General features: G+C 72.8%; 48 protein-coding genes (2 of these 48 cut by a window edge). 27 read left to right on the top strand and 21 right to left on the bottom strand.

The window, feature by feature from the left end; genetic code table 11:
• The 11 genes in view from DI272_RS23405 to DI272_RS23455 are tightly spaced (at most 22 nt apart) and all read left to right on the top strand, a layout consistent with a single transcriptional unit that may run on beyond the window.
• Window positions 1–678, top strand: partial view of an acetyl-CoA carboxylase biotin carboxylase subunit family protein gene (locus tag DI272_RS23405; protein WP_109497245.1) — the 3' portion only. The gene continues 642 nt to the left of window position 1, outside the view; 678 of the gene's 1,320 nt are visible here — the last part of the coding sequence; its start codon lies beyond the left edge, outside the window; its stop codon occupies window positions 676–678.
• The gene (locus DI272_RS23410; protein WP_146238381.1) at window positions 675–2,168 is read left to right on the top strand and encodes an ABC transporter substrate-binding protein; all 1,494 of its coding nucleotides are present in this window, start codon (window positions 675–677) and stop codon (window positions 2,166–2,168) included. The genes DI272_RS23405 and DI272_RS23410 overlap by 4 nt, the downstream gene beginning before the upstream one ends.
• Window positions 2,165–3,490: a lysine N(6)-hydroxylase/L-ornithine N(5)-oxygenase family protein gene (locus DI272_RS23415; RefSeq protein ID WP_109497247.1), complete on the top strand. Its 1,326-nt coding sequence runs from the start codon at window positions 2,165–2,167 to the stop codon at window positions 3,488–3,490. The genes DI272_RS23410 and DI272_RS23415 overlap by 4 nt, the downstream gene beginning before the upstream one ends.
• A 14-nt stretch (window positions 3,491–3,504) precedes the next feature.
• Window positions 3,505–4,896 (top strand): diaminobutyrate--2-oxoglutarate transaminase family protein, encoded by a 1,392-nt coding sequence (locus tag DI272_RS23420; RefSeq protein WP_109497248.1) that lies wholly within the window; start codon window positions 3,505–3,507, stop codon window positions 4,894–4,896.
• The gene (locus DI272_RS23425) at window positions 4,893–6,197 is read left to right on the top strand and encodes a SidA/IucD/PvdA family monooxygenase (RefSeq protein WP_109497249.1); all 1,305 of its coding nucleotides are present in this window, start codon (window positions 4,893–4,895) and stop codon (window positions 6,195–6,197) included. Before DI272_RS23420 ends, DI272_RS23425 begins: the two co-directional genes overlap by 4 nt.
• Before the next feature lie 13 nt (window positions 6,198–6,210).
• Window positions 6,211–6,690 (top strand): cupin domain-containing protein, encoded by a 480-nt coding sequence (locus DI272_RS23430; RefSeq protein ID WP_109497250.1) that lies wholly within the window; start codon window positions 6,211–6,213, stop codon window positions 6,688–6,690.
• On the top strand, window positions 6,690–7,898 hold the full coding sequence (locus DI272_RS23435) for an FAD-binding oxidoreductase (RefSeq protein ID WP_109497251.1): 1,209 nt from the start codon (window positions 6,690–6,692) through the stop codon (window positions 7,896–7,898). Before DI272_RS23430 ends, DI272_RS23435 begins: the two co-directional genes overlap by 1 nt.
• Window positions 7,885–8,490 carry a serine O-acetyltransferase EpsC gene (epsC, locus tag DI272_RS23440; RefSeq protein WP_109497252.1) on the top strand — a complete coding sequence of 202 codons (606 nt, stop codon included), beginning with the start codon at window positions 7,885–7,887 and terminating at the stop codon, window positions 8,488–8,490. Before DI272_RS23435 ends, epsC begins: the two co-directional genes overlap by 14 nt.
• Before the next feature lie 22 nt (window positions 8,491–8,512).
• Complete coding sequence (locus DI272_RS23445) at window positions 8,513–10,156, top strand: methionine--tRNA ligase (RefSeq protein ID WP_109497253.1); 1,644 nt, start codon at window positions 8,513–8,515, stop codon at window positions 10,154–10,156.
• Window positions 10,153–11,139: a hypothetical protein gene (locus tag DI272_RS23450; RefSeq protein ID WP_109497254.1), complete on the top strand. Its 987-nt coding sequence runs from the start codon at window positions 10,153–10,155 to the stop codon at window positions 11,137–11,139. Before DI272_RS23445 ends, DI272_RS23450 begins: the two co-directional genes overlap by 4 nt.
• Window positions 11,084–11,566 carry a rhodanese-like domain-containing protein gene (locus DI272_RS23455; RefSeq protein ID WP_109497255.1) on the top strand — a complete coding sequence of 161 codons (483 nt, stop codon included), beginning with the start codon at window positions 11,084–11,086 and terminating at the stop codon, window positions 11,564–11,566. The genes DI272_RS23450 and DI272_RS23455 overlap by 56 nt, the downstream gene beginning before the upstream one ends.
• A 3-nt stretch (window positions 11,567–11,569) precedes the next feature.
• Here DI272_RS23455 and DI272_RS23460 read toward each other — a convergent pair whose 3' ends face one another.
• A complete protein-coding gene (locus DI272_RS23460; protein ID WP_109497256.1) occupies window positions 11,570–12,553 on the bottom strand; it encodes a helix-turn-helix transcriptional regulator in 984 nt (327 codons plus the stop codon).
• Window positions 12,554–12,959: 406 nt separating this feature from the next.
• Here DI272_RS23460 and DI272_RS44605 point away from each other — a divergent pair, with 406 nt between their 5' ends.
• Entirely contained in the window at window positions 12,960–13,103 is a 144-nt protein-coding gene (locus DI272_RS44605; protein ID WP_181387292.1) for a hypothetical protein, read from the top strand.
• Between the two features lie 82 nt (window positions 13,104–13,185).
• Here the strand turns inward: DI272_RS44605 and DI272_RS46020 are convergent, their stop codons facing one another.
• The 3 genes from DI272_RS46020 to DI272_RS23475 all read right to left on the bottom strand — a co-directional run bounded on the left by DI272_RS46020 (window position 13,186) and on the right by DI272_RS23475 (window position 17,330).
• Window positions 13,186–16,284: a VCBS repeat-containing protein gene (locus DI272_RS46020; RefSeq protein WP_109497257.1), complete on the bottom strand. Its 3,099-nt coding sequence runs from the start codon at window positions 16,282–16,284 to the stop codon at window positions 13,186–13,188.
• A 129-nt stretch (window positions 16,285–16,413) separates the two neighbouring features.
• Complete coding sequence (locus tag DI272_RS23470) at window positions 16,414–16,779, bottom strand: PH domain-containing protein (protein WP_109497258.1); 366 nt, start codon at window positions 16,777–16,779, stop codon at window positions 16,414–16,416.
• 86 nt (window positions 16,780–16,865) lie between these two features.
• On the bottom strand, window positions 16,866–17,330 hold the full coding sequence (locus DI272_RS23475) for a hypothetical protein (RefSeq protein WP_109497259.1): 465 nt from the start codon (window positions 17,328–17,330) through the stop codon (window positions 16,866–16,868).
• 148 nt (window positions 17,331–17,478) lie between these two features.
• On the opposite strand from DI272_RS23475, the gene DI272_RS23480 reads away from it, so the two are divergent.
• Complete coding sequence (locus DI272_RS23480; RefSeq protein WP_109497260.1) at window positions 17,479–18,840, top strand: polysaccharide lyase family 1 protein; 1,362 nt, start codon at window positions 17,479–17,481, stop codon at window positions 18,838–18,840.
• A gap of 101 nt (window positions 18,841–18,941) precedes the next feature.
• Here the strand turns inward: DI272_RS23480 and metG are convergent, their stop codons facing one another.
• Together metG and DI272_RS23490 are read right to left on the bottom strand one after the other, a co-directional pair.
• A complete protein-coding gene (metG, locus tag DI272_RS23485; RefSeq protein ID WP_109497261.1) occupies window positions 18,942–20,666 on the bottom strand; it encodes a methionine--tRNA ligase in 1,725 nt (574 codons plus the stop codon).
• Window positions 20,667–20,800: 134 nt separating this feature from the next.
• Complete coding sequence (locus tag DI272_RS23490) at window positions 20,801–22,672, bottom strand: VWA domain-containing protein (protein ID WP_109497262.1); 1,872 nt, start codon at window positions 22,670–22,672, stop codon at window positions 20,801–20,803.
• 293 nt (window positions 22,673–22,965) lie between these two features.
• Between DI272_RS23490 and DI272_RS23495 the strand changes: the two genes are divergently transcribed.
• Window positions 22,966–25,035, top strand: a complete 2,070-nt coding sequence (locus DI272_RS23495) for a PhoX family phosphatase (RefSeq protein WP_181387293.1) — start codon at window positions 22,966–22,968, stop codon at window positions 25,033–25,035.
• A gap of 1 nt (window position 25,036) precedes the next feature.
• Here the strand turns inward: DI272_RS23495 and DI272_RS23500 are convergent, their stop codons facing one another.
• A complete protein-coding gene (locus DI272_RS23500) occupies window positions 25,037–25,978 on the bottom strand; it encodes a LysR family transcriptional regulator (protein WP_109497264.1) in 942 nt (313 codons plus the stop codon).
• A 141-nt stretch (window positions 25,979–26,119) separates the two neighbouring features.
• On the opposite strand from DI272_RS23500, the gene snpA reads away from it, so the two are divergent.
• A complete protein-coding gene (snpA, locus tag DI272_RS23505; protein WP_109497265.1) occupies window positions 26,120–26,767 on the top strand; it encodes a snapalysin in 648 nt (215 codons plus the stop codon).
• A gap of 171 nt (window positions 26,768–26,938) precedes the next feature.
• On the opposite strand, the gene DI272_RS23510 is transcribed toward snpA, so the two are convergent.
• The 3 genes from DI272_RS23510 to DI272_RS23520 are packed head-to-tail and all read right to left on the bottom strand — an operon-like array spanning window position 26,939 to window position 30,652.
• Complete coding sequence (locus tag DI272_RS23510; protein WP_109497266.1) at window positions 26,939–28,876, bottom strand: FUSC family protein; 1,938 nt, start codon at window positions 28,874–28,876, stop codon at window positions 26,939–26,941.
• 14 nt (window positions 28,877–28,890) lie between these two features.
• Window positions 28,891–29,850, bottom strand: a complete 960-nt coding sequence (locus DI272_RS23515) for an endonuclease/exonuclease/phosphatase family protein (RefSeq protein ID WP_109497267.1) — start codon at window positions 29,848–29,850, stop codon at window positions 28,891–28,893.
• 52 nt (window positions 29,851–29,902) lie between these two features.
• Window positions 29,903–30,652: an alpha/beta fold hydrolase gene (locus DI272_RS23520; protein WP_109497268.1), complete on the bottom strand. Its 750-nt coding sequence runs from the start codon at window positions 30,650–30,652 to the stop codon at window positions 29,903–29,905.
• Between the two features lie 98 nt (window positions 30,653–30,750).
• Between DI272_RS23520 and DI272_RS23525 the strand changes: the two genes are divergently transcribed.
• Window positions 30,751–32,079 (top strand): PLP-dependent aminotransferase family protein, encoded by a 1,329-nt coding sequence (locus DI272_RS23525; RefSeq protein ID WP_109500993.1) that lies wholly within the window; start codon window positions 30,751–30,753, stop codon window positions 32,077–32,079.
• Here DI272_RS23525 and DI272_RS23530 read toward each other — a convergent pair.
• Entirely contained in the window at window positions 31,994–32,527 is a 534-nt protein-coding gene (locus tag DI272_RS23530; RefSeq protein ID WP_109497269.1) for a hypothetical protein, read from the bottom strand. The genes DI272_RS23525 and DI272_RS23530 overlap by 86 nt on opposite strands.
• A 167-nt stretch (window positions 32,528–32,694) precedes the next feature.
• On the opposite strand from DI272_RS23530, the gene DI272_RS23535 reads away from it, so the two are divergent.
• The gene (locus DI272_RS23535) at window positions 32,695–33,252 is read left to right on the top strand and encodes a hypothetical protein (RefSeq protein WP_109497270.1); all 558 of its coding nucleotides are present in this window, start codon (window positions 32,695–32,697) and stop codon (window positions 33,250–33,252) included.
• A 63-nt stretch (window positions 33,253–33,315) separates the two neighbouring features.
• On the opposite strand, the gene DI272_RS23540 is transcribed toward DI272_RS23535, so the two are convergent.
• A complete protein-coding gene (locus DI272_RS23540; protein ID WP_109497271.1) occupies window positions 33,316–33,759 on the bottom strand; it encodes a hypothetical protein in 444 nt (147 codons plus the stop codon).
• 145 nt (window positions 33,760–33,904) lie between these two features.
• Between DI272_RS23540 and DI272_RS23545 the strand changes: the two genes are divergently transcribed.
• Together DI272_RS23545 and DI272_RS23550 are read left to right on the top strand one after the other, a co-directional pair.
• Entirely contained in the window at window positions 33,905–35,080 is a 1,176-nt protein-coding gene (locus DI272_RS23545; protein ID WP_258314900.1) for a PP2C family protein-serine/threonine phosphatase, read from the top strand.
• A 69-nt stretch (window positions 35,081–35,149) separates the two neighbouring features.
• Complete coding sequence (locus tag DI272_RS23550; protein ID WP_109497273.1) at window positions 35,150–36,208, top strand: hypothetical protein; 1,059 nt, start codon at window positions 35,150–35,152, stop codon at window positions 36,206–36,208.
• On the opposite strand, the gene DI272_RS23555 is transcribed toward DI272_RS23550, so the two are convergent.
• Window positions 36,198–38,150 (bottom strand): YncE family protein, encoded by a 1,953-nt coding sequence (locus tag DI272_RS23555; protein WP_258314640.1) that lies wholly within the window; start codon window positions 38,148–38,150, stop codon window positions 36,198–36,200. The genes DI272_RS23550 and DI272_RS23555 overlap by 11 nt on opposite strands.
• 132 nt (window positions 38,151–38,282) lie before the next feature.
• Window positions 38,283–39,518 (bottom strand): amidohydrolase, encoded by a 1,236-nt coding sequence (locus DI272_RS23560; protein WP_109497275.1) that lies wholly within the window; start codon window positions 39,516–39,518, stop codon window positions 38,283–38,285.
• Between the two features lie 197 nt (window positions 39,519–39,715).
• Here DI272_RS23560 and DI272_RS23565 point away from each other — a divergent pair, with 197 nt between their 5' ends.
• Entirely contained in the window at window positions 39,716–40,288 is a 573-nt protein-coding gene (locus tag DI272_RS23565; RefSeq protein WP_109497276.1) for a tellurite resistance TerB family protein, read from the top strand.
• 27 nt (window positions 40,289–40,315) lie between these two features.
• On the opposite strand, the gene DI272_RS23570 is transcribed toward DI272_RS23565, so the two are convergent.
• Window positions 40,316–40,516, bottom strand: a complete 201-nt coding sequence (locus tag DI272_RS23570; RefSeq protein ID WP_109497277.1) for a hypothetical protein — start codon at window positions 40,514–40,516, stop codon at window positions 40,316–40,318.
• A gap of 145 nt (window positions 40,517–40,661) precedes the next feature.
• On the opposite strand from DI272_RS23570, the gene DI272_RS23575 reads away from it, so the two are divergent.
• The 3 genes from DI272_RS23575 to DI272_RS23585 all read left to right on the top strand — a co-directional run bounded on the left by DI272_RS23575 (window position 40,662) and on the right by DI272_RS23585 (window position 43,942).
• Window positions 40,662–42,005, top strand: coding sequence for a helix-turn-helix domain-containing protein (locus DI272_RS23575; RefSeq protein ID WP_109497278.1), 1,344 nt, complete (start codon window positions 40,662–40,664; stop codon window positions 42,003–42,005).
• A 159-nt stretch (window positions 42,006–42,164) separates the two neighbouring features.
• Entirely contained in the window at window positions 42,165–43,166 is a 1,002-nt protein-coding gene (locus tag DI272_RS23580) for a permease (RefSeq protein ID WP_109497279.1), read from the top strand.
• Window positions 43,163–43,942, top strand: coding sequence for a TIGR03943 family putative permease subunit (locus DI272_RS23585; protein ID WP_109497280.1), 780 nt, complete (start codon window positions 43,163–43,165; stop codon window positions 43,940–43,942). The genes DI272_RS23580 and DI272_RS23585 overlap by 4 nt, the downstream gene beginning before the upstream one ends.
• A gap of 580 nt (window positions 43,943–44,522) precedes the next feature.
• On the opposite strand, the gene DI272_RS44230 is transcribed toward DI272_RS23585, so the two are convergent.
• Entirely contained in the window at window positions 44,523–45,311 is a 789-nt protein-coding gene (locus DI272_RS44230) for a hypothetical protein (RefSeq protein WP_146238382.1), read from the bottom strand.
• Between the two features lie 254 nt (window positions 45,312–45,565).
• On the opposite strand from DI272_RS44230, the gene thrS reads away from it, so the two are divergent.
• Window positions 45,566–46,780: a threonine--tRNA ligase gene (gene thrS, locus DI272_RS23600; protein ID WP_109497283.1), complete on the top strand. Its 1,215-nt coding sequence runs from the start codon at window positions 45,566–45,568 to the stop codon at window positions 46,778–46,780.
• A 53-nt stretch (window positions 46,781–46,833) separates the two neighbouring features.
• Complete coding sequence (locus DI272_RS23605; protein WP_109497284.1) at window positions 46,834–47,796, top strand: nucleoside hydrolase; 963 nt, start codon at window positions 46,834–46,836, stop codon at window positions 47,794–47,796.
• Between the two features lie 85 nt (window positions 47,797–47,881).
• Here the strand turns inward: DI272_RS23605 and DI272_RS23610 are convergent, their stop codons facing one another.
• Window positions 47,882–48,820, bottom strand: a complete 939-nt coding sequence (locus tag DI272_RS23610; protein WP_109497285.1) for an LAETG motif-containing sortase-dependent surface protein — start codon at window positions 48,818–48,820, stop codon at window positions 47,882–47,884.
• 310 nt (window positions 48,821–49,130) lie between these two features.
• On the opposite strand from DI272_RS23610, the gene DI272_RS23615 reads away from it, so the two are divergent.
• Window positions 49,131–50,774 carry an alpha-amylase family glycosyl hydrolase gene (locus DI272_RS23615; protein ID WP_109500994.1) on the top strand — a complete coding sequence of 548 codons (1,644 nt, stop codon included), beginning with the start codon at window positions 49,131–49,133 and terminating at the stop codon, window positions 50,772–50,774.
• Between the two features lie 9 nt (window positions 50,775–50,783).
• Here the strand turns inward: DI272_RS23615 and DI272_RS23620 are convergent, their stop codons facing one another.
• Window positions 50,784–51,566, bottom strand: a complete 783-nt coding sequence (locus DI272_RS23620; protein ID WP_181387294.1) for a DUF4142 domain-containing protein — start codon at window positions 51,564–51,566, stop codon at window positions 50,784–50,786.
• Between the two features lie 90 nt (window positions 51,567–51,656).
• A complete protein-coding gene (locus DI272_RS23625; protein WP_109497286.1) occupies window positions 51,657–53,771 on the bottom strand; it encodes a M12 family metallo-peptidase in 2,115 nt (704 codons plus the stop codon).
• A gap of 207 nt (window positions 53,772–53,978) precedes the next feature.
• Between DI272_RS23625 and DI272_RS23630 the strand changes: the two genes are divergently transcribed.
• Window positions 53,979–54,860 carry a carboxypeptidase regulatory-like domain-containing protein gene (locus DI272_RS23630; RefSeq protein WP_258314641.1) on the top strand — a complete coding sequence of 294 codons (882 nt, stop codon included), beginning with the start codon at window positions 53,979–53,981 and terminating at the stop codon, window positions 54,858–54,860.
• Window positions 54,861–54,887: 27 nt separating this feature from the next.
• On the opposite strand, the gene DI272_RS44610 is transcribed toward DI272_RS23630, so the two are convergent.
• Both DI272_RS44610 and DI272_RS23640 read right to left on the bottom strand, forming a co-directional pair.
• Entirely contained in the window at window positions 54,888–56,405 is a 1,518-nt protein-coding gene (locus tag DI272_RS44610; protein WP_109497287.1) for a hypothetical protein, read from the bottom strand.
• A gap of 6 nt (window positions 56,406–56,411) precedes the next feature.
• Window positions 56,412–57,188 carry the final stretch of an AAA family ATPase gene (locus DI272_RS23640; RefSeq protein ID WP_109497288.1) on the bottom strand. It continues 1,368 nt past the right edge of the window, so 777 of the gene's 2,145 nt are visible here — the last part of the coding sequence; its start codon lies off the right edge, out of view — the gene reads right to left on this strand; its stop codon occupies window positions 56,412–56,414.

The raw sequence follows: 57,188 nt of genomic DNA on the forward strand, positions 1-57,188 counted from the left end.
AACGGCGCGTTCCACCTCGTCGGCGTCACCAACAAGATGCAGATGCCCGGCCCCTACTTCGAGGAGGACTTCTACACCCTGCCCTTCCGCACCCCGGAGGAGGAGCCGGAGCTGGTCGCGGTCGCCGAGGGCATCGTCGCCGGACTCGGCGTCCAGCACTGCCTGTTCAACGCCGAGTTCCGGCAGGACGCCCAAGGGCGTTACCGGGTCGTGGAGTTCGCCACCCGCATGAGCGGCGGCCAGAACTACCGCAACCTGCGCGAGGTGCACGGCATCGACGCGGTACGGCTGTACGCCAAGGCCGTGCTCGCCGGGGACGACGAGACGATGCGGGCCGCCGTGCTCGACGGCGAGGTCCGCCGGGCAGCCACGCCCCGCGCGGCGACCTGCATCAAGTTCGCCTACCGGACCGGCACGCTGGTCCGCAACAACCCCGGCGACGCCTACCACTCCCCGTACTTCCGCTCCTACATCCCCGCCTCCAAGCCCGGTGACCGGCTGCGCCGCGCGCCGGAGGGCTGGTACGAGATCGCCGGCTCGCTCGCCGTCGCCGCGCCCTACCGCGGCGTCGAGGACGTCGACCGGGTGGAGCGGATCGCCGCCGAACTGGACGAGCAGCTCGACGTGGTGATGGTCCCGCCCGTGGCCGTGCCGCCGGCCGTCAGGGGCGCCGCGTGATCTTCCGCATGGGCATCACCGAGCCCACCGCCATCGACCCCTACAAGGCCCAGGAGGGCGAGGGCATCCTCGTCTGCAAGGCCCTGTTCACGGGGCTGCTCGCGCTCGACGAGGACGGGGAGCTCATCCCGGCCACGGCCCGGCAGTGGGAGTCCGACCCGACCGCCACCACCTGGACGTTCCGGCTGCGCACCGACACCGTGTTCAGCGACGGGGAGCCGGTCACCGCGCGCAGTTTCGTGCGCGGCTGGCGGCGGGCCCTCGACCCCGAGGCCAACACCGAGACCGCCTACCACCTGGCAGGCGTCCGCGACTTCACGGCCGTGGACGACGCCACGCTGGTCGTCGAACTCGCCGAGCCGGACGTCCAGTTCGACCTCAAGACACTCCAGCCGATCTTCTTCCCGGTGCCGTCCTGGACGCCGGCCGCGCTGGAGCCGTCGTACAACGATCTCCCCGTCGGCAACGGCCCGTTCGTGATGGACGGCCCCTGGCGGCACGGCGAGGCCATCCGGCTGCGGCGCAACGAGCGGTGGTTCGGGCCCCGGCCCGAGATCGAGGAGATCCACCTCGACATCCTCGACCCGGTCACCGCCCTGGACGACGAGTACGCCCGGTTCGTCGACGGCACCTACGACTACGCGCGGATTCCGCCCGCACGGACCAAGGAGGCCGCGCAGCACGGCGGTTACCTGGAGCAGGAGGGCGCCGGGCTCTTCTACCTCATCCCCTTCTGCCACCAGGCACCGATGGACTCGGTGGACGCCCGCCGGGCGGTCTCCGCCGCCGTCGACCGGCAGGGGCTCATCGACACCCACTTCCACGGCAGCCGTACGGCCGCGCACTCGCTGCTGTCGCCGTGGTTCGGCAAGGCCCACACCCCGCGCGCCGAGCTCGACGACGACTGGACGGCCTACGACCCGGACCGGGCGCGGGAAGCGGCCGCGCGGGCCGGCCTCGGACCCGGCACCCGCGTCGACCTCGCCTACAACACCGGCGCCGGGCACGACGACTGGGTCATCGCCCTCGCCCAGCAACTCGAGGAGGTCCACGGCTGGCAGGTCCAGCTGCTGCGCACCGACGCGCGCGGCCTCGTCGACCACCGCACCTCCGTCGCCGCGGCGGGCCTCTGCCGCGCGGGCTGGGCCTGCGACTACCCCACCCCCGACAACATGCTCTTCCCGCTGCTGCACTCCTCGTGCACCGCGCCCGACGCCGAGGGCACCGCCCACGGCGACAACGAAGGGCGGTACGCCGACGCCGAGTTCGACGCCCTGGTGGCCCGCGCCCGCGCCGCCCGCGACCCCGCCGAACGCGTCGACGCCTGGCGGCGCGCCGACCGCATCGCGATCCGCGACCTCGCTCTCATCCCGCTCTGGTACCGCACCGACCAGCGCGTGTACGCGGCCGACCGCATCGGCGGCCTGCGCATCGACTTCGACGGCAACCCGACCTTCACGACCGTGACCGCAAGGAGCACCCAGCGATGAGCACCACTCCCGTGTACGACATCCTCGGCATCGGCTTCGGGCCCGCCAACCTCGCCCTGGCCATCGCGCTGGAGGAGCGGAACTCACCGCTGACCGCACGCTTCCTGGAGGCCCGCCCGAGCCCCGAGTGGCAGCCCGGGATGCTGCTCGACGGCTCCGACATCCAGAACCACCCCAGCCGCGACCTGGTGACCCTGCGCAACCCGCGCTCCCGCTACAGCTTCCTCAACTACCTGCACGAGCAGGGCCGGCTGCTGCGCCACCTCAACCTCCCCTCGGAGTTCCCGCTGCGCAAGGAGTACGCCGGGTACATCCGCTGGGCGGCCGGTTTCTTCTCCCACCTCGTCGACTGCAACCAGCGCGCCGAGGGCCTCGAGGTCGTGGAGGAGAACGGGGAGCGGCTGTACGAGGTGACGACCATGTCGGGCCGCCGCTACCTCGGGCGCACGCTGGTGATGGGGCCGGGGCGGACGCCGTACGTCCCGGCGCCGTACGACTCGCTGCGCAGCGACCGCGTCTTCCACCTCACCCAGTACCTGCCGAGGCTCGCCGCGCTGACGGCCGACGGGCAGCCGGCGTCGGTCGCCGTCATCGGCGGCAGCCAGAGCGCGGTGGAGCTGGCGCTCGACCTCGGCCGGCGCTTCCCGCGGGCACGGGTCACGACGTACACCCGCTCCCACTCGCTGCGGCAGAAGGACACCAGCCCGTTCAGCGAGGAGGGGTACTTCCCCGAGTTCACCGACTACTACTTCCGGGCCTCGCGGGACGGCAAGAAGGCGCTCGACGCCTACATGCACCCGACGAACTACTCGTCCGCCGACATCGACGTGCTGCGCGAGCTGTACCTGGAGATCTACGAGCAGGAACTCGACGGGGACCAGCGGCTGTTCGTGCGGGGCAACCTGGAGGCCACGTCCGTGACGGCCGCGGGGGACCGCGTGACCATCGACTTCCTGGAGCGCAACACCGGCGAGACGGTCACCGACTCGGTCGACTTCGCCGTCCTCGCGACGGGCTTCCGGAACATGGGGCCGGGAGCGCACGAGGAGCTGTGCCCGCCGCTGATGGCCGGGCTCGCCGACCGGTTCGCCAAGGAGAGCGACGGGCGGCTGGAGGTGTCCGGCGACTACGCCCTGAAGCCGGTGGCCGAGGGCACGCCGCCGCTGTTCCTCAACGGGCTGTGCGAATCCAGCCACGGGATCGGTGACGCCGGGTCGTTCAGCCTGCTGTCCCTGCGCGCCTCGACCCTCACCGACGCCCTCACCGACCGTCTCTCCGCCCGCGCCACCACCGACCGCAGTGCCGTCCTGGCCGCCGCCTGACCAACGGAACCGAGATGACCGCCACCATTGATCACGCCGCCCCCACGTCCTCCGGCTACCCCGGCCCCTACGTCCGCGGCACCCTTCCCGGCCCCCGCAGCGCCGAGCTCCTCGACCGGCAGGCCGCCCGCGAGTCCAACTCACGCTCCTATCCGCGCAAACTCCCCATAGCCATACGCCGCGGCAAGGGCAGCTATGTGGAGGACCTCGACGGGAACGTCTTCCTCGACTTCCTGTCCGGGGCCGGTGTCCTCTCCCTCGGGCACAACCACCCCGAGCCGCTCGCCGCCGCCCACGCCCAGCTGGACGAGTTCGTCCACGGGCTGGACTTCCCCACCCCGATCAAGGACGAGTTCACCGAGCTGACCATCGGGATGCTGCCGGCGCCGATGCGGGAGCGCACCCGCATCCACTTCTGCGGGCCCACCGGCGCCAACGCCGTCGACGCCGCGTTGAAGCTGTGCAAGACCGCCACCGGCCGCGAGGAGATCATCACCTTCCAGGGCGGGTTCCACGGGGCCACCATGGCCGCGATGAGCGTCACCGGGCTCGTCGAGCAGAAGGAGCCGGTGCGCGGGCGGATGCCGGGCGTGCACTTCTTCCCGTACTCCAATTGCCACAGCTGCCCGCTCGGCCTCAAGCGCGAGAACTGCGAGGTCAACTGCGCCACCTTCCTGGAGCGCGCCCTGACCGACGTCAACGGCGGCATCACGCTCCCCGCCGCCGTGATCATGGAGCTGGTGCAGGGCGAGGGCGGGGTCATCCCGGCCGACGTGGAGTTCGTGCGGCGGGTCCGTGAGGTCACCCGGCGGCTCGGCATCCCGATGATCGTCGACGAGGTGCAGAGCGGCTGCGGGCGCACCGGCACCTGGTTCGCCTTCGAGCAGTACGGCATCGAGCCCGACGTGGTGTGCGCGTCGAAGGCGCTCAGCGGCATGGGCCTGCCGGCCGCCGTCATCCTCTACGACGAGAAGCTGGACGCCTGGGCGCCGGGCGCCCACACCGGCACCTTCCGCGGCAACCAGCCCGCCTTCGCCGCCGCCGTCGCCACGATGAAGGTCGTCGAGCGGGACCGGGTCCTGGAGAACGTCCGGGCGCGGGCCGAGCAGCTGATGGTCCATCTCCAGGGGCTGCGGGGCGTGAGCCCGTACGTCGCCGACGTGCGCGGGCTCGGGCTGATGACCGGCGTCGAGCTCAACGACCCCGTCACCGGGCGGCCCGCCACCCAGCTGGCCAAGCGCGTGCAGTGGGAGGCCGTCAGCCGCGGGCTGATCCTCGAACTCGGCGGCCGTGACGACTGCGTCGTCCGCATGCTGCCGCCCCTGAACTGCTCCGAGCAGGAGATCGACATCGCCGGACGCATCCTGCGCGAGGCCCTCACCGCCGCCGAGGAGGCCCTCCGATGAGCACGAGCCCCCACGACGTCCACGATCTCGTCGTCGCCGGGTTCGGGCCCTCCGGGATCGCGCTCGCCGCCGCCGTCGAGGACCACGACGACCAGCACGGCGGTGTCCTCGACGCCCGCTACCTGGAGAAGGCCGCCGACTCCGCCTGGCAGCCCAACCTCGTGCTGCCCGGCACCGACATCCAGCACCACTTCCTGCGCGACTTCGCCACGCCCCGCGACCCGCGCTCCCGGTTCGGGTTCCCCAGCTATCTGCACCAGACCGGCCGCTTCTACCCGTTCACGCTGATGGGCGGCTACCCGAGCCGCCTGGAGTGGTCCGACTACGTGCAGTGGGCCGCCGGGCAGGTGCGGGGCCGGATCGACTACCACCGCGAGGTGCTGTCGGTGGAGCCGGTGACCGGCGACGACGGTCGGGTGCGCAGCGCCCGGGTCGTCTCCCGCGACCCCCGCGACGGCTCCCTGCACACCGTCGAGGGCCGCAACATCGCCCTCGCCACCGGCCACGAGGCCTACGTGCCCGAGGTGTTCCGGCCCGCGCTCGGCGAACGCGTCTTCCACGCCTCGCAGTTGCTGCCCCGGCTCGCCGCGCTCGGCACCCTCGACCGGGTCGCCGTCATCGGTGCCGGGCAGACCGCCGGTGAGATCGTGCTGCACCTCGCCGGGCAGCACCCCGACGCCCACATCCACTCCCTGGTCCGGCACGCGGGCTTCCGGATGTACGAGCTGGGCCACTTCAGCAACGAGGTGTACTTCCCCGACGAGACCGACTACTTCTACGCGCTCGGCGACGAGGAGCGCGAGCGCGCCCTGGACCAGGCCCGGGCCACCAACTACGCGGCCGTCGACCCCGACGTCTCCACCGGGCTGTACCAGGCCGTCTACCAGGACCGGCTCACCGGGCGGCAGCGGCTGCACATGCACCGCCGGACGGACGTCCGGGAGACCGAGGTCGTCGGCGACACCGTCCGACTGCACACCGAGGAGGTCTTCACCGGCGAGCGCGGGGTCGTCGAGGCCGACGCCGTCATCGTCTGCACCGGCTACCGCGAGGCCGCCTTCCCGCGCCAGCTGGAGGCGTTCAAGCCCTGCCTGAAGCTGGACGCGCAGGGCCGCCCGGACGTCACCCGGGCCTACCGGGCCGAGACCACCGACGGCTGCGAGGTGGGCCTCTACCTCGACGGACTCACCGAGTGGCGGCACGGCATCGGCTCCGCCACCTCCTTCAGCCAGATGGCCGCCAAGGCCGACACCATCCACCGCGACCTGCGCAGCCGGCTGCGGCAGCCCGTCGCCGCGTGAAACGGGGGACCCCATGAACGAGCAGCAGAGCGAGCAGCAGAAGAGCTACATGCACGTGTTCACCGCGCACGAGGAGGACATGGTCTTCGAGGAGCCGTACAACGTCAGCGGCCGGCGCATCTTCCCCTGGCCCGGCGCGGTCGAGGAGCCCACCTGGGGCGGCGCCTGGGTGGACGTGGCGCCCGGTGAGACGTCCACCGCCCACCACCACGACGAGAACGAGATGTTCTTCATCACCGAGGGCAGCGGCGTCATGCGCATCGGCGACGAGACGCGCCGGGTGCGGGCCGGGGAGACGGTGTTCATCACCCCGTACCAGGACCACGACCTCACCAACGACGGCGAGACCCGGCTGCGGTTCGTCACCATCTGGTGGGGCGGCGCCGAGGCGATCGCCCGTGAACGGGCCAAGTGGGCAGCGGTGTTCGAGATCGACGACCCCTCCGGTCCGGTCAACTCCCGGGTCGGCGCCGCGGCAGGGGTGGCCGTCTGATGAGTCCCATCGTGCACGCGCACGCCGACGCCGTGGTCGTCGGCGGCGGGGTGATCGGCGCGGCCATCGCGCACCAACTGGCGCTGGCCGGGCTGGGCCGGATCGTGCTGTGCGACCAGGGCCGGGTCAACGCCCAGGGCGCCACGTCCCGTTCGGGCGGGCTGCTGCGGCTGCACCACACCGCGGTCGCCGACACCCGGCTGGCCGCCCGCTCCCTGCCGGTCTTCGAGCAGTGGGCCGACGTCATCGGCGGCGACTGCGGCTACCGGCGCACCGGGTTCGTGATGATCGTCGGCGAGAACCACGCCGAGGACCTGCGGCAGAACGCCGCCGCCACGACCGATGCCGCGGGGCACCGGCGGGTGGAGGTCCTCGACCCGTACGAGGTGAAGGAGATCTATCCCGGTCTCAGCACCGAGAACATCGCGCTGGCCGCCTACGAGCCGGAGGGCGGGTACGCCGACCCGATGGCCGCTTCCTCCGCCCTGCTGTCGGCCGCCTACCGGCTCGGGGTCTCCCCGTCCGAGGGCATCCGGGCGATGAAGGTCCTGGAGCACGCCGGTGTCGTCACCGGCGTCCTCACCTCCATCGGGCGCATCGACTCCCCGCTGGTCGTCCTCGCGGGCGGCGCCTGGGGCTCGGCCCCGGCCGAGTACCTCGGCGTGCACATCCCGGTGACCGCCCGCCGGATCGGCCTCGCGCAGGCCGAGCTGCCGGGCGCCGGGCGGCGCGGCGCGCGGGCCTCGGTGCCGACCTGCATCGACGACACCACCGGCAGCTACTTCCGGCCCGACGGCCTGGACCGCTTCTACTTCGGCGTGCCCAGCAAGCCGGACACCGAGCTGGGCCGGGACGTGGAGCCGCTCACCCAGGCCGAGCTGGAGGCGGCGATCAACGCGATCGCGGTCCGGGTCCCGCAGGCCGCCACGGCCCCGCTGGCCGGCACCCGCTCCGGCCTGGACGGCTACACGCCGGACAAGCGGCCCGTCGTGGGCGCCGCCGGCCCCGACGGGCTGTACCTCGCCCTCGGCTTCAGCGGGGGCGGCTTCAAGATGGCGCCCGCCGTCGCCGAGCTCGCGGCGAAGGAGATCATCGAGGGCGGTGCCGTACCCGGAAAGGCCGTCCAGGAGCTCCTGGAGCCCTACCGGCCGCAGCGGTTCCTCGCGGGCCGGCCGGTCAGACCGGAGGCGCCGTATGACCACATGTGAGCCCAAGCCGCGGCTGCGGGCCCTGCTCGCCGAGGACATCGCCACCGTCCTCGCCAAGGACCCGGCCGCCTCCTCCCGTGCCGAGGTGCTGCTCTACCCGCACATCCACGCCCTGTGGACGTACCGGGTCGCCCACCGCCTCTGGCGGCGCGGCCACCGCTTCACCGCCCGCGCCCTGTCGCTGCTGGCCCGCGCGGTGAGCGGCATCGAGATCCACCCCGGCGCGCGGATCGGGCGCCGCTTCTTCGTCGACCACGGCACCGCCGTCGTCATCGGCGAGACCGTCCGCATCGGCGACGACGTGATGCTGTACCACCAGGTCACGCTCGGCTCGGTCGGCTGGTGGAAGGACCTGCGCCGCCCCGCCGGGTCCCGCCGCCACCCCGTCGTCGGGGACCGCGTGATCATCGGCACCGGCGCCAGCGTCCTCGGCCCGGTCACCGTCGGCGCCGACTCCCGCGTCGGCGCCCACGCCATCGTCCTGGACGACCTCCCGCCGCACAGCCGCGTGGTGGCACCGACCTGCGAGGTGCTCCCGGCGCTCGACACCGGCGCCGTGCCGGAGCCCGCCCTCAACCAGCTTGCCTCTTGAGCCTTCTAAGGACTTCACGACCATGACCTCGTACGTCGTCACCAGCGCCCCGCCCAACCCCAACGGCGACCTCCACCTCGGCCACCTCTCCGGCCCGTTCCTCGGCGCCGACATCCTCAGCCGCCATCTGCGCCAGCGCGGCCACGACGTCCGGTACGTCGGCTACTCCGACGAGCACTCCTGCTACGTCCCGCGCCGCGCCGCCGAGATCGGCTCCACCGCGTACCCGACGGCGAAGCTGTTCGGCGACCGCATGGAGCAGACGCTGTCGCTGGGCGCCATGCACCACGACTGGTTCACCCGCCCGCTGACCGACGCCACGCACACCGAGTTCGTGCAGCGCTTCTTCCTGGAGCTGTGGAACGCGGGCGCGCTGAAGGTCGAGGAGCTGCCCGTCTTCCGCTGCGAGCCCTGCGAGCGCTACCTGTACGAGGCCGAGGTGCGCGGCGAGTGCCAGTTCTGCGCCGACCCCTCCGACGGCGTCTACTGCGAGGCCTGCGGTCTCGCCCAGGACCCGGCCGGCCTCGCCAACCCCAAGTGCACGTCCTGCTGGCAGGAGCCGGGCCTGACCACCCTGCGCCGGATCGTCTTCCCGCTCGACGACTACCGCGACCGCCTCCAGGCCTACTACGCCGAGGCCCAGGCGAAGGCGGAATGGCGCCCCCGGCTGATCTCCTACCTGGAGGGCCTGTTCGAGCGGGCGCTGCCCGACACCCCGATCTCCCGCGAGGCCGACTACGGCATCCCGGTCCCGCTGGAGGGCTGGGAGGGGCACATCCTCGACACCTGGTTCAGCGGCATCTTCGGCTACGCCGCCGCCACCGCCCGCCTCTCGGAGGCAGGCGGCGACAAGGCGGAGTGGGAGCGTCTGTGGACGGACCCCGACACGAGGATCGTCAACTTCATCGGCTTCGACTGCTCCTTCTCGCACGCCGTGCTGTGGCCGGCGCTGCTGCTCGCCCAGGGCACGCTGACGCTGCCCTCCCAGGTCGTGATCAACGAGTTCTACCGCCTGGAGGGCGACAAGTTCTCCACCAGCCGCGGCCACGCCATCTGGGGCGGCGAGTTCCTGCGCCGGGTCAACGCCGACGCGCTCCGCTTCCACCTCAGCCTGACCGGCCCCGAGCGGGAGCAGAACAACTTCTCCATGAAGGAGTTCGCCGACACCGTCAGCACGGTCCTCGCGGGCGGCATCGAGCGCTGGACGGACACGGTCCTGGACCTGCTGGCGCAGGACTTCCAGTCGCAGGTGCCGGCGGCCGCCCTGTCCGTCACCTTCCTCGACGAGGAGCGGGCCGAGCTGCCGGGCCGCATCGCCGCCGCGCTCGGCGCCGAGACCTTCTCGCCGCAGAAGGCCGCCGCCGAACTGGCCGCGGTCGTCGACCGGGCGGTGGCCGACCTGCGCCAGCTGTCCCTGGTCCGGGCCGCGGGCCCGCGCGAGGAGTACGCCGCCCGCCTCGTCGCCCACCTCGAACTCCTCGCCGCCGTCGCCGTCACCGCCGCCCCGCTGATGCCGGGCTGGTCGGCGCACCTCGCCGGACAGCTGGGCGTGCCGGTGGACCTGACGACCCAGATGCCCCGGTGGGCCGCCCTGGACGCCCGCCTGGTCCCGACGGGCACCCAGGTGCCGGACGCCGCGCCGCTGTTCTTCCACGAGCTGTCGTGAGGGACGTGACGGCGGCCGCGGTCCGCACCCTCGCCGCCGTCCTCGGCGCGGGCGCCCTGCTGCTGCCCGCCGCCCTCGCCCCCGTGCCGGTCGGGTACTCGGTGGCGGCCGTGCTCGTGGTGGCCGCCTGGTGCCTGCTGGTCGCGGCGGCCGGCGGCACGGCAGGTGGCGGCGGTGCGGCCGGCTTCGTCCGGCGGCGGCTGGGGTTCCGGGCCGCGCGGGCCGTCACCGGCCTGTACTTCGCCGGGTTCGCCACCGGGCAGGCCGCGGTCGCCCTGACCGCCGGGCAGTTCGCCGCCCGGCTGCGGGGGGACGCCTACGCCTGGTCGGTCGCCGTCCTGCTCGCCGCGGCCACCTGGGCCACCTACCGGCCCCGCCCGCTGTCCACGCCGGTACGGCGGCTACGGCCGGCGGCGGTGCTGGCGGCGGCCGGGGGATGGTGGGCGCTGGGCGGAACCCCCGGCGGCACCGCCTCCTGGTGGGTGCTGCTGCCGCTGCTCTTCGGCTGGGTCGGCATCGAGGGCGCGGTGCCGGGGCGGGCGGACGCCCCCGGCGGGCTCACCGGGACGCTGCTCGGCGTCACGGCCGCCGCCGCCCTGTACGCCGTCCTCCTGCGCCCGCCCGCCCCTCTCGCCGACCTCCCCCTGGCGCCGCTCGCCCTGCTGAGCGCCCTCACCCTCGCCCTGTACTGCCGCACCAACCTCCAGGCCACCGGCGCCCGTTGGCACGAACTGACCGGCCGTCCGCCGGCGCAGGGCACCGCCACCGCCGCCACCCTCGCCCTGCTCACCCTCACCCTCGCCCACCTCGCGGGCGGCACCACCGCCGTCCTGCTCCTGCTCCCCGGCAGCGCGACCGCGGCGATCCTCACGCTCGTCGCCCTCGCCGCCGTACGCACACCCGAGACCGCATCCAAGGAGAAGACCCATGACCACGACCACCGCCACCGCCCCCTCGAAGGTGCTGCGCGTCCCCGCCGCTGACCCGGCCGAGGCGCTCGCCCACTTCCGTGGCCGGCTCTCCTTCGAGGCCGACGCCTCCGACGTGCACGCCGACATCGAGTCGGGGGCGAAGGGGTTCGTGCTGGTCGACACGCGCAGCACGGAGGCGTGGCAGCAGGGGCACATCCCCGGCGCCGTGCACCTGCCGACGGACGAGATCGCCGAGCGGGCCGCGGAGTCGGTGCCCGCCGGGGCCCTGGTCGTCACCTACTGCTGGGGGCCGGGCTGCAACGGCGCGACCCGGGCCGCGTACGCCTTCGCGCAGCTCGGCCACCCGGTCAAGGAGATGCTGGGCGGGTTCGAGTACTGGTCGCGCGAGGGCTTCGAGGTCGAGGACGCGGCCGGTGTCCGCAAGCAGGCGATCGACCCGCTGACGGCGCCGGTCAGCGGGATCGCGTGCGCCTGCTGAGCACTACAACAGGCCGTGCTCGACGGCCCGTTGGCCGAGCTGGAAGCGGCTCTGCGCGTCCAGTCTCTCCATCAGCTCCGAGATGAGGCGCCGTTCGCTGCGCAGGGAGATGCCGAGGCGGCGGGCGGCGGCCTCGTCGGTGTAGCCCTGGGCGAGCAGCCGGAGCAGTTCGCGGGGCTGGGAGCCGGGGTCGTCGAGGCTGCGGCGGGGCGGTTCACCGAAGGGGGTGGCCGTCGCCCACACCGCCTCGAACAGCGCGCAGAAGGCGGCGACCGCGCCGGGTTCGCGCAGCAGGACCGCACCGAGGGAGCTGTCGGTCGGGTCGATCGGGACCAGGGCCTGTTCCCGGTCCAGGATGATCATCCGCATCGGCAGGGCGGGGGCGGTGCGCAGCTCCCCGTCCCGCTCGGTCAGCCAGCGCGCGTGCTCGATGCTGACCGGGTCGTTGCGGATGGAGTCCTGGTAGACGCCCTTGACCTTGACGCCACGGCCGAGGAGGGCGGTGGTGATCGGCTCGCTGGCCTGGAACTGGGCCGCGGGCTGGGGCCCGCCCGGGTTGAAGCTGACGATCTCGGCGCGGACCTCGGCGGTCAGCTCGGTGAGCTTGGCGCGGACCGCCTCGACACCGAGGAATCGTTCCGCCCCCTGCTCGGTCTCCTCGGGGTGGAGTTCGGCGTACTGCGACAGCAGCGCGTCGGCGGCGGCCTGGCTCTCGGCGAGGGCGCGCTGCCGCTCGACGATCTCGGCCTGCTGGTGGGCCAGCAGCGAGTCGAGGGCCGCCTTGGGAGCGACCACGCGCAGCAGTCCGTCGGTCCGCCAGCTCGGCGGCAGCAGGGAGAGCCGGGTGAGTTCCTCCAGCTCCTCGTGCACTTCGTGCTCGTCGACGTCCATCTCTTTCACGGCATCGGCCACGGACAGGCCGGGGCGTTTGAGGATGGCGCGATAGAGGCGATCGGAGCGCTCGGTCAGACCGAGAGAAACCAGCACGCAAGCCCCCCAGCTTCGTTTCACGGAGCGGCGGCGGGTCCCGACAACGCTGGCGGCACAAGGGGGACCGGTCCGTCCCAGCCCCGGCGCGGCCACTCCGTGGGTCAAGTCATGCGGAGGGATTGTGCCGCCTCGCTGGGTCCCGGGACAAGCCCGTCCGGGTGTCGGACGCGCAGGTCAGGAGTGAGACGGGGCCATGCTCATGGTGTCGCTCCTTGATCATTGTCACGCGTTGTGAAGATCGTGTGCCCGCGTTCGGGGCCGTTCGCTGGCACACATGTGCCAGATCGTTTCGTGCCACCGAAAACGCGCGACTCGAGGATCACCCGAACCCCACTATGGAGTCACGCCGAACCGCACGGAACGGCCCAACTCCAGCTAAAACGCCACTACTTGGGGGAACACAATGCGCCGCACGCTCGCCACGATCGTCGCCGTCACCGCCGCCGCCCTGATCGCCGTCCTCGGCGCCGGTGCGAGCGACTCGGGTGCCCCCGCGCAGCAGACGGTCACCGTGGCGGGCGCGGCCGGCGAGCCGAACTGGTCCTGACCCACCGCCCGTACGCGAGGGGCCCGGAACCGTGTGACGGTTCCGGGCCCCTCGCGTCGGTCATGACCGGTGAACCTGCCTGCTACGACAGGAACTTGTAGCCGCCGAAACCGGTGGCTATCTTCGACCGCGCCCCGAACGACCCCTTGCCGTCCCCGCTGTTGCGGTACAGGTTGCCGCTCGTGTCACGCGACACGATGTCCGCCCTGCCGTCGTCGGTGATGTCCCCGACGCCGATGACCGCGTCGTAGGAGCCGCCCCAGTCGGAGAACAGCTTCACCCGGGCCTTGAACGTGCCGTCGCCCTTGCCGTCGTAGCGGTAGAGGACGTTCGACCTGTCCTGGGCGAGGAGGTCGCCGATGCCGTCGCCGTTGAGGTCCCCGGCGCCGACGACCTTCTTGTAGCCCTTCCAGTTGTCGTAGAGCTTCACGCGCGACGACAGCTTGCCGGTGCTGGTGGCCTTGTAGAGGTAGACCGTGCCGGTGGCGGAGTTGCGGGCGATCAGGTCGGAGCGGCCGTCGCCGCTGACGTCGCCGGGCGAGGTGAGGATGTCGTATTGGCTCCAGCCGCTGCTCGCCAGTGTCGTGTACGGCGTCGACGGCTTGACCGCCTTGCCGCAGCCCGGCTTGTACAGGCGCAGGGCGCCCGAGCCGTAGCGCACGAGGACGTCGTTGCAGCGGTCGCCGCTCAGGTCGCCGAAGGGGATCGCCTTGACGGTGGTCGCCCAGCCGGTGCCGGTGAACTTCTCGCTGAACCTGCCGGTGCCCGTGCCCTGGTGGAAGGTCAGCCCGCCGGAGGAGCTGAGGGTGAGCAGGTCGCCGCGGCCGTCGGGGCCGTCGAGGCTGACGTGGTCGTGGCGGACGGCGGCGCCGTGGTCGAGGAAGGCCCTGCCGGAGACGACCGTGTTCGCCGCGGTGGTGCCGAGGCCGGTCGCCCTCAGGGTCCAGGCCACCTGGCCGGTGGGGAACCAGCTCCCGTTCGCCGTCCTGCCGTTCCAGGAGGCGGACACCCAGGCCGTGGCCGCGCCGCCGGTGATCGTGCGGGTGGCCCTGCCGGTGCCGCCGCTCTGCACGGAGGTGACGGTGAGCGACCAGGAGGCCGCCGGACGGGACAGCAGCCACTGGGCGGTCCAGGGCGTCGACGGGGACACGTAGTCGGTGGTCTCCGTGCGGAAGGCCGACACGGCGGACGGGGCGATGCCGGTGGTGACGACCCGGGTGCGCTCGAAGAGGTCGAACCAGGCGACCAGACCCGTGTACTCGTCGACGGTCCAGCGGAAGCGGCGGTCCGCCGCGAGGCCGGTGTCGGGGACGTGCGAGGCGATCACCCGGGCGGTGCCGGTGGCGGCCTCGGTGAGGACCAGGGTGTCGGCGGCGTGGTCGTGGCGGACCGTGAAGCCGTCACCGAGCAGCACGTCACCGGAGGGCACCGCGGTGGAGGTGGCGGCCCTGGTGTCGTACACGCCGGCCGAGCCGGTGCCGCAGGCCCAGTACACCCAGCGGCCCGCCGCCTGAAGCTCGCTGGGCACACAGGCCAGGCCCGGGACCGTCACGGTGGCGAGGGTCTGGTGCTGCGTCAGGCTGTACGAGGTGAGCTTGCCGGCCGTCGTGGTGGCGCTCCACAGGGTGGGGCCGGCGAGGGCGGCGGCGCGCACGGAGCGCTTCAGGATCTGCCCCTGGCCGAACTCGGCGACGTACTGCGCGGGCGTTGCACCACCGGAGTCGTAGACCGCGTAGTCGTCGGAGACGTCGACGATCGAGCCGCCCGCGGTGCCGAAGTCCAGGTCGCTGCCCGAGACGGAGTTGAGCCGGTCGGCGTTCTCCAGGCCGCTGCCGGCGTCGCCGTCGTCGTAGAAGGTGTTGAGGTAGACGTCGTCGGCCTCGGCGCCGGTGTTGCCCCACAGCGGTATGCAGCCGGTACCGGCGTTCGGGCACACCGCGGTGGACGACAGCTGGGCGCTGTCCGTGGCGGCGGACGAGGTCAGCTCGGTGGAGCCGTCGGTGGTGAGGGTGCGCAGGGTCGTGTAGCGGCCGGAGTCGACGACCCGCAGGCTGCCCCGGCTCAGGGAGATGCCCCGCTTGGCCTTCTCCACGGCCGGGATCTGGAAGAGCTTCGTCACCGCGGCGCTGCCGTCCGCGGCCTCGCCGACCCGCTGGAGCCACCAGTCGTCGGCACCGGTGCCGCCGGTGACCAGGGCGGCGCCGCCGGGCGCGGGCAGCAGATAGTCGCCGGCGTCGCCGAGCAGGGTCTGCTGCGCGGCGGGGTCCGTGATGTCGACCGCGAGGACCGTGCCGCCCACCGGCAGCAGCAGCCGTTCGCCGGCCAGGACGGGGTCGCCGTCGAGGGTGCCGGGGTCCGAGGCCAGCGTGACGACCTGCTCGGCGGCGGTGAGATCGCTGCGGGACTTCAGGTGGAGCTCGGCGGTGGCGGAGTCGTACCAGCCGATCCGGTCACCGCTCAGCACATAGTGGTCGGCGGCGCCGGCGTCGGCGAAGGCCACGGTGTTCACGGCCGACGCGTTGTCGATGTACGCGACCGCGCCGTCGCGCGCCCACAGCACGCCCGCGGAGTCGGCGGCGACGATGTCGTCGCTCTGCAGGTTGGTCCAGTCGCCGGTCACCTTGCGGGCCCGCCAGGCGCCGTCGACCTGGTCGATCAGGGACCAGGTGGTGACGATCGTCCGCCCGGCCAGGGCCCGGTAGTAGCCGTGCGTGTCCGCCCAGGCGACCTTCTTGGCGGTGGCCGTGGCCGGGTCCCACAGGGTGGTGGAGGCGGCGGAGGCCGTCGGCAGCGCGACGAGGTCGCTGTCGGCGCCGTACCAGGCCGTACGGCAGACCGAACCGAGGTAGGTGCAGCCGGTGGCCGGGGTGTAGGTGCCGTCGGTGCCGACGACGGTGACGGTGTCACCGGTGGCGTAGTCCGTCCACAGCAACCCGTCCAGGCCGGTCGCCCGGTGCAGATAGCCGCTCTCGCCGGCGACGAAGGGCCGGTCGGTGCGCGGAGTGGTGGAGCTGGGGTCGGTCAGCGCGATCCCGGTGGTGCCGGTGCCGGTCGTGGCGGCTTCGGCGGAGTCGCCGCTCTCCGTCAGGACGACCACCGATGCGGCGGCGACGGCGATGGTGACGGCGAGCGAGGAGACGGCAGCGGCGAGACCGCCCCGTCTCGGGGCGTGTCTGCCCACGTGAGGTTCCCTCCCCTGCGAGAGCCCCTGCTCTCGCACAAGTGGCCGAACTTTACCAGGGTCAAGAAACCTCAAAACGCCTGTGCCACCGCCCCCGAGGGCGGGCCCGGGGGGCGGCGGACACCGGCGTCAGCGGGCCACGTACTGGGTGAGGATCGCCTGCACCTCGTAGATGTCGACGCCCTTGGTGAAGGTCTTCTGGATCGGCACGGACTGGCCCGAGACCCAGATCTTCAGCTCGGCGTCGAGGTCGAAGGTGCCGGCCGTCTCGACCGCGAAGTGCGTGATGCTGCGGTACGGGATGGAGTGGTACTCGACCTTCTTGCCGGTGATGCCCTGCTTGTCGACCAGGATCAGCCGACGGTCGGTGAACATGATGACGTCACGCACCAGCTGGTACGCCGCCTGCACGCCCTCGCCGGAGCCCAGCAGCTTGGCGAAGTCCGAGGCCGCCTGGCCCGGGTCGATGGTGTGCGCGTTGCCGAACAGTGCCATGGTTAAAACCCCCCACTATTGATCTTCCGGCATGTATAGCGCGTGGTGCGGGCAGCTGCCTAGATCATGTGGAGGAATTGTGTGCGTCACGTGTCGTAACTCCCGTCCCAGGGCGGCCCGAAGCCCAGCCGGTCCGGATACAACTCGGCCCAGCCCTCACCGTCCTCCTCCCCGGTCACCAGCCCGAACAGCACTCCGTCCACGACGAGTTCGAAGGGCCGAACCGCGATGTCGGTGTACGTCCGCCGGGGCAGGCCGCGCAGCAGGGTGGCGAGATGGGCGCGGGCGCGCGCGAGCACGGACGCGTCCCGCTGCTGCTCGGCCCAGGTCCCGGCACACCAGATCTCCGAGTCGCGGTAGTTGCCCTCCGCGTCGAAGGTGTGGAGCACGGAGTAGAGGCGCTTCTGCTCCTCCCAGCCGTCGGCGGGCCGGAAGCCCTTGGGGAAGGCGTAGGTGACCGACCCCAGGAACTGCCCCTCCGCGTAAAGCCCGATGGCCTCGGTACGGCCGTGCGGCTCGTAGGCGATCGGGATGATCCCAGGTACTGCCATGGCGCAAACCATACGTATGTTTCCTGGCAAGTTCCGCCCCCTGTCCACTACTTGATCACCGAACGACGCAAAGTTTTACGGCAACCTTTCGGATCTCCATGACCACAGAGCAGTCGGAAGTACCCCCCAAGTACCTAAGGACTCACCCGTGGTTGCTCCTTCCCACCGCCGTTCCCTGCGCAAGCGGCGCACCCTCGTCGTCACCGCCGCCGCCGTGGCCGCGGGCGTCGGCGCCGGTGTCGTCGTGATGAACGCGAACGCCGGGACCACCGCCGCCGCCGACCTGTACCACCAGACGCTCGCGGCCAAGGACGGCTGGGCGTCCTCCGGCACCGGCACGACCGGCGGCACGAAGGCCGACGCCGCGCACACCTTCACCGTCGCCACCCGCGCCCAGCTGGTGAAGGCGCTCGGCTCGGCGACGGACACCACCCCCCGGATCATCAAGATCAAGGGCACCATCGACGCCAACACCGACGACACCGGCAAGAAGCTGACCTGCGCCGACTACGCGTCCGGCACCGGCTACTCCCTCACCTCGTACCTGAAGGCGTACGACCCGTCGACGTACGGCCGCTCCAAGCTCCCCTCCGGCACCCAGGAGAAGGCGCGGGCGGCTGCCCAGACCAAGCAGGCCAAGAACATCGTCTTCAAGGTCCCCGCGAACACGACGCTCGTCGGCGTCCCGGGCACGAACGCCGGCATCACCGGCGGCATGCTCCAGATCCAGAACGTCGACAACGTCATCGTCCGCAACCTCACCTTCGCCGCCACCGAGGACTGCTTCCCGCAGTGGGATCCGACCGACGGCGACGACGGCAACTGGAACAGCAACTACGACGCGGTCACCCTGCGCGGCGCGACGCACGTCTGGGCCGACCACAACACGTTCACGGACGCCCCGCACCTGGATGCGGCGAACCCCGAGTACTACGGCCGCGAGTACCAGATCCACGACGGCGAACTGGACATCACGAAGAGCTCGGACCTGGTCACCGTCTCCCGCAACGTCTTCTCCGACCACGACAAGACGATGCTGATCGGCAGCAGCGACAGCGAGCCGGCGGGCAAGCTGCGCGTCTCGATCCACCACAACGTGTGGAAGGGCATAGTCCAGCGTGCCCCGCTCTCCCGTGTGGGCCAGATCCACCTCTACAACAACTACTACGACGTGACCCCGCTGAACGGCTACACGGTCCAGTACAGCATCAACTCCCGGGCCAAGGCCCAGGTGGTGGCCGAGAACAACTACTGGAAGGTCCCGTCGTCCGTGAAGGTCGCCAAGCTGCTGAGCGGCGACGGCACGGGCGCCGTGAAGGGCAGCGGCAACCTGGTCAACGGGACGGTGACGGACCTGGTGGCCGCCTACAACGCGGCGTCCTCGAAGGACCTGAAGACGTCCGTGAACTGGACGCCGACGCTGACGGCGGGACTGGAGACGGGGGCGGCCGTGAGCGGCCTGCCGACGTCGCTGGGGAAGACGGCGGGGGCCGGGGTGCTCACTCCGTGAACACCGCGGGCGGGCGGCGCCACAGGCCCTCACCGCTGTGACCGCTGACGCGGCGCGAGGTGCGGAGTGGGAGCTCCGCACCTCCGGCGCCGGCGGTCGGGCTACTCCGCCGTGCCGCCGAAGCGCTCCTTGTACGTCTCCAGGTCCTCGTCCGTGAGCTTGGCGAAGAGGACCGGCGGGACGGTGAAGGGGGTGCCGGCCGGGACGGCGGTGAGGGACTTCGCCTCGGCCCCGGTGACCCAGGTGGCGGTGTCGTCGGAGAGGGAGAAGGCCCGGCGCATCGCCGCCGAGGTCGCCGGGATGAAGGGCTCCGAGACCACCGAGTAGAGGTGGATCAGGTTCATCGCCGTGCGGAGGGTGAGGGCGGCACCCTCCGGGTCGGTCTTGATCTCCAGCCAGGGGGCCTTCTCCTCCAGGTAGGAGTTGCCGGCCGACCACAGGGCGCGCAGCGCCGCCGCGGCCTTGCGGAACTGGAGGGCCTCCATCTGGTTCTCGTACTCGGCCAGCAGCTCGGCGATCTGCTCGCCCAGCTTCGCCTCCGCCGCACCCGGCTCGCCGCCCGCGGGGACGTCGTCGCCGAAGCGCTTGCGGGAGAAGGACAGGACGCGGTTGACGAAGTTGCCGAGGGTGTCGGCGAGGTCCTTGTTCACCGTGGCGGTGAAGTGCTCCCACGTGAAGGACGAGTCGTCCGACTCCGGGGCGTTGGCGATGAGGAAGTAGCGCCAGTAGTCGGCCGGAAGGATCTCCAGGGCCTGGTCGGTGAAGACGCCGCGCTTCTGCGAGGTGGAGAACTTGCCGCCGTAGTACGTCAGCCAGTTGAAGGCCTTGACGTAGTCGACCTTCTTCCAGGGCTCGCGGACGCCCAGCTCGGTCGCCGGGAACATCACCGTGTGGAAGGGGACGTTGTCCTTCGCCATGAACTCGGTGTAGCGGACGGGGTTCTCGCCGGAGTCGGCCTCGTACCACCAGGACTTCCAGTCCCGGTTCTCCGGGTCCAGGTCCGCCCACTCCTTCGTCGCGCCGATGTACTCGATCGGGGCGTCGAACCAGACGTAGAAGACCTTGCCCTCGGCCGCCAGCTCCGGCCAGGTGTCGGCGGGCACCGGGACGCCCCAGTCCAGGTCACGGGTGATCGCGCGGTCGTGCAGGCCCTCGGTCAGCCACTTGCGGGCGATGGAGGACGCCAGCTGCGGCCACTCGGCCTCGTGGGCGGCGACCCACTCCTCGACCTCGTGCTGGAGCTTGGACTGGAGGAGGAAGAGGTGCTTGGTCTCGCGGACCTCCAGGTCCGTGGAGCCGGAGATGGCGCTGCGCGGGTTGATCAGGTCGGTCGGGTCCAGGACGCGGGTGCAGTTCTCGCACTGGTCGCCGCGGGCCTTGTCGTAGCCGCAGTGCGGGCAGGTGCCCTCGACGTAGCGGTCCGGGAGGAAGCGGCCGTCGGCGGGGGAGTACACCTGGCGGATCGCCCGCTCCTCGATGAAGCCGTTCTCGTTGAGGCGGCGGGCGAAGTGCTGGGTGATCTCCACGTTCTGCTGCGAGGAACTCCGGCCGAAGTAGTCGAACGCCAGCGCGAAGCCGTCGTAGACCGCCTTCTGGGCGTCGTGGGCCTGGGCGCAGAACTCGGCGACCGACAGTCCCGCCTCCTTCGCGGCCAGCTCCGCCGGGGTGCCGTGCTCGTCGGTGGCGCAGATGTAGAGGACGTCGTGGCCGCGCTGGCGGAGGTAGCGGGAGTACACGTCCGCCGGGAGCATGGACCCCACCATGTTGCCCAGGTGCTTGATCCCGTTGATGTAGGGAAGGGCGCTGGTGATGAGGTGTCGAGCCATCGGGGGCTGCTCCCAGGTCGGATTTCGTGATGCTTTACGAACCAAGAAATCGTAGCCGACATGGGCGGGCCGCCCGCTTTCCGTTTTGAGGGGTGGAAAGGGGCGGCCGCGGTGGTGTGCGCCTGTCGGCGGGGTTACGGGCGCCAGTCGATCAGTACGCCGTCGTAGAGCTCCGCGTCCGTGAGTTCCTTGGGGGCCGGGCCCGCGTGGAAGAAGGCCGTGTTGCCGGTCTTCAGCTTGCGGAGGTAGTCGAACGCCTTGTTCTCGTGCTCGCCGAACGCGACGAAGGAGAAGAAGACGGCGGGGTGGGTCTTCGCGGCCTCGGTCAGGGCCTGGGTGGCCGGGGTCTTCGCGTCGGGGGCGCCGTCGGTCTGGAAGACGACGAGGGCGGGGGTGCCCGGGGTGGGGGAGTTCGCGTCGTAGTGGGCGAGTACGGCTTCCACGGCCGCGTGGTAGCTCGTGCGGCCCATGCGGCCCAGGCCGGCGTGCGCCTCGTCGATCGCGTCCTTGGGGGAGGCGGGGGTGAGGTCGATGGTGCCGTCGACCTCGGTGGAGAAGAAGACGACGTGGACGGAGGGGGTGTCCTCGGTGTCCGGGGTGAGGTGGGCGGCGAGGGCGAGGGTCTGGTCGGCGAGGGCCTGGGCGGAGCCGTCCTTGTAGTACGGGCGCATGCTCGCGGAGCGGTCGAGGACGAGGTAGGTCCTGGCGCGGGCGGTGGTGAGGCCGGCCTTGGCGAGGGCGAGGGCGGCGGCGTCGCCGACGGTCGCCTCGGCTTCGCCTTCGGCGTCGGTGTTCCCACCCGCACCACCCGTGACGGTTTCGATGTCGTCTGCGGGTGGCCCCTGTGGGGCGGACTCGCCGCCGGCGGCCGCGGCGACCGGGGCGACCGGGGCGGGCGCGGCCTCGGGCTCGGGCGCGGCCTCGGGCTCGGGGGCGGTCACGGGCTCGGATACAGCCTCGGGCTCGGATACAGCCTCGGGCTCGGTGGCAGCCTCGGGCTCGGGGGTCGGCTCGGGCTCGGGGGCGGCTTCCGGCTCGGGGGCAGTCACGGGCTCGGATACAGCCTCGGGCTCGGTGGCAGCCTCAGGTTCGGTGGCAGCCTCGGGCTCGGTGGTGGTGTCAGCCGTCGGCTCCGGCTCGGGCTTGCTCTCCGGCTCCGGCTCCGGCTCGGGGGTGATCTCGGCGGCAGCTTCCTGGGTCGGCTCCGGTGCTGCGACCGGCTCAGCGGCCTCGGGCTCGGCGGCTGCGGCGGGCTCCGGCGTGGGCTCCTCGGCCACGGGCTCCGTCTCTGCCACGGTCACCGGCTCCTCGGCGGCGGGTGCCTCCTCCGTGGCCGGCTCCTCGACCGGTTCCGCGGCGGCAACCGGCTCGGCCTCGGGCTCGGCCTCCGCAACCTGCTCCGGTGCCTCGTTCGCGACGGCCTCTTCCTCGACCGCGACCGTCTCTTCCACGACCGTCTCTTCCGCGACCGGCTCGTCCGCCGGCTCCGCCACCTCGGCCTGCGGAGCGGCCTCCTCGACCACAGCCGCCGGCTCGGGCTCCTCGGTGGCCGCGGTGGTCTCGGTGACCTCGGCGACCGGCGCCGGCACCTCAGCCTCAGCTTCCGCCTCAGCCTCAGCTTCCGCCTCAGCATCCGGCTCAGCCTCCGCCTGCGCCTCCGCTTCTGGCTCCGCCACGGCTGGCTCCGCCACGGCCGGTTCCGCCACGGCCTCCTCCGGCGTCCCCGTCACCTGCTCACCCGCCGCCGGCTCGTCCACCGGTGCTGTCGGCTTCGGGACTGTCACGTTGTCGAAGGCCGCCGCCACCAGGTCGTGCTCGTCCTTGGTCGACAGGGACGTCGACGTGCGCGGCTCCGGGACCTCAACCTTGGCCTCCGGCTCAGGCGTCGCAGGCGCCGGTACCGTCGGCTGAGCTGTCGGCTGCGTCTCCTCCGCACCCTCTGCCTCGGCGGTACGCCCCTTGCGTGACCGGCCGAACGCGTTCCGCAGGAGAGTGAGAATGCCCATGTGCGCAACCCTTCGCATGAGTTGATGCCCGTCAATCCCTGGCCAGGACGGACACGTAAGGTTAGCGGCCCCGGATGGGGATCTTGGGGAGGGGCGGGCACCTGAGGGCGGCGGAGGCCCTCGGCGTCAAGGCCTGGATTCGGTCGTACCGCGCAACCCGTTCCTCAACTCCCACCCCGCTACCCCGGATTCACCGCGCGTTCATCACCAGTCCCCGCTCCCGCACCCGCACGCCCCTAGCGTCCGAGGCGGGGATTCAAGGGGAGTCCATGGGGAAGCAAGGGGAAGACAAAGTGCGTATACCGCTGCCGCTGATCAGTACGCCGTCGTCCGACGGACATCCGGGCGGGCGTTCCGCCATGACCTGCCTCTACCGGTGCGGCAACGCCTGTTTCCACGAGGTGCCCAACACCAGCGCGAACGACTACGTCGGAGACGTCATCGCCGGTGCCCTCAGCCGCCGTTCCATGATGCGGGCTGCCGCCGTCGTCACCGTGGCCGCCGCGGCCGGTGCGAGCGTCGTCGCCGCCCCGCAGGCCCACGCCGCGGCCGGCACGGCGCCGGCCCCCTCGTACCAGAAGGGCAGCAAGGGCGCCCGCGGGCTGCGCTACACCCCCGTCGCCCCCAACACCGCCGATGCCGTGACCGTCCCGGACGGCTACGCGCAGAACGTCGTCATCCGGTGGGGCGAGCCCATCCTGCGCGGTGCGCCCGCCTTCGACCCGGAGAAGCAGACGGCCGCCGCGCAGGCCGGCCAGTTCGGGTACAACAACGACTTCCTCGCCCTGCTCCCGCTCGGCCACGGCAAGCAGCTCCTCGTCGCCAACCACGAGTACACCGACGAAGTGCTCATGTTCCGCGGGTACGACGCCGCCAACCCGACCCGCGAGCAGGTGGAGATCGCCTGGGCCGCGCACGGGCTGTCCGCCGTCGTGGTGGAGGAGGACCGCAGGAGCGGGAAACTCACCGCCGTGTCCCGGCATCCCCTCAACCGGCGCGTCACCGCGACCACCGAGTTCCGGCTCACCGGGCCCGCCGCCGGGTCGGACCTCCTCAAGACCTCCGCCGACCCGACCGGCACCAAGGTTCTCGGCACGCTCAACAACTGCTCCGGCGGCACCACCCCCTGGGGCACGACGCTGCACGGCGAGGAGAACTTCAACCAGTACTTCGCCAACAGCAGCCGCGCCACGGACAAGCGGTACGGCATCGGCACCGGCGCGAGCGAGCGCAAGTGGGAGCGGTTCGACCGGCGCTTCGACGTCGCCCAGGAGCCCAACGAGGTGCACCGCTTCGGCTACGTCGTCGAGTTCGACCCGTACGACCCGACGTCCACCCCGCGCAAGCACACCGCGCTCGGCCGCTTCAAGCACGAGGCCGCGACCGTCCGGCTGACCTCCGACGGGCGCCCGGTCGTCTACTCCGGCGACGACGAGCGCTTCGACTACTTCTACAAGTTCGTCGGCAGCAAGAGGATGAAGAAGGGCAGCGGGCGGGCCGTCCGCGAGCACAATCTCTCGCTGCTCGACGAGGGGACGCTGTACGTCGCCAAGCTCACCGGTGACTCCCCGGCCTTCGAGATCGACGGCACCGGGAAGCTGCCCGCCGACGGTGAGTTCGACGGCAGCGGCGAGTGGATTCCGCTGGCCACCGCGACCGCGAAGGGCGCCGTCTCGCACGTGGACGGCATGACCGCCGAGGAAGTCTTCGTCTTCACGCGGCTCGCCGGGGACAAGGTCGGAGCGACGAAGATGGACCGGCCCGAGGACATCCAGCCCAACCCGGTCTCCGGCAAGGTCTACGTCGCGCTCACCAACAACACCAACCGCGGCCTGACCGGCTACGCCGCCGCCGACGAGGCCAACCCGCGCAACGCCAACAAGCACGGCCACGTCCTGGAGCTCACCGAGCGCTGGAACCGGCCGGAGAGCCGCACGTTCGCCTGGTCGCTGTTCCTGGTCGCGGGCGATCCGGCCGACCCCGCCACCTACTTCGCCGGTTTCCCGAAGGACAAGGTCAGCCCGATCTCCTGCCCGGACAACGTGGCCTTCGACCCGTACGGCAACCTCTGGATCTCCACCGACGGCAACCAGCTCGGCTCCCACGACGGCCTGTTCGGCGTCGCCACCAAGGGGGACCGGCGCGGTGAGCTGAAGCAGTTCCTGACCATGCCGACCGGCGCGGAGACCTGCGGGCCCGTCATCCAGGACCGCCGTGTCCTGGTGGCCGTGCAGCACCCGGGCGAGATCACCGGCGCCACGGTGGAGAACCCGGCCAGCACCTGGCCCGACGGCCCGGGCAGGATCGTGCGCCCGGCGGTGGTGGCCGTGTGGCGCAAGGACGGCGCGGACATCGGCGTCTGAGTCAGGTGACGAGGGGAGTGGCGGGGGCGACGGGGAACCGTTCCAGCCACTCCCGGTACGCCGGCGCCTGCCGCGCGGCCTCCCAGTACGCCTCCTCCAGCGCCGGATGCACCCCGTCCAGATCGGTCTCGGTGCGCGCGGCGAGCAGCAGCCGCACCCCGAGCGGGTCGCCGTCGAGCCGCCGTACCGCCATGTCGGGGCGGGGCAGGCAGGACGGCTGGCACACGGTGACGACCTCGCCGGTGGCCACCAGCGCGGCGGCGGTGTGGTAATCCCCGTACAGCACCCGGGGGTTGATGGCGGCGGACCGGAACATCCGCTGGACGGCGTCCCATTCGCCGTCCACGGTCGGGTCGATCATCCAGCGGTCGTGGGCCAGATCGTCGAGCGTGACGGCGGGTTTCGCGACCGCCGGATGGTCGGCCGGCAGGGACACGAACTGGGGCTCCCGCTCCATCAGCACCCGCAGCCGCAGCCCCTCCGGGATGCGCAGCGGCGAACCCTCCACCTCGTGCACGAACACGACGTCCAGCTGTCCGTCGGCGACCATGCGCAGCAGCGCGTTGGGCGAGACGTCCATGTGCAGGGTCGGTTCCTGGCCCCGCCCCCGCAGCCGCCGTAGCCATCCGGCGAGCGCGCGACTGGCCGTGGACCCGATCCGCAACTGCGGCCCTCCGGCGGCGGCGGACCGGGCCTCGGCGACGAGCGAGCGCATTTCGGCCACCAGGGGCCGGGCCCGGCTCAGCACGAGCCGCCCCAGGGGAGTGGGCCGGCAGCCGGTACGCTCCCGCCGGAACAGCGGCCCGCCGAGCTCCTGCTCGATGCGTCTCAACTGGGTGCTCAACGAGGGCTGGGCGACGCCCAGTTGTCTCGCCGCCCGGTGCAGACTGCCGGTGTCGGCTATGGCGCACAGCGCACGGAGATGCCTCACCTCGAGCTCCATGCCCAGGGAGCGTAAAGCGGAGTCACAGCTTTCACCAGAGACTGCCGATAGCACGGTCCTATCACCGGTTGCCATCATCACAACCGCCGCACGCCCCCCGAGACTCACATCGACGACTCACCCCCCACCAAGGAGTCATCGATGCGCAAGCACACCTATGCCCTGGCGGCGACGGCGGCCCTTCTCACAACGACCGCACTGGGCATGGCGGTTCCCGCGTCAGCGGCCCCCGCGAAGGCGGCCGGGTACACGGCAAAGGCCTCGACGGCGGACACCGCGGAGGCCTTCTTCCAGGCGGTACTGAAGTCGGTGGCCGAGAAGCGGGCGGCGAACCCGACGAGCGCGGCGGCCGTGACCGTCGTCTACGACGCCTCCCGCGCCCCGACGTTCAGCGCCCAGATAGCGCGCAGCACCCAGATATGGAACAGCGCGGTGTCGAACGTGAAGCTCCAGTCGGGATCGGGTTCCTCGGCGGACTTCTCCTACCGCGAGGGCAACGACTCCCGGGGCTCCTACGCCTCCACGGACGGCCACGGCAGCGGCTACATCTTCCTCGACTACGCGCAGAACCAGCAGTACGACTCGACCCGCGTCACGGCCCATGAGACGGGCCACGTGCTCGGTCTCCCGGACCACTACGAGGGCCCGTGCAGCGAGCTCATGTCCGGCGGCGGTCCGGGCCCGTCGTGCACCAACTCCCAGCCGGACGCCAACGAGCGCTCCCGGGTGAACCAGCTGTGGGCGAACGGCCTGGCAGCGGCGATGGAGAAGGCCCTGACCAAGAGCTGACCCGAGCCCGAACCCACCCCCCACAGGTGTGCGGCCGCCCTCCTGCACAGGGCGGCCGCACCCATGTCCGGCGCGAGGCGCACACCGTGTGCCGCAGCCCGCAGCCCGCAGCCCGCAGCCCGCATCGCGCACGCCGCACGGCCGACTGCGCCCGGCTCACGGCGCTCGCCGTCACCGTGGCGAAGCGATCGCCCGGGCCGCCGCCACCTCCTGCCGCAGCGGTTCCAGGACGCTGCCCGACGGGCCCGTGAGGTCCGTGCGGACCGCGTACAGGGTCTCCGCCGCGCGCACCCCTTCCGCCAGCTCCCGCAGCTGCCGCACCACTTGGGCGACCTCCGCCCGCGACGGCAGCGCGGCGCCGTGCTTCGTGCGGACCCTCGCCGCCGTCGTCGCGTCGACGATCCTCTCCACCGCCACCACCAGCGGCCACCAGGCCGCCGCGCGGCGGCCGGTGGGCGGCGGCTCGGTCAGGGCGCGCTGGAACTCCGTGCGGATCACCGACAGATCCCGGTACAGGCGGCGGCGCGCGCGGGCCCTGGCCGGGGGGTCCGCCGGGTCGCCGCCGAACGCGGACTCCACGTAGGCCGCCGTGTCGTCCACCGCCTTCGCCAGGCGGTCACCGACCCGGGTGTGCCAGCTCTCCGGCCAGAGCAGGTAGCCCGCGACCAGGGCGATGCCGCAGCCCATCAGGGAGTCCAGGAGGCGGGGCATGAGGAGGGCCGTGCCCTGGTGGTTGAGCACGTCGGACAGGAGCAGGATCACCGGGGTGATGGCCGCCGTCTGGTAGCCGTAGCCGCGCGGGGTCAGGGCCGGGATCAGGGGGGCCAGGACCAGCATCACCGGGACGTCCCACCAGCCCCGCGGCACCTCCGCCAGCACCGCCGCGGCGATCACCAGGCCCGCCACCGTGCCGAGCGCGCGGAGCAGCGCGCGCGAGAACACCGAGCCGAAGTCCGGCTTCAGGACGAAGGTGATGGTCAGGGCCACCCAGTACGAGCGCGGTACCGGGATGATCGAGACGAGGACCTGGGCCACGCCGATGCACAGCGCCAGGCGCAGGCCGTAGCGCCAGGAGGCCGCGGACAGGGCCACGTTGCGGGCCGCCCTGGCGGCGCGGATGCGCAGGGCCGCCGGGCGGCCCAGGCGGTCGTCGATGCCGCCGGGGTCCACGTCCGGGGTCCTGACCACCTCCGCCGCGTGGCGCAGCGCGTGGTCCACGGCGCGGGTGGTCTCCGAGGTGGGGGTGGGCAGGCGCAGGGCTATCGGGCCCGTGTAGCCCGTCTCCACGGCCTTCGCCAGGTGGCGGACCGCCTCGGTGACCTCCGTCGGCAGGGGTTCGCCCGTGACGTGGGCGGCCGGGGCCGCCTCCACCACCGGGGTGATCGCGTTCAACTGGGCCAGCAGCCGGGTCAGGTCGGGGCTGCGGCCGTGGTGGCGGGCGCGGCGGGCCAGGATGAGGTCGTACGACTGGTTCAGGGACTGGGTGACGGTGTGCCGGGCCTCGTCGTAGGCGTCGTGGCCGCACGCCGACATCAGTGCCGCCACCGTGCGGTAGGTGTCCGCCACCGCCGCGCGTTCCGGCACCCCGCCCCGCAGCGGCCAGGCCAGCAGCGCCAGGGCCAGCACCAGCAGCCCGCCGCCCGTCACCAGCAGTGGCGCCAGCCACCACGCGCCGGGCATCGGAAGCCCCGCTCCCACCACCGAGTTGAGGAGCAGCAGCAGCCCCGAGACCGACGCCACCGCGCCGATCGTGGAGATCATGCCGGACACCAGGGCCACCGCCGTGACGACGGCCACCGCCAGCCATCCGTGGCCGTAGACCAGCGAGCCGACCGTCACGCCGACCGCCCCGAACAGTTGCGGGACCGCGATGTTGAGCAGGCGCATCCGGTAGGCGTCGGCCGTGTCGCCGATGACGCCGGACAGGGCGCCCATCGAGGCCAGGGCGCCGTAGGCCACCTGGTCCGCCGCCAGCCCGACCGCCAGGGGCAGCGACAACGCGATCGCGGCGCGGGCCACGGCCGCCCAGTTGACCGGTGAGGGCTGGGATCGGAGGTTCCTCACCAGCCAGTCGGGAGGGGTGAGGCCGATGGGGAACTCTCGGGACATGGGCCTATTACACGTCATTCGCCCTGGTGCAGGTCCAGATCCACCAGCAGCGCCCGGTGGTCGGTGTCGGCCAGGTCCAGGAAGCGCGCCCGCTCGGCGGAGAAGCCCGCCGACACCAGCACGTGGTCGATCTGGGCGCCGAGCGTGGGTGCGGTGCGGGCCGGCCAGCTCGGGGTGCGGTCGGAACCGGCCAGCCGGGCGGCGTCGCGCAGACCGGTGTCGAGGATGCGGCGGAACGCGGCATGGTCCTGGGAGGCGTTGAAGTCACCGGCCAGCAGCAGGGGTTCCCGCCGGTGCCGGGCGGCGAAGTCGCGCAACGTCCCCAGCTCCCGCTTCCACAGGCCGACCTGGCCCGGCAGCGGCGGCATCGGGTGCGCCAGTTGCAGTCGTACGTCGTGTCCGTCCACCTCCGCCACCGCGCCCGGCATCCCCATCGTGGCGGCGATCGGGTCGGCGGCCCTGAGGGGGTGGCGGCTGAGGATCACCGAGCCCTCGGAACCGGCGCCCGGGACCGTGCGCCGGTGCGGGTAGGCGACCCCGAGGGTCCGCTTCAGCTCCGCCGCACACGTGTATTCGCACTCCTGTACGAACACAAGGTCGGGTTTCGTGCGCCGCACCACGTCCACCAGCGCCCCGGTGCCGCGCCCGAACTCGACGTTCGAGGTCAGCACGCGCACCGAGACGAGGACCCTGCCGTCGGGCTCGCTGCTCCTGCCGTACGGCTCGATGAACCACGCCAGCAGACCCAGCAGCGCCACTCCCCAGACCAGCCCCACCCACCACCTCGCGAGCAGCGCCAGCAGCAGTCCGAGGCCCGTCGGCACCAGCAGCCACGGCAGGAAGGCCAGCAGCTGGGGCACGGGGGTGAGGGCGTCCGTGTCGGCGGTGCGGCAGCCGACGACCACGCTCACGGCGGCGAACAGCAGCCCGCCCAGCCACGCGCCGACCCGCCTCCGCCGCCGCGCCTGCGGCATCGCACGTACATCGGTATCCCCCGTGATGGACTGGTGGGTCACGAAGCCGAGACTACGAGTGGCCGTCCACCCGTGTCAGGAACGCCCCGAGCGCCGCGTTGAACTCCTCCGGCCGCTCCAGGTTCGGCATGTGGGCGGCGCCGGGGACCACCAGCAGCTCCGAGTCCGGGAGCGCCTCGTGCATCGCCTCCGCGTCCGCGACCGGGGTGTACTCGTCGTCCGCGCCGACCACGACCAGCGCGGGCACCTTCACCCGGCCCAGCAGCTCGCGGTAGTCGGGCCGCAGGGCCCGGGCGCGCAGGGCCGCCGCGGCACCCTCGGGGGAGGTCGCCGTCATCATGCGGTGAACGTGGGCCTTCACCTCCGCGGACGCGTACGGGGCGACCATCTTCTCCAGCACCTCCTCGGCGTACCCGTGCATGCCCTCGCGCAGCAGCCGCTCCGCCATGGCCCGCCGGGTCGCGATGCCCTCCGGGGTCTCCTCCGCGGGGAAGGTGTCGGCGAGGACCAGGCCCCGGACGCGCCCGGGGAACTGCCGGTAGCAGTCCATGACGATCTGGCCGCCCATCGACAGGCCCGCCAGCACGGCGTCCGTGATCCCCAGCTCGTCCAGCAGCGCGGCGATGTCCCGCGCGAAGTCCGGGAACTCCGTGACACCGGGGAGCACCGGGGAGGTGCCGTATCCGCGCAGGTCGGGGGCGATCACCCGGCGGGTGCCGGCGAACGCCTCGATCTGCGGGGCCCACATCGTGTGGTCGAAGGGGTGGCCGTGGACGAGTACCAGCGGAGCGGGATCGGTCATGCCGCCGACCCTAGGGCGCCCCAACTCCTCGGTGCAATAAGATCTTTGCCCTCGGTGCAATCGCCGGGAGCGGGGGCACAGAGGGCAGAGGGGGAATGGTGGACGACTATCGGGGCATAGCCGATCGGCTGGCCGAAGCGATCACGAGCGGCCGGCTGAAACCGGGCCAACGGCTCATGCCGCAGCGGCAGTTCGCCCGGCGCCACGGGATCGCCGGGTCGACGGCCGGGCGGGTGTACGCCGAACTCGTACGGCGGGGTCTCGTCGTCGGCGAGGTGGGCCGCGGCACCTTCGTGCGGGCCGCCGCGAGCGACCCCACCGGCCGGGCCCTCATCGAGCGGGCGGGCGCCGCGCCCGTGAACATGGAGCTCAACTACCCCGTCGTGGCCGGGCAGGCGGAGCTGCTCGCCCCGCTCCTCACGCCCCTCCTGCGCCCCGACGTCCTCACCGAGGCGCTGCTCCCGGCCGCCGCCACCGGCACCGCGCCCGCGCGGGAGGCCGCGGCGCACCTCCTCGCGACCCCCGGCTGGCGGCCCGAGCCCGGCCGCGTCCTGTTCACCGGCAACGCCCGTCAGTCCATCGCCGCCACCCTCGCCTCCCTCGTCAGGGCCGGCGGCCGGGTCGGCGTCGAGCCGCTGACGTACCCGCTGGTCAAGGAGATCGCCGCCCGGCTCGGCATCCTCCTGGTCCCGCTGGCCGCCGACGCGGACGGGCCGCTGCCCGAGTCCGTCGCCGCCGCCCACCGCACGGCCCCGCTGTCCGCCCTCTACCTCCAGCCGACGCTCCACAACCCGACGTCCCGCACGACGAGCGCGGCGCGGCGGCAACAACTCGCGGACGTGGTGACCGACTTGGGTCTGCCGGTCGTGGAGGACCGCATCTGGTCCTTCCTGCACCCGCTCGCCCCCGACCCGCTCGCCGCCCACGCCCCCGCCCTCACCCACGTCGTCGACAGCCTCTCCAAGCGGGTCGCGCCCGGCCTCACCGCCGGCTTCGTCGTCGTACCTCAGGACCGGGTCGACGCGGTCGGTGCCGCGATCCGGTCCGGCGGGTGGAACGCGGGGCGGTTCGCCCTGGAGGCGGCGGCACGGGCCGTCGCGGAAGGGGTCGCGGACCGGCTCGCCGAGGCCAAGCGGGCGGACGCCGCGCTGCGGCAGCGGATCGTCGCCGAGGAACTCCACGGACTCGCCGTACGGGCCCATCCGCAGGGGTACTACGCCTGGTGGGAGCTGCCCGCGCCATGGCGGGCCGACACCTTCACCGCCGCCGCCGCGGCACACGGGATCGCGGTGACGCCCGGCCCCGCGTTCGCCGTCGACCCCGGCCGGACGCCGGACGCGATCAGGCTCGGGCTCGCGTCGGCCGCGGCGCCGGATCTGCGACGGGCGCTGCGGACACTCGCCGGCGTCGCGCGTACCGGGCCGTGAGCCAGGTCGCGCAGGCCGCCGTGAGGCCGAGCGCGACCAGCAGCCAGGACACCGTGCGCAAGGTGGCGGTGAGGGCGTCGTAGATGACACCGGCGGCGCTGCGGTGGTCCGCGTCGGGCAGGTCGGCGAGCGTCATCCGGCGGCCCAGGGCGACCGCGAGGCCCAGCAGCGCGCCGCCGAGCGCCGTGCCCAGCGAGGTGGCCGTGACCGCACGGCGGCGGCAGGCGGCGACCGCGATCCCGGCGGCGGCCAGCCCCAGGGCGCTGACGGGCAGCCAGAAACCGGCGAGGTCGAACGGCACGTAGGCGTCGGTGAGTTGACGCCTGACCTGGGCCATCTCGACCGTCACCCAGTACGCCGCCCAGGCCGACACCACACTGAACGGCACGAGCAGACAGGCCGCGGCGATGAGCACGGCCGAGAGGGCGTTGCGAAGGCGTGGGCGCACCCCTCCAGGCAAGGGCCCGGCGGCCGGGGGCGCGAGCCGGGGCACTGCATTCGGGTGGACGGCGCCACCGGGGGCGCACAGCCCAGTCCTCCCAAGCCCTCCGGCGCTCCGGTGGAGGGTTCACCCGAACGGGTGTTTCCTGGTTCTGGGGAGAAGGAGGCCGATTCATGCGCACCACTCCGGCCCTGCGGACCCTGGCCGCGGCCCTGCTCACCGGCGGCACCCTCGTCGCCGCGGCAGCGGGCACCACGGCCGCAGCCGCCACCCCGCCGACCTATGCCGACGGGCACGGTGGCGGCGGTTCCGGCGGTCCGATCTGGGGCACCATCGTCTCCGGCGTCGCCCTCAACGTGAGAGCCGCGCCCACCACGCACTCGCCCGTCGTCGACCAGCTCTCACCGTGGAGCCAGGATCGCGTGGACTGCAAGGTCCAGGGTCAGAGCGTCAACGGCAACCCGTACTGGTACTGGCTCGTCGGCGCCCAGGGCTGGGCGAGCGCCGCGTTCGTCGACACCGGCGGACGCTCCGTGCCGAGCTGCTCCGATCCGTGTCCCGAGTGGAAGGACGGCTCCTGGAGCAACTGGGACGACCCGTACCAGAACGAATCGTGGAGCGTGTCGGCTTCCGGCTCCTGGAGCTTCTCCGGCTCGTGGAGCTGGAGCGCGGCCGGATCCGCGGCCGGATCCTCGGCGGGCGCCTGGGCCCCGTACCCGGGTGGCTGGTGAGAGAGGGAGACAGAAGGGCCCGGCAGTCTCTGCCGGGCCCTTCTGCCGTCCGCGCCGCGGCGTTCAGCGGATGCGGTTCCCCTCGGCGTCCTCGTGCGTGTAGTAGCGGTAGAAGAACACCACGAAGATGCCTGCCGTGACCGCCACCCCGAGCGCCGTGCACCTGAGCACGCTCTCGCCGGTCTGGCTGTAGAGGAAGCCGATCGCCGCGCCCGCGAACGCGGACTTCACCAGCGAGTGCAGCTCGCGCTTGAGCAGCGGCGCGAACGTCGCCACCGCGATGCACAGCACGATGAACGCCAGCGCGGTCACGAAGCCGAACAGGACGTTCCAGCCGGTGATCTCGCCGCCGCCGCGCCGGTTGGCGGCGGCCCAGTAGCCGTAGACCAGCCCCAGGGCGACGGGAATCCCGTACCGCGCCGCCTTGTGGACCTGCGGGCCGAAGACATCGGGCGACCGGCCGACCATTCCGGAGCTGCCGCCGGACGCGGGTGCCGCATGAGCCATGAGAGGACTCCTCTCTCCTCGCCCCCGCTTCCAGAGCACACCTGGCAGCGAGGCCTGGCAAGTCGGAGTGCGGCCCCGGTTGCCCCGTGCTTCGCTGAAGTGCATGAAGCACGGGCTGAGGCCGATCAGCGGACGGCGCGGTCCGATGGCCCGGCTGCCCCGGCCCGCCGCGGAGGGCGACGTCCTGCGCCGGCAGCAACTGCTGCGGGTCCGCGGCCACAGCGTCGCCTGGGCGCCGCCGCTGCTGATGCTCGTCGCGATCACCGTGATCGACTTCAACACGGCCGGCGAGTTCCAGATGATCACCTGGGTCGTGCTGGTGCCCGGTATCGCCGCCGCGATCTGCGGGGTGTGGGGCACGGCGGTCTTCGCGGTGCTCGCGGTGCTGACCTACCTGCTCGCGGACAGTTCCTACCCGAACCGGTACCAGAGCGGACTGCCCGACTTCATCCTCGTCGGCATCGGCGGCGCCCTCGCCGTCCTCGCCTGCCTGGTCCGGGTCCGCGGCGAGCGGCACATGCTGCACATGCGGGACGTCGCCGAGACCACCCGCCGCACCGTGCTGCGCCCCCTGCCCCCGGACTGGGGCGGCCTGGAGCACGCCGCCGTCTATCTCGCCTCCGACGTCGAGGCCCGGGTCGGCGGCGACTTCTACGACGTCCAGCAGGGCCCGCACGGCACCCGGGTCCTCGTCGGGGACGTCCAGGGCAAGGGCCTCGGCGCGGTGGAGGCGGCGGCCGCGCTGCTCGGCACGTTCCGGGAGGCCGCGTACCACGAGGAACTCGGCACGGTCGCGGAACGCCTGGAGATCCGCATCCAACGGCACGCCCTGCACCTGACCGCGCTGGGCCGCGACGACGGCGACCGCTTCGCCACCGCCGTCCTGATCGGCTTCCCCGACGACGAGCCCGGCGCGGTGGACGTCGTCGTCTTCGGCCACGAACCCCCGCTGGCCGTCGGCCCGCACGGGGTGCGGCAGCTACCGGTGGGCACCGGGCTCCCGCTCGGCCTGGGCGAACTGTCCGACGACGGGCCGCCGCCCGTGCAGCGGGTCCCCTTCGCCGACACCGAGACCCTGCTGCTGACCACCGACGGGGTGACCGAGGCCCGGGACGCCGACGGCGCCTTCTACCCGCTGGCCGCGGAGGTCGCCCGGGCCGTCGCCGCCGATCCGCGGGCCGCCGAGCCCCGCCGCCTGGTCGCCCTCGTCCGCGACGGCACGCTGCGGCACAGCGGCGGGCATCTTGCTGACGACACCACGGTGTTCGCGGTCCGCCGGTCGGACTCCGGAATCGGCCGAAAGGGACGTTTGCAGTCCTGAGGTCCACCTTTGCAGCCGCAGCGGTTACGGTGCTGCCGTACGTGATCGACGGGGGATGGGGAGGGACCGATGCCCGGAACCGTGCTGCTGCTGGCCGCCGCACCGGCCGGCAAGGGGTGTCTGGTCGACGCCGCGTCCGTTCTGCCCGTCCTCGCGGCCGTGCCGCCGGCCGTGCTCTCCGGCGCGGACACCGCCAACGTCGTGGAGCTCGCGGACCCGTTGGAGCCGCAGGCCGTGCTGACCCGGCTGCGCGCCGCCGCGGCCGCCCCCGGCCCGCTGACCGTCTTCGTCACCGGCCAGCTCCAGCTCGACCGCCGCCAGCACCTGCCCCACCTCGCCCTGGCCCGCACCACCCCGGCGACCGTCCGCTACACGGCCTTCCCCTGGCACTGGTTCCGCGACGAGCTGCGGCTGCGCCCGGCGGGCGCGACGGCCTTCGTCCTCGACCTGCACGCCGACCCCGAGACCTGGCAGTGGCTGCGCGCCAACCCCCTGGACACCGGGCGCAACAACGCGGTGTACGGGCGGATCGCGCCGCCGCCGGCCCGGCGCAGTGTGGGAACGCCCGCGTACATGAAGGCGGTGGCGACGATCCTGCGCAGTGGGCACCGGCCGCCGCTGGACCAGTTGCACCAGCAGGCGCTGAGCCGCCTCGCGCCGGAGAGCGCCGGACACGTCCTGAGCGCGCAGGGGCCCGAGGCGGGCGATCCGCACGTCCTGATCTCGGCGGCCGTGGCCGCCCGCCGGCACGGCGACGCCGACGCGCTCGCCGCCCACCACGAGCTGAACGCCGTACGGGCGCACGGCCCCGCCTCCGAGGAGGCGCTGCACTGGAGCGAGGTGCGGGCCGATCTGGCGATGTTCGCGGGGGACCCGGTGCGCAGCTGCCGGGCCTGGCTGGCGGTCGCGACCACCCGGCTCGGGGCCGGGCAGGCGCCGGACGCGCCCGCCGTGGAGTCGGCCGTGGACCGGGCCCACCACCAGTGGGGGCAGATCGGTGACCCGGCGCGGGCCCGCGAACTGGGGCCCGCGCTGGCGGAGTTGAGGGCTCGGGTGCCAGGGCGCCGGGAGGGCGCCCTGGACCATGTGCACAAGCACCTCAGTCAGCTGCAGACGCTCAGCTCGTGAAGGTGAAGTACTTCCAGGAGCCGTACGTCGTGGTGTTCACGCTGTCGCCCGAGCCGCTGATGTAGGAGTTGCGGACCCGGAAGCGCACCCCCTTCGGCGGGGTGCCGGTGAGCTGGACGGCGGACTTGCCCGCCGAGTCGAGCTTGAAGAACTCGCGGTACGTGGTGACCCAGCTGGTGCCCGACCAGTACTGGATCTGGAGCAGCTGCGTGCGGCCCCCGTACGGCGGCAGCGTCGCGGTGACGACCGGGTCCTTGGACTGCCGGAAGTACAGATACGTGTGGTTCCACGTGTACTTGGACGTGTAGGCGCCGCTGACCGAGGTGCCGATCGACACCTTGGCGCCGACCGTGCTCTCCACCGACCGCGGCGCATAGCGGGAGTCGCCCGCGAACTTCGCGGTCAGCTTGGTCTTCCGCTTGAGGTCCACGACGACGGACAGGTTGCCGTCGGAGTTGACCGTGCCGGTCTTCACCAGGGTGTTGGGCTTGTCCGCGCCGTAGGGGTTGGCCCAGATCTCCACCGTGCGGTTCTTGTACGTCGTCCCGAGGTGCGCGGTGAACTTCACGTCCTGGCCGTACGAGTAGACCTTGCCGTTGTTGTTCAGCGTCAGGGCCGGGGTGGCCCGGGAGACGTCGACGGTGTCGGAGGCGGTGGCGCCGGCGTGCTCGGCGTCGCCCGCGTACGTGACCGTGTACTTGACCTTCCCGCCGGCCGGCGGGACGTCCGTGAAACTGAACTTGCCGCCCGTGCCGAGGGACTTGGCGCCGAGCGACTTGCCGCCCGGCGACTCCATGTCGGTGCGGGTCACGGTGACCGGGGTGCCGGCGGGCAGCGCCAGGTTGGCGGTGAGCGTGCCGGTGACCGTGAGGGTCTTGGCCCGGGGCGCGGAGGCCGGGGCGTTCACGGTGAGCGTCGCGGCGTACTTGCGGGGCTCGTCGACGACCCGGAACTGGGGCGTGTAGTAGGTGTCGGTGACGAGGAACAGCCTGCCGCCGTCCGCCGACCAGTTGGTGAGGTGGCCGCCCGGCATCCAGTCGTGCGACAGGTTGCGCACGTTGACCGGCTTGCTGGGGTCGGTGGGGAAGACGTACGTGTCGCCGACGTCGTCGGTGTCGAGGACGGTGGCGGCGACCGTGCCGTCCGGGGCGACGGCGACCGTCAGAGGGTTCGACGGCACGGGGTAGGTCCGCACCTGTGCCAGGTCGGAGAGGCGGTACTCGGTGAGGGCCCGGGTGCCGGGTCCGGCCACGACGACGTTCTGACCGTCGGGGGTCAGGGCCGCGTCCTTGTAGAAGCCGCCCTTGTCCTCGGTGGCCCGGAGCACCGGGGTGCCGGAGGAGATGTCGTAGACGACCATCGGGCCGGAGCTGATGTTGGTGTCGAGGGCGAGCAGCGTGCCCGGGTTGTCGGGGTCGGCGTAGAGGGCGGGCGGGCTCGCGAAGTCGTGGCCCACCGCCAGACCGAGGGTGACCGTCGGGGTCTCGGCGGTCAGGTCGACCACGCCGAGGTCGGAGTCCCACTGGTCGCCGTACCCGAACCACAGCTTGCCGTCGGCGTAGGCGAGCCGGGACGGGATGGTCCCGGCCCCGGTCGCGTACTCGGCGGTCTGCGCGAGCGTCGCCGTGTCGAACGCGACGATCTTGTCGGCGCCGTGGACGGCCGCGTACAGCGTGCTGTCGTCCGGGCTGAGGATGAGATCACGGACCTGGGGCAGGTCCGTGAGGGTGCCGACGGGGGCGCCGGTGCCGTCGGTGACGGCGATCCGGCCGGTGTACGGGTCGCTGATGAACACCCGCTGGTGGGTGCCGTCCACGACCGTGTCGGCCGCGTCCTCGATCGCCGGGACGGGCTTGACGGAGTCGGCGAACGCCGGAGTGGCGGTGAGAGCCGCCGAGCTGAAGAGGACCGCCAGCGTGGTGGCGGCCGCGAGGGAGCGCATACGCACTTGGGTTTCGAACCCCCCGGAACGAATGTGGGTGCCGCACGCGGCCGGTCACGTGCGGGACCTGTGCGTCGCGTGTGGCGAGTGAGCGAAGAGTAAGTCATGCCACGGACAACGACGCCGGAGGGGTCAGAGATGGGCCAAGGCGCCCGCCACCAGCGCCCGCACCCCGTGCCCGACCGCCGACAGGTCCGGTGCGAAGTGCGGGCTGTGGTTGCTGGGGATCGCGTCGAGCTTCGCGAACAGGTCGTCGCCGCCCGGGGCCGCGTCCCAGGTCGCGGCCGGGGTCGTGGTGACGAACCAGTAGGCGTACGGCTGCCCGTCCGCGGCCAGCAGGGAGAAGTCCTCGCTGCCCATCGCGGGCCCGGGGTCGAACACCGCCGCGTCCCCGAAGACCTCGCGGTGCACGGCGGCCACCCGCCGGTCGGTCTCCGCGTCGTTGACGGTCGCCGGGAAGGAGACGCCGAGCGTCACCTCCGGCTCGCGCGGGCAGCCCGCGGCATGGCACTCGCCCTCGGCGATCCGGCGGATCGCGGCGACCATCCGGTCCCGGACGGCCTCCGACTGCGTCCGCAGATTGAGGGAGATCCGGGCGGTGGACGGGATGATGTTCGACGCCGTGCCCGCCTCGACGCGGCCGACGGTCAGCACCGCCGACTCGCGCGGCGCGATCTCCCGGCTGACCACGCTCTGGAGCCGGGTGACCAGATACGCGGCCGTCACCACCGGGTCGACGGTCGTCTCCGGCCGCGACCCGTGCCCGCCCCGCCCGTGCACGACGATCTCGACGTCGGTGGTGGCGGACAGGATCAGCCCGGGAACGTGCGGGTACAGCCCCGCCGGGCCGGGCGCCGCGTGCTGCCCGAGCAGCACGTCGGGCCGGGGCACGCGCGCGTACAGCCCGTCCGCGACCATCCCCGCCGCCCCGCCGCCGGTCTCCTCGGCGGGCTGCCCGACCACGACCAGCGTCCCGTTCCAGGCGTCCCGCCCGGCGGCCAGCGCCCGGGCCGCGCCCGCCAGCCAGGTCACGTGCAGATCGTGCCCGCACGCGTGCATCACGCCGTCCGTCTCCGAGGCGTACGGCAGCCCGGTCGCCTCCCGCACCGGCAGCGCGTCCATGTCGGCGCGCAGCAGCACGACCGGCCCGTCCCCGTTGCGCAGCACCCCGGCGACACCGGTGCCGCCGATGCCCTCGACGGTCTCGTACCCGGCCGTCTTCAGACGCTCGGCGAGGCGGCCGGCGGTGCGGTGCTCCTGGTGGGACAGCTCGGGGTGGCGGTGCAGGTCCCGGTAGAGGTCCTCCAGGTCGGGGAGATCGAGCTCGGCGGTCAGGTCCAGCGCGGTGCGGGCGGCGGCGGAGGTCATGGGCGGCAGCGTATTGCGCGGGCGTGCGGAAACGGCCGCCGACGCGAGGGAGGAGGTGGGGTGTCGGCGGTCGCCGGCCGGGCTTGGTGGAACCTTTACCGGGGCCCGGCCGTTGCCCGGATGAGATCACGCGTGAGATCAAGCAGGAGATCGCGCATGAGAGCACTCAGACGAGTACGAGCACCGAGGTGACGTCAATGGCACTGTTCGACCGGCTCAAGGACCAGGCCAAGAACCTCCAGCAGCAGGTGCAGGGCGGCGGGCACGGCACGGGCGGCGGACCCGGCGCGAGTGCGCACGGAAGCTCCCGGAGCGGCTCGCACGGCGGCTCGCGCGCCCAGCTGGTGGGTCTGTTCAAGACACAGCTCGGCTCGCTCAAGGCCGAGCTGAAGAGCGGCGCGTACCGGGACGCGAGCATGGCGATGTGCGCGCTGGTCGCGGCGGCCGACGGGCAGGTGGACGCGTCCGAGATGCAGCAGATGGAGTCGATGATCCTCACCAACGAGGTGCTGCAGAACTTCCCGCCGGAGCAGCTGCGCACCCGTTTCCACAAGCATGTGGACCAGCTCACCCGCAACTTCGCGCAGGGCAGGTCCGAGGCCCTCCAGGACATCGCCAAGGCCGCCAAGAAGCCCGCCGAGGCCCGCGCGGTGATCCAGACCGGCATCGTCATCGCGGGCGCCGACGGACACTTCTCACAGGCCGAGCAGATGGTCCTGCGGGAGGCGTGCGCGGCGTTGAACCTGAACCCGGCGGAGTTCCAGCTCTGAGGACCGGGCCCGGCGCCGGGCCGGGCCCTAGTCCCGCTGTACGTGCTCGACGTGCTCGACGTGGGTGACCTGGGTGCTCTGGGTGACCTGGGTGACCTGGTCGGCCCGGCGGTCCTCCGTCGCCCGGGCCGGCCCCGCGTTCGCCGCCAGGACCAGGGCCGCCACGGCGACCACGGCGGCTATGACGCCCCTTGCGTAACGCTCGGTGGTGCTGGTGCGTTCGAGCACGGCGACCTCGCAGTGACGACGGTGACGACAGTGGTTACGGCTTTCCCCCGCCTATTTACGTACTGCCTATTAAGCAGGCTTAATACGCCGTTTAACCTAGAGCCCGATGGAGCCCAACGGCAAGAGGCGCAGGGAGAGTTGGCCCATGTCCGACCGTGACGACCCGGAGACCATCGGGCGCAGGGTGCAGCAGCTCAGGGTCGAACGCGGGCTGACCCAACGGCAGCTCGCCGAGCCCGCCTACACCGCCGCCTACATCTCCACCCTGGAGTCCGGCCGGGTCCGCCCCTCCGACCAGGCGCTGCGCCATCTCGCCGACCGGCTCGACGTCGCCTTCGACGAGCTGGCCACCGGCCGCCCCGCCCGCCTCGTCACCGACCTGCGGCTGCGGCTCATCGAGGCCCAGCGCACCCTGGCCAACGGCGACACCGAGGAGGCCGCCCGCAGCTACGCCACCCTGCTCGCCGAGGCCGAGGAGCTCCAGCTCGCCGAGGCGCAGTACGACGCCCTGATCGGACTCGGCGAGTCGGCCGTGGAGAGCGGCGAACTCATCGAAGGACGCCGGTACTTCGAACGGGCCGAGCGGGTCTTCGCCGACGCCCCGCTGCCCGCCCGGGTGCCCGCGCTGCGCGGTCGCGCCCTCTCCCACTACCTCGCCGGTGAACTCCGGTACGCCGTCTACCTGCTGGAGTCCACCCTCGACGAGCTCAACCGCGGCGGGCTGCACGACCCCGACGCCCTGCTGCTGCTCTACGCCAGCATCATCGGCCCCTACATGGACATGGGCGCCCACGCCCGCGCCGCCCAGGCCGCCGAACTCGCCCTCGCCCTCGCCCCGCAGGCCGGCGACCCGGCCCTGGTCGCCCGGATGCACCGCTCGGTCGCCCGCACCCTCATCGCCGAGGGCCGGGTCGTCGAGGCCGACGCCTCCCTCGCCAAGGCCGCCGAGCTCTACCGCGGGCTGCAACTGCGCACGGAACTCGCCAACTGCCACTGGATGCGCGGGTACGTCTGCGCCCAGAACGGCGAACTGGAGCGCGCCGAGGCCGAGTTGAGGCAGGCGCTCGCCATGCTGTCCGCCAAGCGCGCCGCCCTCTACTCCAGCCAGGCCGCCGTCGAACTCGCCGACGTACTGCACCGGCGCGGCAAGTCCGAGGAGGCCGCGGCCCTCCTGCACGACGTGCTGGGCGACCTGTCCTCGGAACGCGGCGCCGTCCACTCCGCCGCCGCGCACCGGCTGCTCGGCATCATCGCCGAGGACGCCCGCGACCCGGAGACCGCCGAGGAGCACTACGTCCGCGCCCTGAGCCTGCTGGAACGGGCCGGCGCCGCCGGTGACCTGGCCGACCTGTGCCGGCTGCTGGGGGACCTGCTGCGCCGGGAGGGGAGGGTGGAAGCGGCCCTCGACGCCTACCGCACGGGCCTCGGCCACCGAACGGCCCCCGGCACCACCACCCTCGGCCCCGCCCCCGCACAACCGCCCCTGTGACCACCGTCGGCCCGGCCCGGCCCGGCCCGCGCCCAACGCCGGCCGTGACGGCCCCCGACCCCGCACCCGCACAGCCTCCTCCTTGGCCATCCCGACCCTCCCCACAGCACCCACCGGTTAGCCTCCCGGGGGCGAGAGAACAACCGACAGGGCGAGTGCGTGGAGAATCAGAGGACGGTGGCCGACGGGCTGCGGATCGCCGTGCGTGCGCTCGTGTACGCCGTCGTCGGCGGGGCCGCGCTCCTCGCCATCGCGACCGTCGCCTCCGTGCTCGGCCCCACCCTCGCCCTCGACCTCTACACCCCGCCCGTCGCCGCCTGGTGGACCGTCTTCACCGCGATCACCGTGCAGGGCGTGCCGTTCCTGCTGCTGGGCACAGTCGTCTCCGCGGCCATCGGCGCCTTCGTGCCGGAGCGGGTGTTCACCCGCCTGCTGCCCCGCAACCAGGCCCTCGCCGTGCCGGTCGCGGGCGCGGCGGGGGTCGTGCTGCCGGGGTGCGAGTGCGCGTCGGTGCCGGTGGCGGGGAGCCTGATGCGCCGCGGGGTCGCCCCGGCCGCCGCCCTCGCCTTCCTGCTCTCCGCGCCCGCGATCAACCCCGTGGTGCTGGTGGCCACGTCGATCGCCTTCCCCGGCCGGCCGGAGATGGTGCTCGGCCGGCTCGTCGCCTCTCTCGCCACGGCCGTGGTGATGGGCTGGCTGTGGGCCAGGTTCGGCAAGCAGGAGTGGCTGCGGCCACCCGAGCGGCACGCCCCCGAGGCCCGGGGCGTCAAGGCCTTCGGCGCCGGACTCCAGCACGACTTCCTGCACGCCGGCGGCTTCCTGGTGCTCGGCGCGGCGGCTGCGGCGACCTTCAACATCGCCGTACCGAGGTCCGTGCTCGACCTGTTCACCGGCTCGGTCTGGCTGTCGGTGCTGCTGCTGGCCGTCCTCGCGGTCGTGCTGTGCGTGTGCAGCGAGGCGGACGCGTTCGTGGCGGCCTCGCTCAGCGGCTTCTCACCCACCGCGCGGCTGGCGTTCATGGTGGTCGGCCCGATGGTCGACCTGAAGCTGATCGCGCTCCAGGCGGGCACCTTCGGGCGGGCCTTCGCGCTGCGGTTCTCGGCGGTGACCTGGGTCGTGGCCGTGGTGAGCAGTGTGCTCGTGGGGTGGTGGCTGCTGTGAGGCGATACGGTTCCGCGCTGATCCTGGTGCTGGTCGGGGCGGCGATCCTGCGGATCTCGGCGTTCAGCGCGCTGTATCTGCGGTATGTGCAGGCGGGGCTGCGTCCCTACCTGGTGCTGTCGGGCGTGGTGCTCGTGTCGCTGGGCGTCGCGATGGCCGTCGTACGACGTACGGAGCACCGGCACGACCACGGCCACGAGGACGACCACCACGGCCAGGAGGACGATCCCGGCCATGAGGACGGTCACGGGCAGGGGCACGGTCATGGGCAGGGGCACGGTCATGGCCCCGGTGTGGCCTGGCTGCTCACCCTCCCCGCGCTCGCCCTGCTGCTCTTCCCGCCACCCGCCCTCGGCTCCTACAGCGCCGAACGCGAGGCGGCGCAGCGGGCCGCGCAGGGTGTCGGGACCTTCCCGGCGCTGCCCGCCGGGGACCCGGTGGAGCTGACCGTGGGCGAGTTCAGCTCGCGGGCCGTCTACGACAGCGGACGGTCGCTGAAAGGCCGCACGGTGCGGCTGACCGGTTTCGTGACCCACGGCGACGACGGCACCTGGTACGTCACCCGGCTGCTCGTCTCCTGCTGCGCCGCCGACGCGAGCGCCGGCAAGGTCGAGATCCGCGGCGCCGACGCGCTGCCCGCGGACACCTGGGTCACCGTCACCGGCAGCTGGCACCCGAAGGGCGCGCTGGGCACCGACGCGGCATGGCCGCCGGTGCTGGACGCCACGTCGGTCACGCAGGTGAAGGAGCCGGCGGACCCGTACGAGAAGAGGTGACGGGGCGGCCACCGCTCTGATGACCAGAGGTGGCCGCCCCTTGCGAGGACGCGCGGCTCCCCTGCGCGATCCTCGCCCGGCGTCCCCGGTCCCGCGCGGAGCGGCGGGAGACGCTCCGTTCGGCGTCGCGGGCACGGGGAGACAGGCTTGTGGGGGTCCAGGTGGTGTCGGGTCACCCGAGGCACGGGGTGAGGGCACGTGGGCAGCGGCAAGCGCGCCTCCGGCACCGGAGGGACTCCGTGGGCAGCCGCGTCCTGACACGCACCACAACTGACGGTAGCGACCCCGACACGGTCGTGTGAAGCCCTCTTCGTGAACACCCCTTCGTGAAAGCCGACGAGCACCGGACGGGGCACTCGCCCCGTTTTCACGGGACCCTCAACCGCCGAAACGCTTCCCGGCCCCCGCCGCGTGCCCCGACCCTTGCAGCGGTGGCCAGCCCCGGGAGGCGACGGACCGGTCCCCGTCGTGTGCCTTGCTCCTTGCTGCGGCGAGCCGGCCCCGGGGGCTGTGGAGCGGCCCCGGCGCGAGCCTCCATCCCTGCTGCGGCGGGTCCGCCTCGGCAGGCCGTGGAGTGGTTCTAGACCTGGACGCGGGCCTGTTTGCGTACGTCCGTCAGGCGGCTGGCGGCCAGTTCCGCCACCGCCTGGGTGACCTCGGGGTAGACGTCGCCCAGGCCGCCGTTGGTGAGGAGCAGCGCGTCGTCGCCGACGCGGACGGCGGCCACGTCGAGGGTGAGCGTGGTCTCGTCGCCGTCCGCGGTCTCCCCGGTCAGCGTGACCCGCAGGGCCTGTCGGGCGTCCCCGATCTCCGGCAGCCGCGCGTCGCTGACGGTGGCGTTCTGGGCGGCGCCGGTGGCGGTCGCGGCGGTGAACGTCGCGCACTTCTTCGGCAGCGTCTTCAGCCAGGCCAGCGTCCTGTCGACGTCGGCGGGGCGCACGGCGACGACCTGGTGGTGCAGCTGGGCGTCGTTCCAGGTGTCGTCGAGCCCGGTCGCGGCCCGCACATGGGCGCCCGCGCCGAAGAGCTGCTCGGAGTAGAGGGCGTCGAGCAGTTTCTGGCAGTCGGGCGTGTCGGTGGTGGCCTTGAGCAGCCCGTCCCGCCAGGTGGCGGCGCCCTCGGTGGGGGCCCAGGGCTCACCGAGGTCCGCGTCGGTGATGAGCGCGGCCTGCGCCTGGGCGGGGGTGAGGGCGGGGGCGGACGCCGGGGTGGGAGGTGCCGTCGTGGGGGGTGCGGACGTCTTGGCCTGGGTGGGGGTGGGGGTGGGGGTGGCCGGGGCGGCCTTCTCCGTGGTGATGGCGGAGCAGGCGGTGGCGGCGAGGGGGAGGGGCAGGGCCAGGGCGAGGGCGAGGAGGGCGCGGCGGGTCATGGCTCAACGGGAGCATCGCGGGTCGGGGGGCACCACCGCTCCGGTCTGGATGGGTTACCCGGCGCACCTGAAAAGCCCTCGCCCCGCTCGCCGCCCCCTTGTTACGGTCCTCCCATGAAGCGCGCCAACCCGTCTGCCACGACGACGCCGGACCTGGTCCCGGCGCGCTGACACCTGAGCTGACGCGAACCCCGGGGCGAGTGCCCCGGGGTTTTCGCTGTGGTGCGCTCGTCTCCTGAACCGAGGAGAACGCCATGTACGACCACCGCCGACTCGGCCGCGAACTCGACCTGTTCGACACCGACCCCCTCATGGGCGCCGGGCTGCCGTACTGGCTGCCGGACGGGGCCGTCGTGCGGCACACCCTGGAGGAGTACGTCCGGGCGGCCGAGCGCGCGGGCGGCTATCGGCACGTGTACTCGCCGGTGCTCGGGAAGCGGGAGCTGTACGAGATCTCGGGGCACTGGGACCACTACAGCGAGGACATGTTCCCGCCCATGAAGCTCGGCGGCGAGGAGGTCGTGCTGCGGCCCAGCCTCTGTCCGCACCACGCCCTCATCTACCGCTCGCGCTCCCACTCGTACCGTGAACTACCCCTCCGCATCGCCGAGTTGGGCGGCATGTACCGCTCCGAGCTCTCCGGTGTGCTCGGCGGCCTCACCCGCGTCCGGGCCATCCAGCTCAACGACGCCCATATCTTCTGCACCCTGGACCAGGCCGTCGAGGAGGCCCGCGCCGCCCTCGCCCTCATCCGCCGCGCCTACGCCGACCTCGGCATCCGCGCCGCCAGGTACCGGCTGTCCCTGCCGGGGGAGGGCAACAAGTACGTGGCCGACCCGGGGCTGTGGCGCCGGGCCACCGCACTGCTCGAACAGGTCCTGGACGGGGTCGAGTACGAGGCCGTCGCGGGCGAGGCCGCCTTCTACGGGCCGAAGATCGATGTGCAGATCGTCGACTCCGCCGGACGCGAGTCCACCCTCTCCACCGTCCAGATCGACTTCCACCAGCCCGAACGCTTCGACCTGCACTACATCGGCCCCGACGGGGCGAAGCACCGCCCGGTCATGGTGCACCGCAGCATCATCGGCAGCGTCGAGCGGGCCGTCGCGCATCTCGTCGAGGAGCACGGCGGGGCGTTCCCGGCCTGGCTCGCGCCGGTGCAGCTGGCCGTGCTGCCGGTGGCGGAGGAGCAGGCGGAGCGGGCGGCGCAGGTCGTACGCCGCGCTCTCGGCCTCGGGCTGCGGGCCGAGCTCGCCGGCCCCGAGCACGGCACCCTCGGTGCCCGCATCCGGGCGGCGCGGCTCGTGCCGTACGTCGCGGTGGTCGGGGCGCGGGAGGCCGACGGCGATCTGGCCGCCGTACGGCTGCGGGACGGGCGGCGGCCCGGGGCGGTGCCGGTGGACGAGCTGCTGCACCGCCTGCGGTCGGTCGTCGAGGCGCGCGGCGCCGAGCTGTGGGCGGCCGTGTGAGGCCGCGTCGGGGCACAGGCTCTAAGGTCGGGCACACGACGGAAGGAGTCCCCGTGACCGGCCAGCCCATCCCCGTGATCATCGACTGCGACACCGGGGTCGACGACGCGCTCGCCCTGCTGTTCGCCGTACGCCACCCCGGTCTCGACGTCCGCGCGATCACCTGCGTGGCCGGGAACACCGACGTGGACGGGGTCGTACGCAACACGCTGACCGTGCTGGAGGCGGCCGGGGCCGGGGACATCCCCGTCGCGCGGGGTGCCGAGCGGCCGTTGATCGAGCCGGTGCGCACCGCCTCGCACGTGCACGGGCAGGACGGCATGGGCGACCTCGGGCTGCCCGCGCCGACCCGGCGCCCGGTGGACCTGGACGCGGTGGCCCTGCTGCGGCGGGAGATCCTCGCCTCGCCGCGGCCGGTGACGCTGATCCCCACCGCCCCGCTGACCAACATCGCGCTGCTGCTGCGGACCCACCCGGAGGTGACCCGCAACATCGAGCGGATCGTGTTCATGGGCGGCGCGGTGGAGGTCGGCAACGCCACCCCCGTCGCCGAGTTCAACGTGTGGCACGACCCGGAGGCCGCCGCGATCCTGCTCACCGCCGGGGTGCCGATCACCATGTACGGCCTCGACGTCTTCCGGCAGGTCATCGTGCCCGCCGCCGACGTACAGCGGCTGCGGGACAGCTCCGACCCCCGGCTGCGGCTGGCCGGTGAACTCCTCGCCCACCGTGACCCGGCCACGTCGGGCGATCCCACCCCCACCGGCGGCCTCGGCGACGCGGGCGCGGTGTGCGCGGTGGCCGACCCCGGCGGCATCACCACCAGCCTGCTGCCCGTCGAGGTCTCCCTCGCCCCCGGCCCGACCCGCGGCCAGACGATCGTCGACCGCCGACCCCGCCCCGGCGAGGCCGAACTCCACGAGGGCGAACGCGACCGCCACATGGTGGACGTCGCGCTGACGGTCAACGTCGAGCGCTACGTGAAGCTGTGGCTCTCCACGGTGGAAGGGCTGTGATTGGCGAGTTTGTCTCCGGGCCAGAAATCGTGACCAGGCACTTTCCGGGCCCGTGGTGAAACAAACTCGCCAATCGTCTGGGCCCTTACGCGCGCGTCGCCTTCCGGCGCCGCGTGGCGAGGACGATCGCGCCGCCGCCCACCAGCAGCGCCGCCGCGCCGCCGACGATGACGGGGGTGTTGCTGTTGGCGCCGGTCTCCGCGAGGTCGCCACCGCCGCCGTTCGGGGTGGCGGCCGGGGCGGTCGTCGACTCCGAGGCGGACGGGGCCGGGGTGTCGGAGGACTCCGACTCCGAGGGGGTCTCCGACGGCGTCGCCGAAGGCGTCTCGGACTCGGACGCCGGCGGGGTGGTCTCCTCGGCCGGGGTGGACTCGGAGGCCGACGGGGTCGGGGTCGGGGTCGGCGACGGCTGGGCCGTGCAGTCCTTCGTGCCGCCGTTCCAGGCCGCGATCAGCTTGTCCTTGATGACCGGGTGGTCCGGGCCCTTGGGCAGGTCGCCGTGCTGGAAGCCGTCGTTGGCGTCGAGCTTGCCGTCGAACTTCGTGGCGCCCCGGTAGAGGTCGATCTGGGCGTAGCAGCCCTGGTCGGGGATGGCGATGTCGAGGGTGTCGCTCTGGCCGGCCTTGACGGTCACGGTGTCGAAGTCGTGGAAGACCTGCTCGCCGGAGGTGGCGAAGGTCGGACCGTGCGCCCGGTAGGAGGCGAGGGAGGCCGTGCAGGTGGACGCGTTGCCGGCGGTGCGGACCGTGACGTGCACCTTGCCGTCGTCGGTCGGCTTGAGGTTCTGGTCGTCGACCTTGACCGAGGGGAAGAAGTTCTTGCCGTCGAGGGAGAACTCGCAGAGCTCGGTTCCCGTCTCGGTGCCGGCGCCCGTGCCGGGCTTGTAGCTGCCGCCGTCGTCCCAGCCCTTTCCGCCGGGGCAGTCGGTGGCCGAGGCGACGGAGGCGGTGAAGGCGCAGATGGCGAGCGTCGCGGCGCCCGTCCCCAGCAGGCGGCGCACGGTGACACGTCTCGCTATGGACATGCGTATCCCATCAGGGTGGAGTGAACTGAGAGGCGCTGCGGAACGCTGCAGAGCGCAAAAGGGCGCTCGGAAACATTGGACCCATTGGTCAATATGAGTCACACGCACAACAGCGTGCGGCCATCGTGGATCTCCTGCCGGAACGCTGTCAACCTGCGGGAATACAAGCCCTGTTCAACAGTCATCACAATTCCGCCACACAGGGAACGCACTGCTCCGCGAAGTGTCCGGGTTCGCCCGGGCCCGACGGTGGACACATTCCCCTTTGTATGTCTATGCCGCCCGCGTGGAACAGCGAGGAGCACGTGTGATCCCCGACCTCTCGTCCAAGGACCCGAACTGGTGGCGACAGGCCGTCATCTACCAGATCTACCCCCGCAGCTTCGCCGACGCGGACGGCGACGGGCTCGGGGACCTGAAGGGCGCGACCGAACGCCTCACCCATCTCGCCGCCCTCGGCGTCGACGCCCTGTGGCTGAGCCCCTTCTACCCCTCCGAACTCGCCGACGGCGGCTACGACGTCGCGGACCACCGTGACGTCGACCCGCGCCTGGGCACCCTCGGCGACTTCGACGCCCTGGTCGCCGAGGCCCACCGCCTCGGGCTGAAGGTCGTCGTCGACCTCGTCCCCAACCACAGCTCCCACCGGCACGCGTGGTTCCAGGAGGCCCTCGCCGCCGGACCCGGCTCCGCCGCCCGCGACCGGTACGTCTTCCGCGACGGCCGCGGCGCGCACGGCGAACTCCCGCCCACCGACTGGCAGTCCGTCTTCGGCGGCAGCGCCTGGAAACGCGTCCCGGACGGCCAGTGGTACCTCCACCTCTTCGCCCCCGAACAGCCCGACTTCAACTGGGGCCACGACGAGGTCCGCGCCGACTTCCGCACCACCCTGCGCTTCTGGTCCGACCGGGGCGTCGACGGCTTCCGGGTGGACGTCGCCCACGCCCTCGCCAAGGACCTCGCCGAGCCCCTGCGCGACCTCGGCGACCTCCCCGGCGTCGCGGAGGACGCCCTGGACCGGGTGGCGCCGGGCAGCCACCCCTACTGGGACCGCGACGAGGTCCATGAGATCTACCGCGACTGGCGCCGGGTCCTGGACTCCTACTCCCCGCCCCGCATGGCCGTCGCCGAGGTCTGGGTGCCGACCGCGCGCCGCGCCGCCTACGCCCGCCCGGACGAACTGGGCCAGGCCTTCAACTTCGAGTACCTGGAGACCGGCTGGGACGCCGGCGCGCTCCGCGAGGTGATCAGTGACTCGCTGCGCACCGCGCACGCCGCCGGCGCCTCGGCCACCTGGGTGCTGTCCAACCACGACGTCGTCCGCCACGCCTCGCGCCTGATGCTCCCGCCGGGCACCGACGAGAACGCCTGGCTGCTGTCCGGCGGCCACGCCCCCGGGGTCGACCGGGCGCGGGGGCTGCGGCGGGCTCGCGCCGCGACGCTGCTCATGCTGGCCCTGCCGGGTTCGTCGTACCTCTACCAGGGCGAGGAGCTCGGTCTGCCCGAGGTCGCCGACCTGCCCGTCGAGGTGCTCCAGGACCCGGTCTGGGAGCAGACCGGGCGGGTCCGCAAGGGCCGCGACGGCTGCCGGGTGCCGCTGCCGTGGACGCGCACCGGTCCGTCGTACGGCTTCGGGGCGGGCGGCGCCTGGCTGCCGCAGCCGGAGTACTTCGCCGCCTGCGCCGTCGAGGCGCAGGACGGCGTCGAGGGCTCCACCCTGGAGCTGTACCGCACGGCCCTGAGGCTGCGCCGCAAGCTGCTGGAGGGCGAGACACTGACCTGGACGGCCGGCGGCCCGCCCGGTGTGCTGGACTTCGCCCGGCACGACGGCTGGCGGTGCGTGACGAACCTGTCGGACCGGCCCGTCGCCCTGCCGGACGGGGAAGTGCTGGTCGCCAGCGGCCCGTTGGAGGACGGGCTGCTGGGAGCGGACACCACGGTGTGGCTGGCGTAGGGAGGGTGCTCAGCCGATCGTCGGACTCGGACTCGGGGTCGCACCCGCACCCGAACCCGCGGCCTCGCCCGGGATCGCGATCGGCGTGGACGTCGGGTTGGGCGGCGGGCTCAGCACGACCATGGGCGCGCCGGGCTGCGGGGCCGGCGGCGTCAGGTCGGTGTCCGGGAGCTTCGGCGGGGTGGTCTGCTGGAAGAGGGCCTGGTCGAAGCTGACGAAGCCGGTCTTCTCCATGACCGTCATGTGGTCCAGGACCGTGTCGTTGGCCATGTCGGCCAGCGAGCGCACCAGCGAGTTCTTGGTGGTGGAGCGGATCTTCGCGATCGCGTTGAAGATCGAACCGTGCGTCGTGCGCAGGATGTTGGCGAAGTTCGAGTCGAACTCCCTGCCGGAGCTGCTCTCGATCGTGTTCACGAAGCCCTGCTGCTGCGGGCTCGCCACGTTCGGCAGCGTGACGTTCAGCATCGGGGCGATCTTGCGGCAGGCGGCGTCCAGGGCCGCGTGGCCGTCGATGAGGTGCCGGCCGGCCTCCTTGACCTCCGGGGTCGTCCCCTTCTCCAGGGCGACCTTGCCCAGCGGGTACTCCCACAGCCCCGCCGCGCGCACCTTCACCACGAAGTCCCGGTCCTGCTCGGTCAGCGGCCCCCACTGCGTCTGGGCGATGATGCGGTCCTGGGCGGTGGAGGCCTTGCTGACACCGAGCATCGCGGGGTACGCCAGCGCGACGATCGTCAGACTGAGCGCACCGCCCACGAAGAGCGTTCCCGTCGCGTTCCGCGAAAAGCGCACCATGGCTCCTGTCCGGTCGAGGGGTCGTACGACCCTGTGTACGGACGAGGAGCCACGGTTGTTCATGCTGTGACAGGAGCCACGTGCGCGGGGCTACTTGGGCGCGAACACCGCCGTCAGGGTGTGGCCCCACTCGTCGAAGTGGACCGCCGTGCAGCCCTCGTGGTCCTCCTCGTCGCCGCCGTAGGGCTCACCGTCGAGCAGCCAGTCCACGAAGACGTAGCCCTGGGCGGGTACGGCCTTGGCGTGGATGGTGTCGCCGTCGGCGTAGGGGCCGGTGGCGGACAGTTCGATCGTGCCCTCGCCGCCCCGGATCTCGGTCTCCAGGGTGAGGTCGCGGGGTTCGAAGACGGCGGTGAGGGTGGAGTCGTCCTCGCCGACGCGCAGGAGGATGTCGTCGTCGTCACCCGCGTAGGAGCCGTCCAGGGTCCAGCCCGCGAAGTGCCATCCGGCCTTCGGTACGGCCCTGTAGTGCAGTTCGGCGCCCTCCAGGACGGACGCCCCGGTGAGGGCCCGCGCGGCCGACTTCGTCCTGGACTTCACCGAGCCGCTGCCGGAGGACTTGGTGCTGACCGTGGAGGTGGCGCTCGTGCCCTTCTTGAAGGTCGCCTTCAGCGTGTGGTCCTTCGCGGCCATGCTCACCTTGATCGTCTTGCTGGTCGACGACTGCTTCTTGCCGTCGAGGGTCCAGTGGCTGAAGACGTAGCCCTTGGCGGGGACGGCGGTGAAGGTGGCGGTCGCCGTCTGCGCGTACGGGCCCATGATCTTCGGGACGATCCTCCCGGCGCTCGTCGAGGGCGACGAGGACGGGGTCACGTCGCACAGTGTGGCGTCGGACTTCGCGGCGCGGTAGGCGGCCACCGCCGCGGAGGACTCGTTCAGGAACCACGCGGAGTCGGCGGCGTGGGTGGCCGTCGGCTTGGTGCCGAGCTTCTGGCCGCGGTAGGTCTGGCCGTAGTTGGAGAAGCGGTTGATCCGGCCGCAGCCGCCCTTGGTGGTGGTGCGGCAGCTCGACTCGTAGGCCATCGCCGTCGACCAGTCGCCCTTCTTCGGGAAGTAGCCGCTGGCACCGTTGTTGGGCTGGTCCGGCTGGGTCGTCCAGTCGTGGTTGGCGCCGAGGTTGTGGCCGAGCTCGTGGCCGAAGCTGTAGTGCGCGATCGCGTTCTGGGCGACGATCGAGTACGCCCAGCTCGACCAGGTCGGGCCCGGGTCCGGCGGGGTGTAGCCGATGCCGCCCATCGCGTTGCCGCCGGTCACGACCGTGACCTGGTCCGCGCCGTACCGGTCGCGCAGGGTGAGCAGGTCGTCGGCGACGCCGTCGTCGGTGGCGAAGGCCAGCAGGGCGGCGTTCGACTGGGTGTCGTACTTCGCGGCGATGTTCATGTAGGCGGTGTGCACGAGGCGGACGCGGGCCTTGATACCGCTGGTGGCGAGGGCGTCGTTGGTGAGCGAGATGCCCTTGGCGATCTGGGCCTTGATCTGGCTGTCGCCGCCGGCCTCGGAGCGGGCCTTCGGCGAGTAGGCGGCCAGGACGTCGATCACGGCGATCTTGTCACTGCCCTTGCACTTGCCCTTGGGGGCCCTGCCCTCGGCCCGGCCGGCGGCGTCGGGCAGCGGGGTGAGCGGGCGGGACTGCGGGGGCACGGGACTGGCGTCGTCCTCGTCGGTGTCCGGCGTCGTCTCCATCACGGTGACGTGGCCCGGAGCGGTGGGGACGATGTCGTACATCGCGCCGCCGAGCAGGAAGCTGGCGCTGAGCTCCTCGTTGCCGCTGGTCCCGTCGCAGCCGCCCTTCAGCGCGACGATCACCGTCTGGTCGGTGGTGCCCTCGACCTCGCCGTGCCAGGTCAGGACGCCGCCGATGGTCTCCCGGGAGACCTCCGCCGCTTCCACGACGGTGTCCTCGAAGAGCGGGAAGCGGATCTCGCTGCCGAGCTCGGCCGGGCCGCAGAGACGGGCGAGAGCGGACTCGCGGACGACGGCCTCGCGCAGCCGGACGGCCTCCTTGCCGTACTCCTCGGAGTCGTCGTCGCTCTCGGCGGGGTGGGGCCAGTCCCCGGGGTTCTCGGGCGTGATGACGGAGGAGGCCAGGGCGGCGGAGGCGAGGGGGGTGCGGGCGTCGGCGGCTGTGGCCGGGCGGAGGGCTGTGGTGCCACCGAGGACGAGCGCGACCAGGGCGGTGCACGCGGCCCAACTGCGTGGGGGCATGCGGAGGACCTTTCCGTGGGATGAGATGACTGCTCTGTTCCCCGCACGGAGCCCTCCCGCCGACGACCGCCCACGGGATGCGCCCCCATCAGGCGACGGCTTCCGCCATACGGCCGCACAGCGCACGTGCCGCGGGACGGCGTCCCGCCAGAATCGCAACCGGGGGTGGGGCCGACCGACCTCGTCCGCACAGGGAGCCCGCACACGATGAGCAGGTCCAGGAACACCCTCGCCCTGGGGATCGCCGCAGCGGCCGTGCTCGCCGCCGCGTCGACCGCACCCGCGTCCGCACACGGCCGTGCGCTGGACCGCGAGCTGGGCCGCGAACCCGGCCGCCAACAAGGCCGTGCGCTGGACCGCGAGCTGGGCCGCGAACCCGGCCGTCAACAAGGCCGTGAACTGGGCCGTGAACTGTGGGGCGATGTCACGATCCTGCCCGGGCGGGAGGGCATCGTCGAGATCGCGGGCTACGAGGGGGTCGCGCTCGGCGCCGGGTCCCGGCTGACCCTGACCGCGCCCGCGGGCGCCGAGGTGCGGGCCACGCCCCTGCGCGCCCGCGGTTACCGCGGCAGCGTCGACACCGACGGGGACAGCGCGTCGTACACCTGGTCCGGTCCGGCCGGCGGACGGCCCTGGCAGGGCCGGTCCTTCCCGTTCGTGCTGGCCGTCCCCGCGGACGCCGTGCCCGGCACCCGGCTGGACGGCTGCACGACCCGCCTCACGGACGCGCGCGGCACCCGCAAGGACCGCGGGACCTGCGCGGTCACCGTCGGCCTGCCCGAACCGACGCTGACCCGGCCCGCGTCGGGCGTCGCGCTCGTCGCGCGGCCGGAGACGGGCGGTACGGCCCACCCCGGGGCGCAGATCACGGTCCGGTACGAGGACACGGAGGACGAGGGGATCACCGGGAACGGGCCGGAGCCGGGCGCCGAGGTGTGCACGGCGACGGCGGGCCGGGACGGCAGGTGGTCGTGCGTGCCGGGCGCCGCGCTGCCGGCCGGGCCGGGCCGGTTGCAGGCGACGGCGTCCTTCAACGGGGCCGCCGCGGTGAGCGAGCAGATCTATGTGGTCGTGGACGGCGGCCGGTAGGGGCCGTGGGGGCGGTCCGGGGGCGGCTCACGGCTTGGCGTGAGCGACCCTGCGCAGCACCGTCGGATAGGGCAGCGTCTCGGCGAGTTCACGGACCCGGTCCGCGCAGCCGGCGGCCTCCTCGGTGCGGCCCAGTGCCGCCAGCGCCGCCGCCTGAACGGTACGGGCCTCGCACTCGGTGACCGCCTCGCCCGCCCCGGCGGCCCGTACCGCCTCGGTCGCGGCGACCTCGGCGGCGCGCGCCGGATCGCCGGCCGTGAGGTGGGCCCAGGCGGCGAGGACCGCGACGCCGGTGCCGGACACCTCGGACAGCAGGGCGAGCGCACGGTCGGGGCGTACGTCTCGCAGCGCCAACTCGGCCTGCGCGGTGCGGACTTCGTACTCGGCCTGGCGGTCGGGGCGGCGGCTCAGACAGTCCGCGGCGCGGGCCAGCAGTTCCCGGGTGCCGGGGACTCCGGGACGGCGGGGGCCGCCGCGCAACTGGACACGGGCGAGGGCGGTCAGGGCGTACGGCAGACACCAGCCGGCGTGGGCCTGGGCCTCGTCGACGGCTTCCGTGGCGAGGGCGGCGGCCTCGGTGAACTCGCCGAGGAGGAGGTGGACTTCGGCGAGGTTGGCGCGTTCGAAGGCGGTGGCCTCGGGGTCGCCGCAGCGGTCGGCGAGGTCCAGGGCGCGGCGTCCGGTCGCGACGGCCTCGTGGAGGCGGCCGGAGCGGCGGGCGTGCTCGCGCAGGACGGAGAGGACGGCGGCGAGAAGGCGGGGGTCGCCGTGCGCCTCGGCGTACGGGAGGGCGGCGTCGGCGGTGACGCGGGCCCGGGGGAGGCGGCCGGTGAGGGCGAGGGAGGTGGACTGCTGGGCGAGGGCGCGGGCGAGGAGGGCGGCGCGGGACGCCTCGGCTCCGCGGTCGGCGTGGCTTTTCCGCTCCGCACCACTCGTGCGGCTTTCGTCGTCGGGTGCGGCCGGCCCCGGTGGGGCGGATACGCCGTCGGCGACCGCGGGACGGTCGGCTGCGGTGGGGGCGTCGCCGGTGGCCGCCCTCTCCGCCTTCCTCGCCTGCGCCAGGGAGGCTTCGTAGTCGCCGGTGACGAAGCACAGGAAGCCGCGGGCCAGGTGGTGGGAGGCGTGGAGCTGCGGGGGCGCGTCCTGGGGCGGGCGGTGGGTGTCCAGGAGCTGGAAGGCCTCCTGGTGGTGGCCCGTCTTGGCCAGGGACTCCGCCAACTGGGCCGCCGCGCGCGCCTGTTCGGCGGGGCTGCCGTGGCGGCGGAGGTCGGTCAGGGCGTCGCGCAGGACGCGGACGGCGTCCTCGTGGCGGGCCATGCGGCGCAGTACGGCCGCGTGGTCGAGGCGGATACGGGCGGCCTCGACGGCCACCGCGTCGAGACGGGCGGTGAGTTCGCCGTAATAGTGATCGGCGGTGTCGTCGGCGCCGACCGCCGCGGCCCGTCGTGCCGCCCGGTGCAGATGGTCGGCGGCCCGCGGATCGTCGGCGCCCGCGAGGTGCGCGGCCACCGCGTCGACGGCTCCGGGCCGCCGGCGCAGCAGCAACTCGGCCTATTCGCCGTGCAGTTGACGCCGCCGGGCCTGCGACAGCCCCTCCCGGCACACCAGCCGGATCAGCGGATGCCGAAAGCCCAGCCCGGCCACGGCCACCCCGTCGGCGGCCACCCGCCGCTCCTCCAGAACACCGGCGGCAAGCGCGTCCTCGATGCCGTCGACGACAGAGGCGCACGCGGCACCGGAACCCACCCCCGGTCCCACCCCGCCGGAACCACCCGCACCCACACCCGCCACCGCCGAGCCCGCCCCGCGCTCCGCACCCGGCGAAGAAAGCCGCGCGCGTGGTGCGGGTGGGCAAGGACTCCTCGACGGTGGGGCCGCGGCGGTGATCTCTGTCACCTCCGTCAGCGTCGCCACCCCGCCCGACGCCACCGCCACCACCTCGATCACCCGCCGGGCCGCCGGGCTCAGCCGGGACAGCCGGTCGTTGACCAGGAGCCGGATGCCCTCGGGCGGGGTGAGGTCCTCGTGGGAGGTGAGCGGCGTCGGTGACGTGGCCAGTTCCAGGGCGAACAACGGGTGCCCCAGGGACAGCTCCCACACCCGGTGCAGCGCGGCCGGCGTGCCGACCGGCATCGCCTCGGCCGCCAGCGTCAGGCACTCCCCGCGGTCCAGCCGCCGCAACCGCAGCCGGTGGGCCGTGCCCTGGCGGACCAGGGCGTCGAGGAGAGTCCGGCGCGGATCGGTCTCCGGCAGGTCCTCGGGGCGGTACGTCGCCAGGAAACGCAGCCGGGGGGCCGCAGGAGCCGGGGCAGGGCGGGCCAGGCGGGC

Origin of the sequence: Streptomyces sp. Act143 (assembly GCF_003143935.1) — a bacterium.
Classification (GTDB): Bacteria; Actinomycetota; Actinomycetes; order Streptomycetales; family Streptomycetaceae; genus Streptomyces.

Excerpts from the sequence above, each read along its gene's own strand:
- DI272_RS23555 (WP_258314640.1), bottom strand. The coding sequence starts at position 38,150 with ATGCGCTCCCTCGCGGCCGCCACCACGCTGGCGGTCCTCTTCAGCTCG.
- DI272_RS23550 (WP_109497273.1), top strand. The coding sequence starts at position 35,150 with ATGCCCGGAACCGTGCTGCTGCTGGCCGCCGCACCGGCCGGCAAGGGG.
- DI272_RS23475 (WP_109497259.1), bottom strand. The coding sequence starts at position 17,330 with ATGGCAGTACCTGGGATCATCCCGATCGCCTACGAGCCGCACGGCCGT.
- DI272_RS23435 (WP_109497251.1), top strand. The coding sequence starts at position 6,690 with ATGAGTCCCATCGTGCACGCGCACGCCGACGCCGTGGTCGTCGGCGGC.
- DI272_RS23500 (WP_109497264.1), bottom strand. The coding sequence starts at position 25,978 with ATGGAGCTCGAGGTGAGGCATCTCCGTGCGCTGTGCGCCATAGCCGAC.
- DI272_RS23535 (WP_109497270.1), top strand. The coding sequence starts at position 32,695 with ATGCGCACCACTCCGGCCCTGCGGACCCTGGCCGCGGCCCTGCTCACC.
- DI272_RS23520 (WP_109497268.1), bottom strand. The coding sequence starts at position 30,652 with ATGACCGATCCCGCTCCGCTGGTACTCGTCCACGGCCACCCCTTCGAC.
- DI272_RS23455 (WP_109497255.1), top strand. The coding sequence starts at position 11,084 with ATGACCACGACCACCGCCACCGCCCCCTCGAAGGTGCTGCGCGTCCCC.
- DI272_RS44230 (WP_146238382.1), bottom strand. The coding sequence starts at position 45,311 with ATGACCCGCCGCGCCCTCCTCGCCCTCGCCCTGGCCCTGCCCCTCCCC.
- DI272_RS23515 (WP_109497267.1), bottom strand. The coding sequence starts at position 29,850 with ATGCCGCAGGCGCGGCGGCGGAGGCGGGTCGGCGCGTGGCTGGGCGGG.
- DI272_RS23540 (WP_109497271.1), bottom strand. The coding sequence starts at position 33,759 with ATGGCTCATGCGGCACCCGCGTCCGGCGGCAGCTCCGGAATGGTCGGC.
- DI272_RS23490 (WP_109497262.1), bottom strand. The coding sequence starts at position 22,672 with ATGGGCATTCTCACTCTCCTGCGGAACGCGTTCGGCCGGTCACGCAAG.
- DI272_RS23430 (WP_109497250.1), top strand. The coding sequence starts at position 6,211 with ATGAACGAGCAGCAGAGCGAGCAGCAGAAGAGCTACATGCACGTGTTC.
- DI272_RS23620 (WP_181387294.1), bottom strand. The coding sequence starts at position 51,566 with ATGGTGCGCTTTTCGCGGAACGCGACGGGAACGCTCTTCGTGGGCGGT.
- epsC (WP_109497252.1), top strand. The coding sequence starts at position 7,885 with ATGACCACATGTGAGCCCAAGCCGCGGCTGCGGGCCCTGCTCGCCGAG.
- DI272_RS23625 (WP_109497286.1), bottom strand. The coding sequence starts at position 53,771 with ATGCCCCCACGCAGTTGGGCCGCGTGCACCGCCCTGGTCGCGCTCGTC.
- DI272_RS23470 (WP_109497258.1), bottom strand. The coding sequence starts at position 16,779 with ATGGCACTGTTCGGCAACGCGCACACCATCGACCCGGGCCAGGCGGCC.
- DI272_RS23425 (WP_109497249.1), top strand. The coding sequence starts at position 4,893 with ATGAGCACGAGCCCCCACGACGTCCACGATCTCGTCGTCGCCGGGTTC.
- DI272_RS44605 (WP_181387292.1), top strand. The coding sequence starts at position 12,960 with ATGCGCCGCACGCTCGCCACGATCGTCGCCGTCACCGCCGCCGCCCTG.
- DI272_RS23420 (WP_109497248.1), top strand. The coding sequence starts at position 3,505 with ATGACCGCCACCATTGATCACGCCGCCCCCACGTCCTCCGGCTACCCC.
- metG (WP_109497261.1), bottom strand. The coding sequence starts at position 20,666 with ATGGCTCGACACCTCATCACCAGCGCCCTTCCCTACATCAACGGGATC.
- DI272_RS23545 (WP_258314900.1), top strand. The coding sequence starts at position 33,905 with ATGGCCCGGCTGCCCCGGCCCGCCGCGGAGGGCGACGTCCTGCGCCGG.
- snpA (WP_109497265.1), top strand. The coding sequence starts at position 26,120 with ATGCGCAAGCACACCTATGCCCTGGCGGCGACGGCGGCCCTTCTCACA.
- DI272_RS23445 (WP_109497253.1), top strand. The coding sequence starts at position 8,513 with ATGACCTCGTACGTCGTCACCAGCGCCCCGCCCAACCCCAACGGCGAC.
- thrS (WP_109497283.1), top strand. The coding sequence starts at position 45,566 with ATGTACGACCACCGCCGACTCGGCCGCGAACTCGACCTGTTCGACACC.
- DI272_RS23510 (WP_109497266.1), bottom strand. The coding sequence starts at position 28,876 with ATGTCCCGAGAGTTCCCCATCGGCCTCACCCCTCCCGACTGGCTGGTG.
- DI272_RS23630 (WP_258314641.1), top strand. The coding sequence starts at position 53,979 with ATGAGCAGGTCCAGGAACACCCTCGCCCTGGGGATCGCCGCAGCGGCC.
- DI272_RS23415 (WP_109497247.1), top strand. The coding sequence starts at position 2,165 with ATGAGCACCACTCCCGTGTACGACATCCTCGGCATCGGCTTCGGGCCC.
- DI272_RS23575 (WP_109497278.1), top strand. The coding sequence starts at position 40,662 with ATGTCCGACCGTGACGACCCGGAGACCATCGGGCGCAGGGTGCAGCAG.
- DI272_RS23610 (WP_109497285.1), bottom strand. The coding sequence starts at position 48,820 with ATGTCCATAGCGAGACGTGTCACCGTGCGCCGCCTGCTGGGGACGGGC.
- DI272_RS23560 (WP_109497275.1), bottom strand. The coding sequence starts at position 39,518 with ATGACCTCCGCCGCCGCCCGCACCGCGCTGGACCTGACCGCCGAGCTC.
- DI272_RS23565 (WP_109497276.1), top strand. The coding sequence starts at position 39,716 with ATGGCACTGTTCGACCGGCTCAAGGACCAGGCCAAGAACCTCCAGCAG.